At 67.6% G+C, this 57671-nt stretch carries 47 protein-coding genes (2 of these 47 cut by a window edge); 24 read left to right on the top strand and 23 right to left on the bottom strand.

All coding sequences use genetic code 11. From position 1 onward, the window contains the following. The 3 genes from recB to FHS02_RS11260 all read right to left on the bottom strand — a co-directional run. Positions 1 to 3220: the 5' portion of an exodeoxyribonuclease V subunit beta gene (gene recB / locus FHS02_RS11250; protein WP_137313504.1), read on the bottom strand. It extends 428 nt beyond the left edge of the window; only the first 3220 of its 3648 coding nucleotides appear in the window; it begins with the start codon at positions 3218 to 3220; the stop codon falls past the left edge of the window. Beyond that, positions 3217 to 6717, bottom strand: coding sequence for an exodeoxyribonuclease V subunit gamma (gene recC / locus FHS02_RS11255; protein ID WP_137313505.1), 3501 nt, complete (start codon positions 6715 to 6717; stop codon positions 3217 to 3219). Before recC ends, recB begins: the two co-directional genes overlap by 4 nt. A 243-nt stretch (positions 6718 to 6960) precedes the next feature. Next, positions 6961 to 10161, bottom strand: a complete 3201-nt coding sequence (locus FHS02_RS11260) for a CHASE domain-containing protein (RefSeq protein WP_137313506.1) — start codon at positions 10159 to 10161, stop codon at positions 6961 to 6963. A gap of 188 nt (positions 10162 to 10349) precedes the next feature. Between FHS02_RS11260 and FHS02_RS11265 the strand changes: the two genes are divergently transcribed. Together FHS02_RS11265 and FHS02_RS11270 are read left to right on the top strand one after the other, a co-directional pair. After that, positions 10350 to 11120 carry an MOSC domain-containing protein gene (locus FHS02_RS11265; protein WP_229430063.1) on the top strand — a complete coding sequence of 257 codons (771 nt, stop codon included), beginning with the start codon at positions 10350 to 10352 and terminating at the stop codon, positions 11118 to 11120. 119 nt (positions 11121 to 11239) lie between these two features. Beyond that, a complete protein-coding gene (locus FHS02_RS11270; protein ID WP_137313507.1) occupies positions 11240 to 11437 on the top strand; it encodes a hypothetical protein in 198 nt (65 codons plus the stop codon). A gap of 114 nt (positions 11438 to 11551) precedes the next feature. On the opposite strand, the gene FHS02_RS11275 is transcribed toward FHS02_RS11270, so the two are convergent. Both FHS02_RS11275 and xth read right to left on the bottom strand, forming a co-directional pair. After that, positions 11552 to 12328 carry a PEP-CTERM sorting domain-containing protein gene (locus FHS02_RS11275; RefSeq protein WP_175424777.1) on the bottom strand — a complete coding sequence of 259 codons (777 nt, stop codon included), beginning with the start codon at positions 12326 to 12328 and terminating at the stop codon, positions 11552 to 11554. 394 nt (positions 12329 to 12722) lie between these two features. Then, complete coding sequence (xth, locus tag FHS02_RS11280) at positions 12723 to 13538, bottom strand: exodeoxyribonuclease III (RefSeq protein ID WP_137313508.1); 816 nt, start codon at positions 13536 to 13538, stop codon at positions 12723 to 12725. 155 nt (positions 13539 to 13693) lie between these two features. On the opposite strand from xth, the gene FHS02_RS11285 reads away from it, so the two are divergent. Beyond that, the gene (locus FHS02_RS11285) at positions 13694 to 15730 is read left to right on the top strand and encodes a prolyl oligopeptidase family serine peptidase (protein ID WP_137313509.1); all 2037 of its coding nucleotides are present in this window, start codon (positions 13694 to 13696) and stop codon (positions 15728 to 15730) included. A 29-nt stretch (positions 15731 to 15759) separates the two neighbouring features. Here FHS02_RS11285 and FHS02_RS11290 read toward each other — a convergent pair whose 3' ends face one another. After that, on the bottom strand, positions 15760 to 16275 hold the full coding sequence (locus tag FHS02_RS11290; protein ID WP_137313510.1) for a GNAT family N-acetyltransferase: 516 nt from the start codon (positions 16273 to 16275) through the stop codon (positions 15760 to 15762). A gap of 343 nt (positions 16276 to 16618) precedes the next feature. On the opposite strand from FHS02_RS11290, the gene FHS02_RS11295 reads away from it, so the two are divergent. The 10 genes from FHS02_RS11295 (at position 16619) to FHS02_RS11340 (ending at position 31551) form a co-directional block, all read left to right on the top strand. Continuing rightward, positions 16619 to 18532: a putative bifunctional diguanylate cyclase/phosphodiesterase gene (locus FHS02_RS11295; protein WP_137313511.1), complete on the top strand. Its 1914-nt coding sequence runs from the start codon at positions 16619 to 16621 to the stop codon at positions 18530 to 18532. Positions 18533 to 18574: 42 nt separating this feature from the next. Beyond that, positions 18575 to 23479: a HAMP domain-containing protein gene (locus tag FHS02_RS11300; RefSeq protein WP_137313512.1), complete on the top strand. Its 4905-nt coding sequence runs from the start codon at positions 18575 to 18577 to the stop codon at positions 23477 to 23479. Then, a complete protein-coding gene (locus FHS02_RS11305; RefSeq protein WP_137313513.1) occupies positions 23479 to 24375 on the top strand; it encodes a CheR family methyltransferase in 897 nt (298 codons plus the stop codon). Before FHS02_RS11300 ends, FHS02_RS11305 begins: the two co-directional genes overlap by 1 nt. Positions 24376 to 24890: 515 nt before the next feature. After that, positions 24891 to 26963, top strand: a complete 2073-nt coding sequence (locus FHS02_RS11310; protein WP_137313514.1) for a methyl-accepting chemotaxis protein — start codon at positions 24891 to 24893, stop codon at positions 26961 to 26963. 18 nt (positions 26964 to 26981) lie between these two features. Then, complete coding sequence (locus FHS02_RS11315; RefSeq protein WP_137313515.1) at positions 26982 to 27749, top strand: YceI family protein; 768 nt, start codon at positions 26982 to 26984, stop codon at positions 27747 to 27749. Between the two features lie 91 nt (positions 27750 to 27840). Further along, positions 27841 to 28434 carry a phosphohydrolase gene (locus FHS02_RS11320; RefSeq protein ID WP_137317355.1) on the top strand — a complete coding sequence of 198 codons (594 nt, stop codon included), beginning with the start codon at positions 27841 to 27843 and terminating at the stop codon, positions 28432 to 28434. A gap of 339 nt (positions 28435 to 28773) precedes the next feature. Then, positions 28774 to 29550: a response regulator gene (locus FHS02_RS11325; RefSeq protein ID WP_229422587.1), complete on the top strand. Its 777-nt coding sequence runs from the start codon at positions 28774 to 28776 to the stop codon at positions 29548 to 29550. A 597-nt stretch (positions 29551 to 30147) separates the two neighbouring features. After that, on the top strand, positions 30148 to 30312 hold the full coding sequence (locus tag FHS02_RS11330; RefSeq protein WP_175424778.1) for a hypothetical protein: 165 nt from the start codon (positions 30148 to 30150) through the stop codon (positions 30310 to 30312). Between the two features lie 94 nt (positions 30313 to 30406). Beyond that, positions 30407 to 30970, top strand: a complete 564-nt coding sequence (locus tag FHS02_RS11335; protein ID WP_137313516.1) for a chromate transporter — start codon at positions 30407 to 30409, stop codon at positions 30968 to 30970. Next, a complete protein-coding gene (locus FHS02_RS11340; protein ID WP_137313517.1) occupies positions 30967 to 31551 on the top strand; it encodes a chromate transporter in 585 nt (194 codons plus the stop codon). The genes FHS02_RS11335 and FHS02_RS11340 overlap by 4 nt, the downstream gene beginning before the upstream one ends. 3 nt (positions 31552 to 31554) lie before the next feature. Here the strand turns inward: FHS02_RS11340 and FHS02_RS11345 are convergent, their stop codons facing one another. From FHS02_RS11345 to ssuE, 8 genes are all read right to left on the bottom strand, one after another. After that, positions 31555 to 31959 carry a DoxX family protein gene (locus FHS02_RS11345; RefSeq protein ID WP_137313518.1) on the bottom strand — a complete coding sequence of 135 codons (405 nt, stop codon included), beginning with the start codon at positions 31957 to 31959 and terminating at the stop codon, positions 31555 to 31557. 18 nt (positions 31960 to 31977) lie between these two features. After that, a complete protein-coding gene (locus FHS02_RS11350) occupies positions 31978 to 33738 on the bottom strand; it encodes an amidohydrolase (RefSeq protein WP_137313519.1) in 1761 nt (586 codons plus the stop codon). 70 nt (positions 33739 to 33808) lie between these two features. After that, positions 33809 to 34375: a YceI family protein gene (locus tag FHS02_RS11355; protein ID WP_137313520.1), complete on the bottom strand. Its 567-nt coding sequence runs from the start codon at positions 34373 to 34375 to the stop codon at positions 33809 to 33811. A 505-nt stretch (positions 34376 to 34880) separates the two neighbouring features. Continuing rightward, on the bottom strand, positions 34881 to 35681 hold the full coding sequence (locus FHS02_RS11360) for an ATP-binding cassette domain-containing protein (protein WP_137313521.1): 801 nt from the start codon (positions 35679 to 35681) through the stop codon (positions 34881 to 34883). Between the two features lie 68 nt (positions 35682 to 35749). Continuing rightward, positions 35750 to 36586 (bottom strand): aliphatic sulfonate ABC transporter permease SsuC, encoded by an 837-nt coding sequence (gene ssuC, locus FHS02_RS11365; RefSeq protein WP_137313522.1) that lies wholly within the window; start codon positions 36584 to 36586, stop codon positions 35750 to 35752. Position 36587: 1 nt separating this feature from the next. Then, positions 36588 to 37736, bottom strand: a complete 1149-nt coding sequence (gene ssuD / locus FHS02_RS11370; RefSeq protein WP_137313523.1) for an FMNH2-dependent alkanesulfonate monooxygenase — start codon at positions 37734 to 37736, stop codon at positions 36588 to 36590. 19 nt (positions 37737 to 37755) lie between these two features. Beyond that, complete coding sequence (locus FHS02_RS11375; protein ID WP_137313524.1) at positions 37756 to 38727, bottom strand: sulfonate ABC transporter substrate-binding protein; 972 nt, start codon at positions 38725 to 38727, stop codon at positions 37756 to 37758. Continuing rightward, positions 38724 to 39326 carry an NADPH-dependent FMN reductase gene (gene ssuE / locus FHS02_RS11380; RefSeq protein ID WP_137313525.1) on the bottom strand — a complete coding sequence of 201 codons (603 nt, stop codon included), beginning with the start codon at positions 39324 to 39326 and terminating at the stop codon, positions 38724 to 38726. The genes FHS02_RS11375 and ssuE overlap by 4 nt, the downstream gene beginning before the upstream one ends. A gap of 207 nt (positions 39327 to 39533) precedes the next feature. On the opposite strand from ssuE, the gene FHS02_RS11385 reads away from it, so the two are divergent. The 8 genes from FHS02_RS11385 (at position 39534) to FHS02_RS11420 (ending at position 46180) form a co-directional block, all read left to right on the top strand. Then, on the top strand, positions 39534 to 40766 hold the full coding sequence (locus FHS02_RS11385) for an acyl-CoA dehydrogenase family protein (RefSeq protein ID WP_137313526.1): 1233 nt from the start codon (positions 39534 to 39536) through the stop codon (positions 40764 to 40766). Positions 40767 to 40782: 16 nt separating this feature from the next. Beyond that, a complete protein-coding gene (locus FHS02_RS11390; RefSeq protein WP_137313527.1) occupies positions 40783 to 41583 on the top strand; it encodes a methionine ABC transporter ATP-binding protein in 801 nt (266 codons plus the stop codon). Continuing rightward, positions 41576 to 42247: a methionine ABC transporter permease gene (locus FHS02_RS11395; RefSeq protein WP_137313528.1), complete on the top strand. Its 672-nt coding sequence runs from the start codon at positions 41576 to 41578 to the stop codon at positions 42245 to 42247. Before FHS02_RS11390 ends, FHS02_RS11395 begins: the two co-directional genes overlap by 8 nt. Positions 42248 to 42249: 2 nt before the next feature. Beyond that, positions 42250 to 43095: a MetQ/NlpA family ABC transporter substrate-binding protein gene (locus tag FHS02_RS11400; RefSeq protein WP_137313529.1), complete on the top strand. Its 846-nt coding sequence runs from the start codon at positions 42250 to 42252 to the stop codon at positions 43093 to 43095. Between the two features lie 180 nt (positions 43096 to 43275). Further along, a complete protein-coding gene (locus tag FHS02_RS11405) occupies positions 43276 to 44259 on the top strand; it encodes an aliphatic sulfonate ABC transporter substrate-binding protein (RefSeq protein WP_137313530.1) in 984 nt (327 codons plus the stop codon). Position 44260: 1 nt separating this feature from the next. Next, the gene (locus tag FHS02_RS11410) at positions 44261 to 45124 is read left to right on the top strand and encodes an ABC transporter permease (RefSeq protein WP_137313531.1); all 864 of its coding nucleotides are present in this window, start codon (positions 44261 to 44263) and stop codon (positions 45122 to 45124) included. Next, positions 45121 to 45849: an ABC transporter ATP-binding protein gene (locus tag FHS02_RS11415; RefSeq protein ID WP_137313532.1), complete on the top strand. Its 729-nt coding sequence runs from the start codon at positions 45121 to 45123 to the stop codon at positions 45847 to 45849. Before FHS02_RS11410 ends, FHS02_RS11415 begins: the two co-directional genes overlap by 4 nt. A gap of 61 nt (positions 45850 to 45910) precedes the next feature. Further along, a complete protein-coding gene (locus tag FHS02_RS11420) occupies positions 45911 to 46180 on the top strand; it encodes a putative signal transducing protein (RefSeq protein WP_221403834.1) in 270 nt (89 codons plus the stop codon). A 141-nt stretch (positions 46181 to 46321) separates the two neighbouring features. Here the strand turns inward: FHS02_RS11420 and epsC are convergent, their stop codons facing one another. Then, on the bottom strand, positions 46322 to 47242 hold the full coding sequence (epsC, locus tag FHS02_RS11425) for a serine O-acetyltransferase EpsC (RefSeq protein WP_137313533.1): 921 nt from the start codon (positions 47240 to 47242) through the stop codon (positions 46322 to 46324). A 202-nt stretch (positions 47243 to 47444) separates the two neighbouring features. On the opposite strand from epsC, the gene FHS02_RS11430 reads away from it, so the two are divergent. Continuing rightward, positions 47445 to 48611 carry a multidrug effflux MFS transporter gene (locus tag FHS02_RS11430; protein WP_137313534.1) on the top strand — a complete coding sequence of 389 codons (1167 nt, stop codon included), beginning with the start codon at positions 47445 to 47447 and terminating at the stop codon, positions 48609 to 48611. Between the two features lie 3 nt (positions 48612 to 48614). Here FHS02_RS11430 and FHS02_RS11435 read toward each other — a convergent pair whose 3' ends face one another. The 5 genes from FHS02_RS11435 to FHS02_RS11455 all read right to left on the bottom strand — a co-directional run bounded on the left by FHS02_RS11435 (position 48615) and on the right by FHS02_RS11455 (position 51688). Beyond that, positions 48615 to 48875, bottom strand: coding sequence for a hypothetical protein (locus FHS02_RS11435; RefSeq protein WP_137313535.1), 261 nt, complete (start codon positions 48873 to 48875; stop codon positions 48615 to 48617). Between the two features lie 184 nt (positions 48876 to 49059). Continuing rightward, complete coding sequence (locus tag FHS02_RS11440; protein ID WP_137313536.1) at positions 49060 to 49692, bottom strand: helix-turn-helix transcriptional regulator; 633 nt, start codon at positions 49690 to 49692, stop codon at positions 49060 to 49062. Next, entirely contained in the window at positions 49692 to 50918 is a 1227-nt protein-coding gene (locus FHS02_RS11445; RefSeq protein WP_137317358.1) for an MFS transporter, read from the bottom strand. Before FHS02_RS11445 ends, FHS02_RS11440 begins: the two co-directional genes overlap by 1 nt. Positions 50919 to 51008: 90 nt before the next feature. After that, the gene (gene trxC, locus FHS02_RS11450; RefSeq protein WP_137313537.1) at positions 51009 to 51443 is read right to left on the bottom strand and encodes a thioredoxin TrxC; all 435 of its coding nucleotides are present in this window, start codon (positions 51441 to 51443) and stop codon (positions 51009 to 51011) included. Further along, entirely contained in the window at positions 51440 to 51688 is a 249-nt protein-coding gene (locus FHS02_RS11455) for a hypothetical protein (protein ID WP_137313538.1), read from the bottom strand. The genes trxC and FHS02_RS11455 overlap by 4 nt, the downstream gene beginning before the upstream one ends. Positions 51689 to 51929: 241 nt before the next feature. Between FHS02_RS11455 and FHS02_RS11460 the strand changes: the two genes are divergently transcribed. Continuing rightward, entirely contained in the window at positions 51930 to 52361 is a 432-nt protein-coding gene (locus tag FHS02_RS11460; RefSeq protein ID WP_137313539.1) for a hypothetical protein, read from the top strand. On the opposite strand, the gene FHS02_RS11465 is transcribed toward FHS02_RS11460, so the two are convergent. The 3 genes from FHS02_RS11465 to FHS02_RS11475 all read right to left on the bottom strand — a co-directional run bounded on the left by FHS02_RS11465 (position 52346) and on the right by FHS02_RS11475 (position 57142). Next, on the bottom strand, positions 52346 to 54880 hold the full coding sequence (locus FHS02_RS11465; RefSeq protein WP_137313540.1) for an excinuclease ABC subunit UvrA: 2535 nt from the start codon (positions 54878 to 54880) through the stop codon (positions 52346 to 52348). The genes FHS02_RS11460 and FHS02_RS11465 overlap by 16 nt on opposite strands. Next, positions 54877 to 55620, bottom strand: a complete 744-nt coding sequence (locus tag FHS02_RS11470; RefSeq protein WP_137313541.1) for an SOS response-associated peptidase — start codon at positions 55618 to 55620, stop codon at positions 54877 to 54879. The genes FHS02_RS11465 and FHS02_RS11470 overlap by 4 nt, the downstream gene beginning before the upstream one ends. 325 nt (positions 55621 to 55945) lie before the next feature. Then, positions 55946 to 57142, bottom strand: coding sequence for an alpha/beta hydrolase family protein (locus FHS02_RS11475; RefSeq protein ID WP_229422589.1), 1197 nt, complete (start codon positions 57140 to 57142; stop codon positions 55946 to 55948). A 290-nt stretch (positions 57143 to 57432) separates the two neighbouring features. Between FHS02_RS11475 and FHS02_RS11480 the strand changes: the two genes are divergently transcribed. Further along, positions 57433 to 57671, top strand: partial view of a flagellar basal body rod C-terminal domain-containing protein gene (locus FHS02_RS11480; protein ID WP_229422590.1) — the 5' portion only. 100 nt of this gene lie beyond the right edge of the window; only the first 239 of its 339 coding nucleotides appear in the window; it begins with the start codon at positions 57433 to 57435; its stop codon lies off the right edge, out of view.

Consider the following 57671-nt stretch of genomic DNA (forward strand, 5'->3'; position numbering starts at 1 on the left):
GGCGCCGGCACAGCGCATCGAGAGCGCCGGTGGCCAGGTGTTCGCTGGGGAACCAGAACTCCATTTCCGGCAGCACGGCGCCGATGTCGCGCAGCGCGGCATCCAGTGGCGGCAACGGTGTCGTCACCGCGGCGCGCAGCCAGGCCACCGCGTCGTCCAGCCGGTGGCCCCAGCCGGCGCGCTCGATGCGGCGGCCCAGGCGCACTTCGCAGGCCGCGTCGTCGACGCAATCGAAACCTTCCTGCGCCAGCCATTCGAGCTGTTCGTGCAGGAAGTTGCCGGGTACGGAACCGCGCGGAAAGCGATGCCACGGCGCCTCGTCGATGCGGGCGGCGGCGGCGACATCGGTGTCCTCGCCTTCCAGCAGCGTCTCTTCCTGCGCCCGGCGCGGCGCGGCCTGCGTGCCGCGTGCCAGCGACGTGAAACTGCCGACCGACCAGTTGCGTTCGAAGCGGGCATCGTACGGGCGCGGTTCGAGCAGCGGCGGCCGCCGCTCGACGCGGTCGAGGCGCGTTACCCGTTCGGGATGGCACAGCGCGGCGATGCCGATCGCGCCGCAGTCGCCGGCCAGCGCGCGCCAGCGTTCCTGCAGGCTGTCGGCCGGCACCGGGTCGCCGCCGGTCAGCAGGTAGCCCAGCGCCGATTCGTGCAGCGCGTTGCCGCCGCCCTTGCCGGCCGGCAGCGCCGCCACGCCCAGCCACAGGAAGTGGCGGGCGCGGGTCAGCGCCACATACAGCAGCCGCAGGTCTTCCTCGATGCGGGCCGCTTCCACGGCCTCCTGCGCCTCGTCGGACAGTGCCATGTCGATGCGGCGCACGCCATCGGCATCGGTGTACTCGAAGAAGCTGCGGTTGCGCCGGTCGACCTTGCGCGCCGTGACGGCAAACGGCAGGTACACCAGCGGGTATTCCAGGCCCTTCGATTTGTGCACGGTGACCACTTTCACCAGCTCGGCGTCCGATTCCAGCCGCAGCACCTGTTCGTCGCCCGCCGCGCCCTCGCCTTCGACCTGTTCGGCCATCCAGCGGATCAGCGCCTGCTCGCCGTCGAGCTGGCGGCTGGCCGATTGCAGCAGTTCGGCCAGGTGCAGCAGGTTCGTCAAACTGCGCTCGCCGCCCACGTTGCCGGGCGCCAGCAGCGCCGCCGGCAGGCCCAGTTCGTGGATGAAGCGCCGCAGCATCGCCAGCACGCCCTGCCGCTGCCATACCGTGTGCAGGTTCTTCAGCTGCTCGACGCGCGCTTCCCACGCCAGTTCGTCCGCCGACAGGCGGGCCAGCTCGGCCAGCGGGATGTTGGCCGTGCGCGTCGCGAACGCGGCCCTGGCCAGCGCGCCATCGAGCGGGTTGGCCAGCGCCGCCAGCCAGCGCAGCACGTCCTTCGCCTCGTCCGACTCCAGCACCGAATCCTTGTCGGACAGGTAAACGCTGGGCACGCGGCGCCGCTGCAGCGCGCGCCGGATCGCCGCCGCCTCGTTGCGGTCGCGCACGAGGATGGCGATATCGGCCGGCTCCAGCCGCCGGAAGCCTTGCGGGCCGTCGAAGCCGGCACCCGGGTCGTTCAGCAAACCCACGATGTGCTCGGCGCAGTGGTGGGCGAAGAATTCGCGGTAGCCGTCCGCGTTCAGGTCCGGCACTTCGCTGCACGATACCGTCAGCGCCTGCAGCTGCCCTTCGGTCCCCACCAGCCGCTCGCCGCGCCCCTTGGCATCGACGGCCTCGAACGGCAGCGGGTTGACGGTGCCGCGCCGGAAGCGGAAGGCGCCCTGCGCGAAGCCGCTGCCGTCCGCCGTGCCCTCGGCATGCAGGAAGATGCGGTTGACCGCTTCCACCACGTCGCGCGTGGAACGGTAGTTGGTGCCCAGCTGGTAATGGCGCCCTTCGGTGGCACGGCGCGCGGCAAGATAACTGTGGATGTCGGCGCCGCGAAAGCCGTAGATCGACTGTTTCGGATCGCCGATCAGGAACAGGCCGCAGGCCGGGTCGTTGTCGGCCACGCGGTACAGCAGGTCGAAGATGCGGTATTGCGATGGCGCGGTATCCTGGAACTCGTCGACCAGCGCGACCGGATACTGCTCGGTGATGCGCTGGCGCAGCGCCGCGCCGTTCTCGCCTTCCAGCGCGCGCTGCAGCCGCACCAGCATGTCGGCAAAGCCGAACTGCCGGTCGCGCGCCTTCAGCTCGGCGATGCGGGCGGCGACGATGCCGGCCGCATGCCGTTTCAGGCGGTGCTCCAGCGGTTCCAGGGCGGCCAGCGCCTGCTGCAGCGTTGCGAGCGCCGCGAAGTCGTCCGGGCAATCGGTGCCCTTGTACGCTTCCGCCAGGCCGGCCGGGGTGAGCCGGTGCCAGCCCGCGTCGGTCAGGGCGGGGATGGTCTGTGCGGGATCGAGCGCCCAGGTACGCAGCGATGCCAGCCAGCCCGCCACGTAATCGGCGCGCAGCTTGCGCCCGTCGAGCAGCTTGGCGTCGCGCTGCCGCTCCAGCCACAGCGCCATGCGTTCCAGCCGGTCCGTCCAGCCTTCCTTCAGCACGGCCACCTCGCGGGCGCGCTCGTGCAGCGAACGGCCGATCAGCGCGCCCAGCGGCTCGCCGGAATGCCAGTCATCGCCGGCCCGCTTGACGAGCTCGCGCAGGGCACGCTTGAGCCGGCCCACGTCCGGCCAGCACTCCAGCAGCGCGCCCAGCGCCGGCTCGCGCAGCGGATACACCTGCTGGCGCCAGTAATCGTGCGCGGCATCCTCGAACAGCGCCGTTTCATCGCTGATCAGTTCCTCGTCGAACAGGCTGCCGCTGTCGAACGCGTGTTCGCGCAGCATGCGCTGGCACCAGGCGTCGATGGTGAAGATCGCCGCTTCGTCCATCGTCTCCGCCGCCAGCATCAGCCGGTGCGCGGCCTGTTCGCGCTGCGTCTGGTCCGGATAGGCGTCGAGCAGGCCCGCCAGGTAGGGATCGCAGTCCTCGACCTGGCCGCGGAAGCAGCCGGCCGCCTCGACCAGCCGTTCGCGGATGCGGTTCGACAGTTCGCGCGTTGCCGCGCGGGTAAACGTCATCACCAGGATATCGGCCGGCAGCAGCGGGCGCCCGTACGCGTCGGCGCCGCCGTGGCCCAGCACGAGGCGCAGGTACAGCGCGGCGATGGTCCACGTCTTGCCGGTGCCGGCGCTGGCCTCGATCAGCCGGGTGCCGTGCAGCGGGAAGGTCATCGGTTCAAGCAGGCGGCTCATGGCTGGCCTCCTTCGATCGGCTGTACTTCGACGGTGTCCAGCCACGCCACCAGCGGGCCATACAGCGCGTGCGCGGTGGTCTCGAAGCCCGGCTCCGCGGCCAGGTCGCCGTACTCGGGCCACAGCCGGTACAGGCAGGCATCGTCCTTCTCGCCGCGGCGGTCGAAACCGTGCTCGTAGACGGCGCGCGGATCGCCGCCGGCCACCAGCGCCAGCGCCGTCTTGCTGGCCACCGGCAGTGGCCCGTCCATGCCGCGCCGCCACAGCGCGACGATGCCCGCCAGCGTGGCGCGCGCCGCGTCGCCGTCCAGCGGCGGCATCGACAGCACGGCGTCGCGCGCCACCAGCAGGCCGGTGACGGGCACGCCCTGCGCCGCGGCGGCCAGCTGGCGCAGCCACGCGGTGGCCAGCTTGTCGCCGCGCGGGCGCGCGGGCTTGCCGGGCTTGCCCGACTTGCCGGGCTTTTCCGCCTTGTCGAGCGCCTTCGACGACATCTGCGCCAGCCACACCTTGGCGTTGCCGTCGGCGCGCAGGCCGTCGATCCAGTCTTCCAGGAGCACGCCGTCCAGCTCCAGGCCGACCGGCAGCTTGGGCGCCGCTTCGGGATACGCGCCGCGCAGTTGCAGCCAGGCGCGCCGCACCGGCAGCAGTGCCTCGATCAGGCCGTCGCGCACGCGGTCGCCGATCAGGCCGATCGGCAGCGTGCCTTCGCGCTGCAGCCGCGCCGCCCGTTCCACCAGGCTGGCGCGCACGTCTTCCTCGTTGTCGGCACCATCGTCGTCGAGCATCATGTCTTCGAGGAAGTAGCGGTCCAGCGCATCGAGCGCGAACGGTTCCTCATCCTCGCCGACCAGCGCCGAGTCGGCGAAGCGTACGCCGAGGCGCTGGCTGAAAAAATACTTCACCGGCTGGCGCAGGAACGCCGCCAGCCCGGCCAGTTTCAGGCGGAAATGTTCGTCGAGTTCGTAAGGCGGGAGCCCCCGCGGTTCCATTTCATTCGGCGGGAGCCCCCGCGGTTCCAGTTCCTGCGGGAGCCCCCGCGGTTCCGATTCGTGCTGCGCCACCTCCCGCGGCGCGGGTTCATGCGACACCGGCGCGTGGGCGGAACGCCATTCCGCCGCATAGGTCAGCAGGCCGCCCTCTTCGAAGTAGCGGCGCGAGAACGGCTGCAGCGCGTGCTCGACCGTGCGTTCGTGCAGGTCCAGGTGCCAGCCGGCCTTCAGGTAGTCGAGCAGCTGCGCCACCAGCACCGATGGCGGCTGTTCGCTGTTGTCGCGGGCATTGCGGCCGCACCAGCTCACGTACAGCACGTCGCGCGCGGCCAGTACCGCTTCCAGCATCAGGTAGCGGTCGTCGTCGCGCCGCGAGCGGTCGCCTGGGCGCGCCATGCCGGGCAGCGCCAGCAGGTCGAAGTCGGCGCGGCTGGCGCGCCGGGGGAAATCGCCATCGTTCATGCCCAGCAGGCAGACCATCCGGAACGGCACGGCGCGCATCGGCATCAGCGTGCAGAACGTCACGCCGCCGGACACGAACTGGTGCTCCAGCGACGGTTCGCCCAGCGCCCCCATCCACGCCTCGCGCAGCACCGACAGCGGCACCGGCTCGTCGAAGCCGGCGCCGTCGCAGGTTTCCAGCCACGCGTTGAGCGTGGCATCGAGCTCGTTCATCGTCAGCCTGTCGGCTTCGTCGCGGACGTCGAAGAACGCCGCCAGCAGCGCGCGTGCCGCTTCTCCCCATTGAAACGGCGTGCGCGGCTGCGCCAGCCGCTCGCGCCAGTCCAGCAGCGCCTCGACCAGCTGGGCCAGCGACCCCGCCAGCGCGGCATCCAGGCCGCCCACTTCGCCATACGGTTCGATGTCGCCGAAGGCCCCGCCGGCGCCGCTGGCATAGCCGAGCAGCATGCGGCGGATGCCGAAGATCCACGCGTTCTGTTCGCCGGTCGGCTCCAGGCCCAGGCCGGCGCGGTGCGCGCGGTCGAGGCCCCAGCGCACGCCGGCGCCCTCGATCCAGCGGCCCAGGATCGCCAGGTCGTCGTCGGCCAGGCCGAAGCGGGTCGCCAGCGCCGGCACGTCGAGCAGGTCGCGCACTTCGCTCTGCCGGCAGCGCTGCTGCGGCAGCCGCAGCAGCCATTCCAGCGCCACCAGCAGCGGGTTCACGCTGCGGTCGTTGACGTCGCCGATCTCGAACGGGATGTGGCGCGGGTCACCCTTCCTGTACTGGCCGAACACCGCGTGGATGGCCGCCGTGAACACGCCGATGTCGGGCACCATCACGACGATGTCGCGCGGGCGCAGCGCCGGGTCGGCGGCGAAGCGCGCCAGCAGCTGGTCGTGCAGCACTTCCACTTCGCGCTGCACGCTGTGGGCGATGTGGAACACGATCGAGCGGTCGTCGCGGTCCGGTACGGGGAAATGGTGCTCGGACAGCGGCAGCATGTCGCGCACCGCGCCCTGCAGCTGTTCGAGCAGCGTGGCGCCGTCGCCGTCGCTGAACAGGTCCACGCGCAGGTGCCCGGCCTCCGCCCCGGACGCTTCGTCGAACTCGTCGAGCATGCGGATATAGTCGCGGCCCTGCCGGCCCCAGCTCGCCAGCAGCGGGTGGCTGTGCGCGTGCAGCGCCTCGATCGGCACCTGCGCCAGGTCGATGCCGTTGCGCTGCGGGTGGCGGCGCCGCGCGGCGCGCAGCAGGTCGCGGCCATCGATGATGTCGCCCCAGTAGAAACGGCACGGGTTCGGCACCGCCACGATCACCTGGGTGAACCGGGCCAGCGCGGCCAGCGCCTGCAAGGTCTGGTACGGCAGCGCGGAAACGCCGAACAGTACAATGCGACGGGGAAGAGCAACGGCCGGCTTGGCGCCACTTTCGACGGCGCGCAGGAATGCCGTGTGCACGCCGGCGCGGCCCAGCGTGCGTTCCTCTTCCGGCACGCTGGCGATGATGGCGCGCCACAGCGCGGCCTGCCAGCGCTGGCCCTCGGGCAGCGGGTACTGCACGCCGCGCGGGCAGCACATCTGGTCGCGCCCCGCGGCCCAGTCTTCCAGCCAGTCGGCGCGGTACACCTGGTACTGGTCGAACAGGTCGGAGAGCCGCTCGGCCAGCTGCAGCCGGCGTTCCTGGCAGCCGCCCTTGAGGAAGTGGCGCAGCGGCTCGAAGGCCTCTTCGCGCAGCAGCGCCGGCAGCAGCCGCATCAGCCGCCAGGTCAGCGGCCCCTTGTCGAACGCCGAGACGCGCGGCACGCGGTCGCGGCCCAGCATGGCCCGGTAGGCCTCCCACAGGAAGCGTGCCGGCAGGGCCACGCGGGTGGCGGCGCACACGCCGGCCTGTTCCGCCAGCGCGATCTTCAGCCACTCGGCCACGCCGTTCGACTGCACCAGCAGCACGTCCGATTCCAGCGGCGCGAGCGGATTGGCGTGCAGCCATTGGAACACGGCGGCGCGCAGCTGTTCGAGCTGGTTGCCGTGCAGAATCAGTAAGCCGGGAGCGATGCCAGTTGCCATGGTGGGTTCAGTCGGGAGCGGAGGTCGGACAAAGAGGAAAACGGGGCATTCAACCGGGGCGCCATGCTTGTGTGGAAACGCTGGGATTGCGTGGAAACGCTATTGATCGTGCGCGAAAAAAATGTGCGCGAAAAATGTGCGTGAAAAAATGTGCGTGGAAAAATGTGCGTCAAAACGCTATTATCGCCGATGCCGGCCAGCAAGAGCCATGACGGGCCCGATCCTGCCTTGCGCAAGACCGGATCAGCCGGGCTGGTCGCCCAGTTCGCGCAGCAACGGCTCCAGTTCCACGTCGATGTAGCGTTGCAGCCGGTCCAGCATCGGCCCCATGTGGGCCACGATCCGCGCCGCGGCGGCCGTGTCCTGTTGCGGCTTCAGCCGTTCCAGCGCGATGCACAGTTCAGCAAAGGCCAGCGCCCCGACCGCGCGGGCGGACGACTTGATCCGGTGCCCCAGCTCGGCCAGCCGCTTCATGTCGCCCGCCGTCAGCGCGGTCTCGATCTCGACCAGTCCATCGCGCGCGGACGTCAGGAACATCACCGCGTACTTGCGCATCTTGTCGGGCCGGTTGCCGAAGGTCTGCCCCAGCACGCTCAAGTCGAACAGCGGCGGTTCCGCCGGCACGAATGCCGGCATCAGGTCCGTGGCGCGGCGTGCCGGCGTGCCGGCGGAAGGCTCAGGGGACGATTCGGCCAATGGCGCCTCCGGCAGTGCGGCCGAAGCCGCGGCACCGCCTGCCGGTACGTTCCCTGCCGGTACGTTCCCTCCCTGTACCTTCCCTGCCGGTCCGTTCGCCGCCGCGCCGCCCGTCGCCGACACCGTGCGCACCTGCACCGTGCGCCCGTGCGCCGCGCGCTGGCTCAGCCACTTCGACAGCGTGGCCAGCAGCAGGTTCGGCACCACCGGCTTGGTGAGGAAATCGTCCATGCCCGCCTCCTGGCAGCGCACCTGGTCGTCGCGGCCGGCATTGGCCGTCATCGCGATCACCGGCAGGCCCGACAGGGTTGCATGGTTCCGGATCCGGCGCGTCGCCTCGAAGCCATCCATCACCGGCATCTGCACGTCCATCAGCACGCAGTCGAAGTGGCCCTTCTGCAGCAGGTCGATGGCTTCCTGGCCATTGTTGGCGATCACCACCGTGGCGCCGGCGCCTTCGATCAGCTCCTGGCCCACCTGCTGGCTGAACACATTGTCCTCGACGAGCAGGATGGCGGCCCCGCGCAACGGCGCGAGCAGTTCTTCCCGAAGCGCCGTATCCGTGGCGGCCGGCGGCGGTTGCACGCCTTTTTCCAGCTGCGCAGTGAACCAGAACGTACTGCCCAGGCCCGGCGCGCTTTCCACGCCGACCGTGCCGCCCATCAGCTCGGCCAGCTGCTGGCTGATCACCAGCCCCAGGCCGGTGCCGCCATACTTTCGCGTGGTGGACGTGTCGGCCTGGTGGAACGACTGGAACAGGTTGGCGACCTGGGCCGGCGTCATGCCGATGCCGTTGTCCTGCACCTCGAAGCGTACCGTGACCCGGTGGTCGCGCTCCTCCACCACGCGGGCACGCAGGTAGATCCGGCCCTGCTCGGAAAACTTGATCGCGTTGCTGGTGAAATTGAGCAGCACCTGCTCCAGCCGCAGCGGGTCGCCGCGCAGCTGCTCCGGCACGTCGGGCCAGGTCTGGAACACCAGTTCCAGGCCGCGCCGCGCCGCGTCCTCGCCCAATTGCGTCGACACGTTGCCGAACAGCGCGTCGAGCGGGAAATCCAGCATCTCGAGATCGAGCTTGCCCGCCTCGATCTTGGAAAAATCGAGGATATTGTTGATGATGCCCAGCAGGTGCTGGCCGGAGTGGTAGATTTTCTGCAGGTAATCGCGCTGTTTCGGATCGGCCACCGATTTCAGCGCCAGGTGCGCCATGCCGATCACGCTGTTCATCGGCGTGCGGATTTCATGGCTCATGTTCGACAGGAAATCACTCTTCGCACGGCTGGCGGCCTGCGCCGCCTCCTTCAGTTCGTGCAGTTCGGTCACGTCGGTGGACAGCGCGATGACGGCCGGTCCCTGCTCCAGTTCGACGGCCGCCTTCACCGTCCACAGGTGCCGCGTGTTGCCCTGGTCGTCGACGAACTGCCCCTCGCTGGCGCGCTTGACGCCGTCGGCCAGCACCTGCCGGTCCTCCAGCCAGTCGCGCGTGGCGATGCGCTTGGGCAGCAGCTCGCGGTCCATCCGGCCGACGATCTGCTCGGCCGGGCGGCCCATCACCTGGGCCATGCGCGCGTTGACGTAGATGAAGCGGCGCTCGGCATCCTTCAGGTACACATGCGCATCGACGTTGTCCAGCACGCTGTCGAGCAGGCGGCGCTGCTCCTGCGCGTTGCGGCGCTGCGACGTCAGCATGAACACATAGCTGTACAGCAGCATCGTGCCGGCAAAGCCGATGGCCAGCGCGACCCACGGCAGGTGGCGGTCGAAGCCGCTGATCATGTCCACCTTGCGCGTGTAGAAGCGGGCTTTCCACAGTGCGCCGTTGAAGTCGATCGGCAGCACGGCCACGAAGTAATCGTCGACGTTGCCCGGCAGCGTGGCCGGGGCGTCCAGCGCGCCCGTGTCGTTGTACAGCAGGCGGTCGTCGCTTTCGATCTGCAGGCGGCGCTGCTCCGGCGGCGTATTGCCGTCCGAGTACAGGATCAGGCGCACCTTGCGGTCGGCCGTCTCGTCGATCGCCCCGAGCACCAGTGCCGACACGGAAAAGCCCAGGCCCACCGATCCCAGGTAGGCGGCGCGGCGGCCCGCCACGTCGCCGATCGGCATGGCGCGCCGGTACACGGGCAGGCGCATGCCCAGGCCGATGTGCGGCACCGGGTCCTGCACCTTGACGGGCTGGCCCGATGCGCTGATCTGGCCGGTGTCGCGCGACAGGTCCATGGCCCGCGCGATGGCGGGATTGGCGGTGATGTCGACACCCATCTTTTCGCGCAGCGGCGGTTCCATCCAGGTCAGCGGCGCATAGCGCTCGCGCTGCCCCGGCGGGCGGATCTCGAAGCCGGGATAGCCGGCCGGTTCGACGCTGCGGTCGGCGCGCACGGCGGCAACGAATGCCGCGCGTTCGTCGGCATGCACGTCGGGTGCGAAGTTGATCGTTTCGATCGCCGGGAAATAGCGTTCCACGTCGAGGCTGTCGACGTATTGCCGGAATTGCAGGCGAGACAAGCCGTCGGACGTGTTGAACAGCGCCACCAGCCCGCGCAGCACGTCGGAATAAGCCTTGACGCTGGCGCCGATGCTGTACTGGGTGGCGCGCGCCGCGTTATCGAAGCGCACGCGCGCGTTGTCGTGCACGGATTTCTCCGTGGCGGCATACAGCATGAGCCCCACCGCGGCCGCCAGCAACAATCCGACGCTCCACTGCAGGAGCCTGGATGCCGCGGGTACCTTCCAGAATTCGGATTTGCGCATTGAGTTTCATTAAGTACTTCTTGCAATACAGCAGCATACATTGAAAGACCGCTCCAGTCATCGACGCGCGCCGCCGGCGCGATGCCGTCGGCCGGCAGGCCGCTTTCGCCGTCCCTCGGGCAGGCCATCACGTGGCGGCGGCGCCACACCGCCCTCCGCAGCCGCCGCGCCGGTGACTGATACACTCGATGGCTTCGCCTGCCTGCCCTGTTGCCGCCTTGTCCATCCGCGACCCCATCACCGCCGCTTTTCCAGCCTCTCCGCCCGACGCCCATAGCATCGTCCTTGGGCATGTGCAAGGCATCGCCCTGCAACCGGACTGGCACGGCACGCCACGCGCCGTGCGCGCCGCGGCCGCGCTCGCCGGCCGCGGCCTGGCCGGCGACGTGCACGCCGACGACCTGTCGCCGCGCCAGGTACTGCTGGCGGGTGCACCGGCCTATGCACGGCACCGCCTGCCGCCCCGCACGCTGCGCGAAAACCTGCTGCTCGATATCGACACCGCGGACTTCGCTTCCGGCATGCTGCTGCGCGTGGGGGCCGAAGCCGTCCTGCGGCTCACGTTCGCCTGCGAAGCCTGCGGTTATCTCGATGCCCGCCAGCCGGGCGTGGCGGCCGCCATCGGCCGCGCCCGCGGCATGCTGGCGCGCGTAGTGCGCGGCGGCCCGATCACCGCAGGCGACCCGGTCGTCGTGTTGCCCGCGCGGCTACCCGCATGGGATGACGACTGGCGTGCCCGCGTCGCCGCGATCCTGGCGCGGGTACCGCCGGGCATGGTGGTCGACTACCGGCAACTGGCGCGGCTGGCCGGCGTGCAGCCCGTGTATTGCCGCACCTTTCCGGCCCTCGCACGCAAGCTCGGCTTCGGCCACGCGGCCGTGGCCATGGCGGGCCGGCCGGACCTGCCCCGCTGGCAGGGCGGCGAACTGTTCGAGGATGCCGGCCAGCCGATCGGGTGACCTGCCGGCCGATGGCACGGCGGTTCCCTGGAGTCCGGCGACTTCCGGGTGCTACGGTAAAATCGGGCATGGTGCGGTTCGCGCCATGTCACCGATCACGTAATGGAAGAGGTAATGGTATGGCCAAGAAAGAAGAACTGGACGAAGAAACGCTGGCGTTCATCCAGTGGTGTATCGAAGTGGAAGGATTCCTGGTGGCGGGCGGCGCCACCGTCCAGCAGGCGCAGGACCATATCGAAGAGCAGGTCGAATGGTTCACCGATCAGTTCTACGAGGGGCTGACGCCCGAGGAGGCGGCCAAGGAGGCGCTGGCCTGAGAAGGGGATGGCGCCGCGATTCGCCTGCCCGCCGGCCCTTGCCGCGGGCCTGGCATGCTTCAAGCGGCGCACGCGCGCTTGCGGATGCGAAGCCTGTAGATCAGCGCTTTCTCGTCAGGCGCGGCACTGCTGGCGGCGCGCAACTGCGCCCATTCCTGCCAGGCCCACAACCAGCATCGCATAGGCCGACGGCTCCGGTACCGGGGTGGTTACATGGTTGCTCGCCGATGACCAGAACGTCACTTCGAGATTCACGGCGGCATCCGTCGTGTTAGCGTACGTCACGCTGCTATCCACATCGAAAATCGGGTTCGATTGCCCGACGAGCTGGACCCCTCTCGATTCGACGCTCTGCCTTCCGGTCACCGGATCGGATATCTCGATTGAAAAGACGGTATTTCCGCTGTAATACTCGCTTGGGTCGGCAAGATAGTCGATGGCCTGGAGTATGTGCAAGGATAGTATCAGCTGACTGTTGGCATCGAGGGTAAGCTGGAAGCTGTGACTGGCGTAGGCAGTCGTCATGCCTTCGCCAGGAAGGCTTTGCTTCAACGTGCCCGACAGGCTGATCTCGCCTGGCACGCCGTTCGATTGCACGGAAATATTCGATGTGCCATCCGTAAGCGTGTAATCCACCGGGTTCAGGCCCGACGTCGTGTCCGACATCTCCTGCATTTCTCCACCGCCCACCTGGAAGCTGGCGGTGTAACGTGTCGAGGCTTGCCCATACGCGTAGCCTGCGTCGATTCCGTCATCCGGAGCCAGGTCGTCGACGCGAAATGAAACATCGCTCAACGTGGTTTCGAATGCGACGCCATTGGCCATGGCTGCGTTCATGCTGATCGAGAATGCTGCTGCAAGCAGGCATGCGAGGATCCGTTTCGTTTTCATGATTTTCTTTCTTGAGAAGGCAGGACACACAACGGAACTAGCAAAAGAAAAGTTATCTGAAACGCAATACCTCGCCAATATACATAAGCTGGCTCCGTTTGCCTACTCCGCTTGCCTGGCGCGGGTCATTGCCGGGTGAGACTTCGAGGCCCCTGTTTCGCCGTCACCTTCGTCTTGGCGCTGTTCGCGGCAACCCGGTGGAAACCGATCTTGCCCGACCGCGGCAGCAACCGGTGCCACCGCTGCGGCCAGGCCAACGGTCTGCAAAGGTATCGCTGCATCGCCGTAGCGTCGAATCGCCAGCGCGCCGACATCTCGCGACACCGACAAGAAGTGAAAATTCCATACCGCGGGCAAACCCGGCTTGACGCGGACAGCGCCTTCGTTTTCGGCCTCAGGGCACTTCCTTCGCCTTCACCTTGGCTTTCGGAATCTTCTTCGGATCCAGCTCGATCCACGTCGGCGCATGGTCGCTGGGCTTTTCCCGCCCCCGCACGTCGCGGTCGACGCCGGCGGCCTTCAGCGCCGGCGCCAGCGATGGACTGAGCAGCAGGTGGTCGATGCGGATGCCGGCATCGCGGCCGAACGCATTGCGGAAGTAATCCCAGAACGTGTAGATCTTCTCGCCCGGGTACAGCGTGCGCAGCGAATCGGTCCAGCCCTGCGCCATCAGCCGTTCGAAGGCTTCACGCGTTTCGGGCCGGAACAGGGCGTCGTCGAGCCAGCGCTCCGGCTTGTACACGTCCAGGTCGGTCGGGATCACGTTGTAGTCGCCCGCCATCACCACCGGCGCACCGGTCGCCAGCAATTGCTCGCCGCGCAGGATCAGGCGCTCCATCCAGCTCAGCTTGTAGTCGAACTTGGGGCCGGGAGCCGGATTGCCGTTCGGCAGATACAGGCCGGCAATCACGACATCGTTGACCACCGCCTCGATATAGCGGCTCTGCTCGTCCGACGGGTCGCCGGCCAGGCCGCGCCCCACCTCGACGGGCTGGGTGCCGCGCGCCAGGATGGCCACGCCGTTCCAGCTTTTCTGCCCGTGCCAGATCACGCCATAGCCGGCCGCTTCGATGGCCGCCGCGGGAAACTTTTCCTGCGGCGCCTTCAGTTCCTGCAGGCAGGCCACGTCCGGCTGCGTTTCTTCCAGCCATTGCAGCAGGGCCGGCAGGCGGGCACCGATGCCGTTGATGTTGAAGGTGGCGATGCGCATGGACACTCCGTAAGGCAACATTGGGGAGTTGCGATTGTGACAGCACGGCGCCACATTTGCCACACCCCTGCGGTATCGCAAGGCGCGGCGGCCATCGTGTAGAGTACGCCTTCCCGCAAGTCGTCCAGCCCCCTTTCCCGCAAACAGGAGCCAGCATGAGTTCGTCCCTCCCCGACATTCCCGAAGATCCGCATCAATGGCTGGAAGACGTCGGCGGCGAGCGGCAACTGGCCTGGGTCCGCCAGCAGAACGACGTGGCGCTGGGCGAACTGGAAGCGCGGCCGCACTATCCCGCCCTGCACGAGCGGCTGAAAACCATCTTCAATTCGCATGAACGCATCCCGTTCGTGCGCCAGCATGGCCAATTCCTGTACAACTTCTGGCGCGATGCGCAGCACGTGCGCGGCATCTGGCGCCGCACCACGCTGGACCAGTACCGCCTGCCGGAACCGGACTGGGAAACCGTGCTGGACCTCGACAAGCTGGCCGCCGACGAGAATGAGAACTGGGTGTGGAGCGGCGTGTCGTCGCTGTATCCGCAGGGCGAGCGCTTCCTGCTTTCGCTGTCGCGCGGCGGCGGCGATGCGGTCGTGGTGCGCGAATGGGACATGCCGTCGCGCAGCTTCGTCGCCGATGGCTTCAACCTGCCGGAAGCCAAGACGGACATCGCCTGGATCGACGCCGGCACGCTGTTCGTGGCCACCGATTTCGGCCCCGGCTCGATGACGACGTCCGGCTACGCCCGCATCGTCAAGGAATGGCGGCGCGGCATGCCGTTGTCCGCCGCCCGCACCGTGTACGAGGCGCTGCCGGAGGACCTGGGCGTGGGCGCCTGGCGCGACTTCACGCCGGGCCACGAATTCCAGTTCGTGACGCGCCAGATCGGCTTCTACAGCAGCGAGCTGTTCCTGCGCGACGGCGACCGGCTGACGAAGGTCGGCAAGCCGGACGATGCCAGTGCCTACACGGTGCGCGACAAGCTGATCGTCGAACTGCGCTCGGCATGGACCGTGGCCGGCCAGGAGTACCCGCAGGGCGCGCTGCTGGCCACCGATTTCCGCCGCTTCATGGCGGGCGAACGCCGGTTCGACGTGCTGTTCATGCCGACGCCCGAAACCTCGCTCGATGGCGTGGCGGCGACCCGCTCGGCGCTGCTGTTGAACGTGCTCGACAACGTCAAGAACCGCCTCGTCGAACTGCGCCACGCGGACGGCGGGTGGCAGCGGCGCGACGTCGATGCGCCCGCCTTCGGTACGCTCGACGTCGCACCGCTGGACGCCATCGCGTCCGACGACTACTTCCTGACCGTCACCGATTTCCTGACGCCGACCACGATGTACCTGGCCCGCGCCGGCAGCGACGAACGCACGCCGCTGAAATCGCTGCCCGGCTTCTTCGACGCCAGCCCGTACGAGGTGCGGCAGTTCCAGGCGCCGTCGAAGGATGGCACGCTGGTGCCCTACTTCGTCGTGCAGCGCAAGGACAGCAAGCCGGACGGCACCAATCCGGCCGTGCTGTACGGCTACGGCGGCTTCGAGGTGTCGCTGAAGCCGTTCTACAGCGGCGTCACCGGCGAGGCCTGGCTGCAGCACGGCGGCGTCTACGTGCTGGCCAATATCCGCGGCGGCGGCGAATTCGGCCCGCGCTGGCACCAGGCGGCGCTGAAGGAACACCGGCAGCGCGCCTTCGACGATTTCATCGCCGTGGCACAAGACCTGATCCAGCGCAGGATCACCAGCCCGCGCCACCTCGGCATCATGGGCGGCAGCAACGGCGGCCTGCTGGTGGGCGCCGCGCTGACGCAGCGGCCCGACCTGTTCAACGCGGTGGTCTGCCAGGTGCCGCTGCTGGACATGCGCCGCTACAGCAGGCTGCTGGCCGGCGCGTCGTGGATGGGAGAGTACGGCGACCCGGACGATCCCGCGCAGTGGCAATACATCAGCGAGTACTCGCCGTACCACAACGTCTTCCCCGACAAGCACTACCCGCGCGTGCTGTTTACCACGTCGACCCGCGACGACCGCGTGCACCCCGGCCATGCCCGCAAGATGGTGGCGAAGATGCGCGAACAGGGGCACGACGTGCTGTACTGGGAAAACACCGAGGGCGGCCATGCCGGCGCCGCCAACAACGACCAGCAGGCGAAGATGTGGGCGCTGACGTATGCGTTCCTGCTGGAGCAGCTGAGGTAGGCAACCGGGGCATCGCCGGCCTCGGGGTGCTACCGTTCCAGCGTGTAGCAGCCGACCGGCTTGCCGTACAGCGCAGTTTCCGTTGCGTATTGCATGCCGAGGCGCTCGGCCACGCGGCGCGATGCGTCGTTGCCGGCAGCGATCAGCGCCTGGACTTTCGGCTCGCCCCGGACGTCGAAGGCATGCTTCAGGACTGCCGCGGCGGCTTCGTACGCGATGCCCTGGCCCCAGAATGCGCGGTAGGTGTTCCAGCCCATCTCCATGACCGTGCTCCCCTCGCGAAAGAAGGCGCCGACATTGCCGACGAGTTGCCCGGTCCTGCTATGTTCTATCGCCCACCAGCCGGCGCCGTGTATCAGCCAGAGCCCGGTCTGCGACGTAAACAGCCGCCAGGCCGCCTGGCGATCGCACGAGCCCAGGTGAAGCGAACTTTCAGGGTCCATCAGGTGGTCCGCGAACAGGTCGAAGTCTTCGCGCCGATACGCCCGGAGTGTGAACCGCTCGGTCAGGAGCCGTGGAACCAGGGTGCTGTGTTCGGCACTCATGAATCGGGCCTCATGAATGGGGCCTCATGAATCGGGCCTCATGAATCGGCCTCATGAATCGGGCCTTATAATCGGAACGCATGGTTGATCCATCCTTTTCAAGTGATCAGGGTCGCTGGCTGTCCGCATTTTGCCTGGCGGTAAACTGCCCGGCCGGGCGATCCGCCAATCGTGCATCGGCCCCACACCCTCTGCAGTATTCTGCCAGATTGTTTCCTCTTGTAATTGTTTTTTTGCTATATTCCCATACGGGCCGTGGCTGAATGTGCTTGACTCGCGCCCGCACAGGCGTATCTTTTACGGCAACAAAACTACAACCAAGTCCAGACCGGGTGGCGTCCTTGTGCATATCCCCAAAGTCCTCCTCGTAAACAACGATCCCGCCAGCCTGCTGGCGCTGGAAAACCTGCTGGCCCCCGATGCCGACGCGTCCGGCTATGAGCTCGTCATGGCGGCCTCTGCCGACGCCGCGCTGCGCGAAGTGCTGCGGCACGATTTCGCCGTCATCCTGCTGGACGTGCGGATGCCGGACATGGATGGCTTCGATACCGCCGCCGCGATCCGCTCGCATCCGCGCTCGGCCGTGGTGCCGGTCGTCTTCATCGCCGCCGCGTCTGCCGCGGCATCTGATCAGGCGCTGCGGCTGCAGGCCTACCAGCATGGCGCGGCCGATTACCTGTGCGCACCGCTGGAGCCGCTGGTGGTGCAGGCCAAGGTGCGCACGTTCGTCGAACTGACCCGCAAGCACCTGCAGTTGCAGGCGCAGGCCGAGGAATCACGCCGCATCACTGCCGAACTGCGCTCGCAGCGGCTGCAGGACCTGGAGCGGTCCAACCGCGAGCTGGAACTGGAAGTGGCCGAGCGCAAGCAGGCCGAGCAGCGCGCGCACGAGCTGTCGACCAAGGATCCGCTGACGGGCCTGGTCAACCGCCGCTCGCTGATCCAGCACCTGGAACACGCGGTGGCATCGTGCGACCGCCGGCGCAGCCAGTTCGCGCTGCTGTTCCTGGACCTCGACGAGTTCAAGCAGATCAACGACGGCTTTGGCCATGACGTGGGCGACGAACTGCTGCGGCAGGTGGCGGCGCGCCTGTCCGCGGCGGTGCGCGCGTCGGACGTGGTGGCGCGGCTGGGCGGCGACGAATTCGTCGTACTGATCGAAGGCAAGGCACCCGGCGAGAACGCGGCCCGGGTGGCGCGCAAGATCGCCCATGCGCATGCGCGGCCGTTTTCGATCGGCGGGCACCGTATCCACACGTCCACCAGCATCGGCATCGCCGTCTACCCGCACGATGGCGCCAGCGCCCGCGCGCTGATGAAGAACGCCGACCTGGCAATGTACCGCGCCAAGGAAGAGCGGGAGCACCCTGGCCGGGGCGGCGGCCAGGGCGGCAACATGCGCTTCTTCCACGAAGAGATGAACCGCCGCGAGCACGAGCGCGAGCTGTGGACGGGCGAGCTGCGCCATGCGCTGTCGCACGGCCAGCTCGCCCTGCTGTACCAGCCACTGGTGAGGCTGGGCGGCGGCGGCGTGGGCGGCGTCGAGGCAAAGCTGGTGTGGAACCACCCGCGCCTGGGCCGCATCGACGCCGCCGCCTTCGTGCCCGCGGTGCAGGACCGCGGGCTGCTGGAGCGCGTCGATTCGTGGATGATGGCCGCGGTCTGCGCGCAGGCCGCCGCGTGGCGCGGCCCCGCCGGTACCGGGCCGCTGGCCACGGGCCCGCTGGCCACGGCACGTGTCGCGCTGAACCTCGTCGCGCCCGCGCTGGGCCCGGACCTGCCGGCGCGCCTGCTGGCCGAGGTGCGCCGGCACCTTCTGCCGGCCGGCGCCATCGTGCTGGAACTGTCGGAAACGCTGCTGGGCGCGCACCACGCCACGATCGAGCCGCTGCTGCGCCAGCTGCAGGCCAATGGCGTGCTGCTGGCGCTGGACGACTTTGGCCATTCCGGCACCAGCCTGGCCGCCTGCAAGAAGCTCGGGCTGGACATCCTGAAGATCGACGACGCCTTCGTGCGCAACATCGGCGACGACGCCGGCGGTACCGACCTGGTGGCCGCCATCGTCCACCTGGCGCGCGCGCTGTCGATGGAAGTGACCGCGACCGGCGTCGCCCACCCCCACCAGCTTGCCGTCCTGGCAACGCTGGGTTGCGACAACTGGCAGGGCGCGCTATTCTGCGCCCCGCTTGGCGCCGCCGAACTGGCGCAGGCACTGCCGCAGCTGAACCTGGCCGACTTGCTTGAACAACATTCCTGAACAATACTCCTGAACAATACTGCTGACTACAAGGACTGGTCGATGAACGACATGACCGAACTGCCCGAGGAACTGGATCTGAAGCTGATCCTGCAAACCCTGATGGCATTGAAAAAAGGCGATTTCTCGGCGCGCATGCCATCGGACTGGACCGGCGTATCCGGCAAGATCGCCGACACGCTGAACGACATCATCGACACCAACGACCGCATCGTCAAATCGGTCACCGAGGTCTCGCGCGTGGTCGGCCGCGAGGGCCGGCTGACGCAGCGCGCCTCGGTCAGCAACGTGTCGGGCGGCTGGGCCACGATCATCAGCGCGACCAACACGCTGATCGACGACCTGGTGCGCCCCACCACCGAGATGGCGCGCGTGATCGGCGCCGTGGCGAAGGGCGACTTGTCGCAGACCATGGCGCTGGAAGTCGACGGCCACCCGCTGAAGGGCCAGTACCTGCGCGCCGCCACCACCGCCAATACGATGGTCGAGCAGTTGCTGTCGTTCTCCTCCGAAGTCACGCGCGTGGCGCGCGAAGTCGGGACGGAAGGCAAACTCGGTGGGCAGGCACAGGTAAAAGGCGTGGCCGGCACGTGGAAGGACCTGACCGACTCGGTCAACTCGATGGCCGGCAACCTGACCTCCCAGGTGCGCAACATCGCCGAGGTGACCACCGCGGTGGCCAACGGCGACCTGTCGAAGAAGATCACGGTGGACGTGCGCGGCGAGATCCTGCAGCTGAAGGACACCATCAACGTGATGGTGGACCAGCTGCGCTCCTTCGCGTCCGAGGTGACGCGCGTGGCGCGCGAGGTGGGCACGGAAGGCAAGCTCGGTGGCCAGGCCTACGTGCCCGGCGTGGGCGGCACGTGGAAGGACCTGACCGACAACGTGAACTTCATGGCCTCGAACCTGACGGGCCAGGTGAGGAATATCGCGGCGGTGACCACCGCCGTGGCGAACGGCGACCTGTCGAAGAAGATCACGGTGGACGTGAAAGGTGAAATTCTCGAGCTGAAGAACACCATCAACGTGATGGTCGACCAGCTGTCGTCGTTTGCCTCCGAAGTGACCCGCGTGGCGCGCGAGGTCGGGACGGAAGGCAAGCTGGGCGGGCAGGCGCAGGTAAAAGGCGTGGCCGGCACGTGGAAAGACCTGACCGACTCGGTGAACTCGATGGCGGGCAACCTGACCGGCCAGGTGAGGAACATCGCCGACGTGACGACCGCGGTGGCGAACGGCGACCTGTCGAAGAAGATCACGGTCGACGTGAAAGGCGAGATTCTCGAGCTGAAGAACACCATCAACGTGATGGTCGACCAGCTGAACTCGTTTGCCTCGGAAGTGACGCGCGTGGCGCGCGAAGTGGGCACCGAAGGCAAGCTCGGTGGCCAGGCCAACGTGCCCGGCGTGGCCGGCACCTGGAAGGACCTGACGGAAAACGTCAACCAGCTGGCCGGCAACCTGACCGGCCAGGTGAGGAACATCGCCGAGGTGACCACCGCGGTGGCCAACGGCGACCTGTCGAAGAAGATCACGGTCGACGTGAAAGGCGAAATCCTCGAGCTGAAGAACACCATCAACGTGATGGTGGACCAGCTGTCGTCGTTCGCGTCGGAAGTGACGCGGGTGGCGCGCGAGGTGGGTACCGAAGGCAAGCTCGGTGGACAGGCCTACGTGCCCGGCGTGGGCGGCACGTGGAAGGACCTGACCGACAACGTGAACTTCATGGCGTCGAACCTGACGGGCCAGGTGAGGAACATCGCGGCCGTGACCACCGCCGTGGCGCGCGGCGACCTGTCGAAGAAGATCACGGTGGACGTGAAAGGTGAAATCCTCGAACTGAAGGACACCATCAACGTGATGGTGGACCAGCTGTCGTCGTTCGCGTCGGAAGTGACGCGGGTGGCGCGCGAGGTCGGTACCGAAGGCAAGCTCGGTGGCCAGGCCAATGTGCCGGGCGTGGCCGGCACATGGAAGGACCTGACGGAAAACGTCAACCAGCTGGCCGCCAACCTGACCAACCAGATGCGCGCGATCGGCGAAGTGGCGACGGCGGTGACGCGCGGCGACCTGTCGCGCTCGATCCAGGTGGAAGCGCGCGGCGAAGTCTCGTACCTGAAGGACAACATCAACGAGATGATCCGCAACCTGAAGGAAACCACGCAGAAGAACGCGCAGCAGGACTGGCTGAAGACCAACCTGGCGCGCTTCACCCGCCTGCTGCAGGGGCAGCGCGACCTGCAGGCGGTGACCAAGCTGATCCTGTCCGAACTGGCGCCGCTGGTGTCGGCCCACCACGGCGTGTTCTACATGATGGACTCGCAGATGGACGATGCGCGGCTGCGCATGATCGCCAGCTACGGCTACCGCTCCAGCCGCAAGCTGCCCACCTCGTTCCTGCCGGGTGAAGGCCTGGTCGGCCAGTGCGCGCTGGAAAAGGTGCGGATCTGGCTGACGGACGTGCCGCGCGACTACATCGTGGTGTCCTCGGGGCTGGGCTCGGCGCCGCCGACCAATATCGTCGTGCTGCCGATCCTGTTCGAGCAGCAGGTCAAGGCGGTGATCGAGATCGCCTCGCTCGACCGCTTCACCGAAACCCACCTGTCGTTCCTCGACCAGCTGATGGAATCGATCGGCGTGGTGCTGAACACGATCGAGGCGAACAGCCGCACCGAATCGCTGCTGACCCAGTCGCAGTCGCTGGCGCAGGAACTCCAGCAGACCAACCAGGAACTGGCCGAAAAGGCGCGGCTGCTGTCGGAACAGAACATCGAGGTGGAACGCAAGAACCGCGAGGTGGAACAGGCCAAGCTGGCGCTGGAGGAAAAGGCCACGCAGCTGGCCCTGTCGTCGAAATACAAGTCCGAGTTCCTGGCCAACATGTCGCACGAACTGCGCACGCCGCTGAACTCCCTGCTGATCCTGGCGCAGCAGCTGGGCGACAACCCCGAGGGCAACCTGTCGTCGAAACAGGTGGAATTCGCGAAGACCATCCACGGCTCCGGTTCCGACCTGCTCACGCTGATCAACGACATCCTCGACCTGTCGAAGATCGAATCGGGTACCGTCACGCTGGACGTGTCGGAGTACCGCTTCGCCAACCTGCGCAACTACGTCGACCGCACGTTCCGCCACATGGCCGAGGCGAAACACCTGGGCTTCGCGGTGGCGCTGAAGGACAACCTGCCCGCTTCGCTGATGACGGATACCACGCGCCTGCAGCAGGTCCTGAAAAACCTGCTGTCGAACGCGTTCAAGTTCACGTCGCACGGCCAGGTGTCGCTGGACATCGGCCTGGTCGAGCATGGCTGGAGTCCGGACAACCCGAACCTGGCCAATGCCGACGCGGTGCTGGCGTTCTCGGTGCGCGACACCGGCGTGGGTATCGCGTCGGACAAGCTGCAGCTGATCTTCGAGGCCTTCCAGCAGGCCGACGGCTCCACCGCCCGCAAGTATGGCGGCACCGGCCTGGGCCTGTCGATCTCGCGCGAACTGGCGCGCCTGCTGGGCGGCGAGATCCGCGTCGAATCGACCGTGGGCAGCGGTTCCACCTTCACACTGTACCTGCCCTACAACCGGGCCGGCTTCGTCACCATCGACCAGCCCCGCCCCGCCACGCAGCGCGCGATGCCGCTGCCGCCGAAGGTGATCTTCACGCAGCCGCCGGCCGATACGTTCGCGATGGATGCGGCCGGGCCGGCCGGGGATGCCGATGCGGATACGGACAACGCGCCCTATGGTTCGACGCTGGACGATCGCGGCCTGACGGCGCCGGGCGATCCGTCGGTGCTGATCATCGAGGACGACGACCGCTTCGCCAAGATCGTGCTGGAATTTGCCCGCGAAAAGAACTTCAAGGGCATCGTCACCGTGCACGGCGACTCGGCCCTGTCGCTGGCGCGCGATTATGCGCCGTCGGCGATCCTGCTCGACCTCGACCTGCCGGACATCGACGGCTTCACCGTGCTGGACCGGCTGAAGCGCGATCCCGGCACCCGGCACATCCCGGTGCATGTGATGTCGGCGTCGCGCGAGCGCGAACGGGCGCTGCGCTCCGGCGCGATCTCGTTCATGAACAAGCCGGTCAGCAAGGAAGCCCTGGCCGAGCAGTTCGCGCGGATCCAGAAGTTCCTGCTGGGCGGCAAGCGCAGCCTGCTCGTCGTCGATGACGAACCGGGCCAGCGCGACGCCATCGTGACCCTGATCGGCGCCACCGATGTCGATATCACCGCCGTCGGCACCGGCGAGGACGCGCTGGCGGCACTGCGCACCAGCCACTTCGACTGCATGGTGCTGGATCTGACCCTGCCCGACATTTCCGGCTTCGACCTGCTCGACATCATCGGCAAGGACCTGACCTTGCGCGACCTGCCGGTGGTGATCAATACCGCCAAGGACCTGAACCGCCGCGAGGTGGCCAAGCTGAAACGCTATGCCAAGACCATCGTGATCAAGGATGCTCGCTCGCCGGAACGGCTGCTGGATGAAACGGCGCTGTTCCTGCACCGTTCGCAGGCCAGCCTGCCGGAACCGCAGCGCCGCATGCTGGAGCAGGTGCACGCGCTCGACTCGGGACTGGCAGGGCGCAAGGTACTGATCGTCGACGACGACCTGCGCAATATCTTCGCGCTGTCGTCGCTGCTCGAACGCGAGCAGATGCAGGTATCGTTCGCCGAGAACGGCCGCGACGGCATCGAAGTGCTGGAGCGCGATCCGACGATCGAGATCGTGCTGATGGACATCATGATGCCGGAAATGGATGGCTACGATACGATGCGGGCGATCCGCCGCATCCCGAAGTTCAAGTCGCTGCCGATCATCACGCTGACGGCCAAGGCCATGAAGGGCGACCGCGACAAGTGCATCGCCGCCGGCGCGTCCGACTACATCACCAAGCCGGTGGACGTGGCCCAGCTGCTGTCGCTGATGCGCGTGTGGTTGCATTGATGGCGACATCACTGCGCGGGGCGGCGGGCACGGCGATCGAGGCGGCGGACGGGACGATCGTCGAGCGCCGCCATGTGCCGGACCCGGACGTGGAGGAACTGGAACTGTCGCTGCTGCTCGAGGCCGTGGCGCAGCGCTTCGGTTTCGAGTTCCGCAGCCACGACCGGGCCGCGGTCAAGCGCAAGCTGCACGGCCTGATGGCGCGGCGCGGCTTGCGCACCGTCTCGCAGCTGCAGGACCGCGTGCTGCACGATGCGGCCGCGTCGAGCGCGCTGCTGCGGGCGCTGGGCGTGGCGCCGGCATCGATGTTCGACGATCCGGACGAAGCGCGCCAGCTGCTGGCCGTGGCCGAGGGTTGCCTGCCCGGGGCGCCGCTGCCGAAGGTGTGGCTGGCCGATTGCGCCGGCGCCGAGCAGGCCTGGACGGCGGCCGTGCTGCTGGCCGAGCGCCAGCTGCTGTGGCGTACCGAAATCTACGCGACGGTCCCCAGCGACGAATTGCTCGAGGAAGCGCTGGGCGCCTCGATCCCGCTGGAAAAGATGGGCGAATACCAGCGCTGCTATGAGCGGGCCGGCGGCAGCGGGCGCCTGTCCGAATACTTCCAGCTCGACGGCGGGCGGCTGGTTCCGGTACCGCAGCTGAAAAGCCGCATCGTCTGGGCCCAGTACAACCTCGTCACCGATGCGTCGTTCAATGAATTCCAGCTGATCGTGTGCCGGCGCGCCCTGCCCGACTTCGGCCCTCTGCTGCGGCGGCGCGTGCTGCACCTGTTCCACGACAGCCTCGCCGTGCTGGGCGTGCTGGGCATCGACCGCGAGCTGGATGAGGAAGCGCGGCAGGCCGGGCAGTATTCCCGGTTGATCGCCGGGCAACCCTGGTACAAGCGGATTGCATGATCCGCGCAATCGTCCGGCACAATTGCCGCGGTAACTTTTCAAACGCCCAAAAAAAACCGGCCGCAATCTGAGGAGGGGACCGGTTAAAACGCTTTCTATCGAGAGCGCGGGGATTGACTCGTGCCTGCCGGGCGACTACCGGTATCAGAAATTCCATTTCGGAGAAACTGCCGCGGCCGCGAAAAATCGTGCCGGATTGAGGAATCCGGCAACCTGCCGCGCAATAGCGATCGCGCGGTATGGGTACACTTTGCCATTGTTGACAAAAATCAGGCTTAGAACTTCATTAAGGAAACTTCGTCAAGCTTTCCTTTTCAACTACCTACGGGATTCCACGTAGTTGTCGGCGCAATACAACGGTCGGGAGCCCGGCAAAAAGCTTTATTTAAGTTTCCCTGTAGCATGTCGATAATGAGTGGGTTATTCGCGGTGATTGGGAGTTATTTCGAGCTATCCCGGATTATTCGTGCTCCCGCCAGTTGTCCGATTTACCATTTAATAGCGTTTTTATTTCAATGAAAAATTCCACTTTCAATCTTCGCAACTGGAGCGTCGGCTCGCGCATCACGGCGATGACGTTCGGCCTGCTGTCCGTCACGCTTGCGGTCCTGATCACGATCATCAGCGTCAGCACCAGCCGGATGCTCGAGGAACGGTCCATTGCCAGCGTGCGGCAGGACCTGACGGGTGTGAAGAACATGGTGGAACTGTTCAATACCGCCGTCACCAGCGAGGTCAATGCCTTCGCCAAGGTCCTGGCAGCCGATTTCCACGGCGAGTTCTCGCTCGATCCCGCCACCGTCATCGAGGTGGGCGGCCGCAGTACACCGGCGCTGAAGATCGGCGACACCGTGCTGAACAATAATTTCACGATTCCCGACAATTTCACCGCCGCGAGCGGTGGCGGCGCCACGATCTTCGTAGCGACCGGCGAGGATTTCGTGCGCGTGTCCACCACCACCAAGAAGGAAGACGGCAGCCGCGCGGTCGGCACCATCCTCGACCACAAGCACCCCGGCTACGCCGTGCTGCGCGGCGGCCAGCCCTACGTGGGCCTGGCCACGCTGTTCGGCAAGCAGTTCATCACCCGCTACGACCCGGTGCGCGATGCCGGCGGGAACGTCGTCGGCGTGCTGTACGTCGGTGTCAACGTCTCGAAGGAGATGGCCACGCTGAAGGAGCGCATCGCTTCGATCAAGGTCGGCACCACCGGCTACTTCTACGTGCTCGATTCGACGCCGGGGGCCAACTACGGCAAGCTGGTCGTCCATCCCAAGCGCGAAGGCGACGTGATCGCCGATTCGAAGGATTCCGACGGCCGCCTGTTCATCCGTGAAATCCTGGAAAAGAAGGAAGGCATCATCACCTACCCCTGGCTGAATCCGGACGAGACCAGCCCGCGCGACAAGATCGTCGCGTACGCGACGTTCAAGGACTGGAACTGGGTCATCGCCGGCGGCGCCTATCGCGCGGAAATCACCGCCGAGGCGACGCATCTGCGCAACTGGTACATCGCTGCCGGCTTCCTCGCGCTGCTCGGCTTCTCGGCAGTGATGTTCTTCGGCGTGCGCAGCTACATCACACGCCCGCTGCGCCAGGTCGAACAGGCCGCCACGCAGATCGCCGCCGGCGACCTGACCGTGCAGCTGGCCGTCGACGGCGACGACGAGATCGCCCGCCTGACGCGCGCGATGAACGGCATCAGCGCCAGCCTGTCGGCCGTGGTGGGCCAGGTGCGCAGCGGCGCCGACCAGATCGCCATGGCGTCCGGCGAAATCGCCAGCGGCAACCAGGACCTGTCGCAGCGCACCGAGCAGCAGGCCGGCAACCTGGAGGAAACGGCCAGCTCGATGGAAGAACTGACGGCGACGGTACGCCAGAATGCGGAGAACGCGCGCCAGGCCAACCAGCTGGCGCAAAGCGCCTCCGACGTGGCGGCACGCGGCGGCATGGTCGTTTCGCAGGTGGTCGATACGATGGGCTCGATCGATGCGTCGGCGCGCAAGATCGTCGACATCATCGGCGTCATCGACGGCATCGCGTTCCAGACCAATATCCTGGCGCTGAATGCGGCGGTGGAAGCGGCACGCGCCGGCGAGCAGGGCCGCGGCTTCGCCGTGGTCGCGGGCGAAGTGCGCACGCTGGCCCAGCGCAGCGCTGCGGCCGCGCACGAAATCAAGGGACTGATCGGCAACTCGGTCGGCCAGGTGGAAGCCGGCAGCAAGCTCGTCGAGCAGGCCGGCGCGACGATGCAGGAAGTGGTCGACAGCGTACGCCGCGTCACCGACATCATGGCCGAGATCCGCACCGCCAGCGACGAACAGTCGGCCGGCATCGAACAGGTGAACACCGCGATCACGCACATGGACCAGGTGACGCAGCAGAATGCGGCACTGGTCGAGCAGGCCGCCGCGGCGGCCGCGGCGATGCAGGAAGAAGCGGCCACGCTCGCGCAGGTGGTACGCCAGTTCCAGCTCGATGAATCGCTGGCTGCGCAGGCAAAAAAAACCCGCGTCCAGGACGCGGGTGAAAGGATTCAAATCGGGAGAGATTTGAAAGAGCGAGGCCATCTTCTCACGTCGAGATGACACGACAATGACATCGCCATGTCCAGCACGCCCCCGATAGCCCTTCGTGCCCTGGCCCGCCAGCGCTACGCCGCGGCGGCCGCCGCCGTGGCTGCGGGCCTGCTGCTCGCAGCCTGCGCGGCGCCCGATGCTGCCCCCGGGGCAACGCCCGCCACGCCCCCGCCTGCCGCACCGGCCGCCGCGCAGCCGGCCGATCCGTTCGCCGCACTGCTGGCCGGCCGCGCCGCCGGCCCGATCCTGCGCATCGCCGACGACGCGCTGATCGCGATCACCGTGCGCCGCGGCGGCGCGCTGGCCCGGCTGGGCCATGACCACGTGGTGGCGGCACGCCGCATCGACGGGCGCGTCGACCCGGCGGCCGGGCTGGCCGTGCTGCGCTTCCGCCTCGACGAGATGACGGTGGACGAGGCCGTGCTGCGCCACGAAGCCGGGCTGGCGACGCAGCCTTCGGCCGATGCGATCGCCGGCACCCGTGTCAACATGCTGACGAAGGTGCTCGATGCGCAGCGCCATCCGTTCGTCGAGGTGCGCGTGCAACGCGGCGCGCAAGCCGGCATGCTGCAGGCGGACATCACGCTGCATGGCGTGACGCGCCGCTACACGGTGCCGGTGGCGATCGAGCCGGGCCCGCAGGGCTTGACGGCGCGCGGCGCGCTGACGCTGCGGCAGACCGACTTCGGCATCACGCCGTTTTCCGTGATGGGCGGCGCGATGGCCGTGCAGGATGCGCTCGAGATCCGCTTCGCACTGCCCGCTCGCCCCGTGGCGCCGGACGCGGTACGATAGCGTCATGAAATGCACCCGGAACGGCGCCGGCAGTCGCGGCGATATCGAGAACAGGCCGGAGGCCAGACCCGGCACGCGCGCCTGGGTTCGCATGCCATCCGGCAAGCGCCTTGACCTGTTGAACCCCACCCCCTTCGACTGGGACGACGCCGACCTGGCGCTGGGCCTGGCGCGAACCTACCGCTGGGGCGGCCATTCGGCCTGGCCGCTGCCGCTGTCGGTTGCCCAGCATTCGCTCACCGTCCTGCAGTTGCGGCGCATGGCGTCGGCCGCGCAGCTCGATCCGGTCACCGAGCTGCGCGAACTGCTGCACGATGCGGAAGAAGGCCTGCTGGGCTTCGACTGCATCTCCGTACTGAAACCCTTTCTTGGCGAAGCCTTCCGCGAACTGACGCGGCGGCTCGAACACGCCGTTTTCCTGGGCTACGGCCTGCCGGCCTGGACGCCGTCTCAATACCTTGCGCACAAGCGTGCCGACCGGCTTGCCGCCGCCAGCGAGGCCGTGCATGCCGTCGGCTGGTCGCCGGAGGAGGTGCGCCGGACGCTGAAAATCCGCATCCGGCCGTTGACCGAGGATCCGTTGCAACCGGTGTACGGCGGTACGCCCTGGGAGCCATGGCCGCCGGGACTGGCGGCCGAACGTTTCCTCACTGAAATGGCCAGATTGAAACAATGTATCGGTTGAGAAAAATTTCCTAACAAGCCGTTTTTAAAGCCAATTTTTCACTTATCCACTTCAGTTGTGGATAACGATGTGGACAAACGGGGCTTGACAAGCCGGAGAGCCAGTATTGGTGCGGGTTTCAACAAAATGCCCGTTCTTCAGGCAATTTTTTCGCCTTGTGAAATCAAGTACTTACAGATGGGCTCGGCAGCCATCCGGACCGCCAGGCGGCGCACGAAAAAAAATATCCGCCGCGGTCCGCTCTGCCGATGACGGCGCTACAGCGGAACCTTTGACAAAAATACCGCCGAGGAATAGTGTCACCGACAGTACCTTAATGAATGCTGCAGCGAGTACATCATGCAAGTCAATATGGATGAAGCCAGCGAAGGCTGGATGATAGAGGACGACATGCCCGAGCCGGAACCGCAGGCGCCGGCCGGGCCGCCGCCGTGGAAAGTGCTGATCGTCGACGACGACGTCGACGTGCATGTGGTCACCAAGTTCTCCCTCAGCAATGCGCATTTCATGGGCCGGCGGCTGTCGTTCCTGCACGCGTACAGCGGCGAGGAAGCGCTGGCCGTGCTGCGCAACCATGACGACGTGGCGCTGGTGCTGCTGGATGTGATCATGGAAACCGCCGACGCCGGCCTGAAGGTCGCCCGGCGCATCCGGGACGAGCTGGGCAATTCACTGGTGCGCGTGGTGCTGCGCACCGGCCAGCCGGGCCAGGCGCTGGAGCACAGCATCATCCTCGATTACGACATCAACGATTTCTGGTGCAAGACCGACCTGACGACGCGCAAGTTGTTTACCACCGTGATCGCATCGCTGCGCGGCTACCACAGCCTGCAGGAGGCCCAGCAGCGCATTGCCCGGGCCGAGGCGGCACTGCGGGCGGTGCATGGGGCCGCCTCGGAAGCCCTGGCCGCCCTGCGCGCCGGGCAAGGCTGGAGCGGCGAAGTGCGCCTGGGCGAGCCACCGCTGCCGCTGCGCCTGCAAGTGGCGCCCGGCGCCGAACCGGCGCCATTCACCGAAGCGGGGCAATTCACTGTCGCGGGCCAGTTCACCGTCGCGGGCCAGCTCACCGTCGCGGGCCAATCTGCCGCCTCTGGCCGCCTGCCGGACGATGCTTGAATCCGGCACGCCGCCGACGGGGCTGTATGGACATACAGGCCCGGCCGCGTCGCCGGCACCATGCAGTCTTCCCCTCCTGCGCTGCCTTAGCGCCTCGGCCTTTGCGCTAAGTAACGGATTCTGAAGCGGTTTTTCAACTATCCACACAGGTTGGGGATAACTTTGTTGATAAGCCGCCCTTGACAACGCAAAGCGCCCGTAATGACGCCATTTTCCTTAAAATGCCCGTTCAAAAGGCAGACACGGCACTTAATGGAATCAAGGACTTACGAACCCATCCATGATATTGCGCAAACTGCTGTAAAAAAGTTCTCGCTTGTTCTTTTTGCCAATTTTTGTGCATAACGTTAGCAAACGCGCGGGCCAGTGACCCGGCATTGCCCCGCACGCCGTCGGCTACACGGCTGCGTCGCTGTGCCTGCCCTGCCCCCCGGCCTGTCCGGACCTGCCCGGACCTGCCCGGACCTGCCACCTACCTGCTGCCCCTGTCCGCTGCCTGTCCGCTGCCTGTGTGCCCGCTGGTCCACTACTGTTAGGTGCCGCGCAGTCCGCACGGCAGCGCCGCGTTATGCTGCGCCATCTTCCAAGGAGACCATCATGAACGAACCCCTGAACCCCGGCGACGAAGCGCAACCCGGCACCCCCGGCAGTGGCGAGGATGTCTGCCCCGCCTGTCATGGCACCGGCAAACTGGACGATGGCAAGTCCTGCCAGAACTGCGGCGGCAGTGGCGTGATCCAGGAAGGCATCGGCGGCGGCTGAACGACCGCACCCGCCCCGGTCGCGGGGAGCGGCAGCGGTCCGCCAGCGCGGCCCGCGTGGACACCCGGCAACAGGGCGCGGATAATAGCGCCCCATGACCGATGTCCCTCCCCGCCCCCGCTCGCTGGCCGAGCTGTTCATAGCCTTCACCTTGCTGGCCCTGCAGGGCTTCGGCGGCGTGCTGCCCGTCGTGCAGCGCGAGATCGTCGAACGGCGGCGCTGGATGACGCAGGAAGAATTCATCGAGGAATGGGCCGTCGCGCAGACGATGCCCGGTCCGAACGTGTGCAACCTGTCGCTCGTCATCGGCAACCGCTTCTTCGGCCTGCGCGGTGCCGCCACCGCCTTGCTCGGCCTGCTGCTGGTGCCGGCCCTGGTGGTGCTGGCGCTGGGTTCGGTGTATTCGCACTATTCCGACCAGCCCCGCGTGGCCGGCGCGCTGCGCGGCATGGCCGCGGTGGCGGCCGGCATGATCGTTGCCATGGGCATCAGGCTGGCCGCCACGCTGCGCAGGCATCCGCTGCCGCTGGCCGTCACGCTGCCGCTGGCCGCGCTGGGCGTCGTCGGCCTCGCGGTGCTGCGCCTGCCGATGCTGGCCGCCCTCGTCGTGCTGGGCGGTACCGGCTGCGTGCTCACCTGGTACAGGCTCAAGCCATGAGCGGGGAAATCCATATTGTCCTGGCCTGGCATGACTGGCTCGACCTGTTCGTCCATTACCTGGCGATTTCCCTGATGTCGGTCGGCGGCACGATCGCCACGACGGCGGAGATGCATCGCTACCTCGTCGAACAGCACGGCTGGCTGACGCAGGCCCAGTTCAACGAATCGATCGCGATCGCCCAGGCGGCGCCCGGGCCGAACGTGCTGTTCGTGGCACTGATGGGATGGAACGTGGGTCTGAACGCGGGCAGCCATGCGGCCGCGGTGCTGGGCGTGATCGTGACCATGGTGGGCGCCCTGCTCCCGTCCAGCGTGCTGATGCTGCTGGCGGCGAGCTGGGGCCAGCGCAACCGCGAATTGCGCCTGGTGCGCGCCTTCAAGCAGGGCATGGCGCCGCTGGTGATCGCCATGCTGGTGTCGACCGGCATCATCCTCGGCAGCGCCAGCGGCAATCTCGCCACCGACTGGCCGCTGTACGCGGTGTCGGTGGTCTCGGCGCTGCTGATCTGGCGCACCCGCATCCACCTGCTCTGGCTGCTGGCGGCGGGCGCGCTGCTCGGCGCCCTGGGCTTCTTGTAAGGTTCAGGCGCCGGCCAGCCGGCGGTCGAGCGACCACCGCCCCGCGCCGGCCAGCGCGATCGTGCCGAACACGATCAGCAGCAGCCAGCCGAACTGGCCCTGCTCGATGCTCCAGTCGGGGTGCACCAGCACCATCGACACCCCGAGCAGGAACAGCACCGGCAGGCAGGCCAGCCGGGTAAACAAGCCGGCGGCGATCAGGAACGGGCACAGCACTTCGGCAAACAGCGCGCACGCCAGCGTGACGCCGCGCCCCAGGCTCAACGGGTCGTCGATGCGGGCCAGCTCCTGCTGCCAGTGCAGCAGTTTCGGCAGGCCGTGCACCCACAGCAGCAGCGCGGCACCCGCCAGTCGGGCGAACAGCAGGCCCGCATCCGGCGTGGAGGTTCCGATGAAGCGTTTCAGCATCTTCTCCTCCGTGTCCGCTTACTTGTTCTGGTAGCCGCCGTAATGCTTCACGGGGCTCCACTCGGGCAATACGGCAGGCGCCGCCGGCGCGTACTGGCCGAAGGCGTCGTTCGCATACACCACCTTGCCGTTGACGATCGTCAGCGCCGCTTCCAGGTTGCGGATGCCGTCGACCGGCATCGTGAAGTAATCCTGCGGCAGGATCACCAGGTCGGCATACTGCCCGACGGCGAGGGTGCCCTTGACCTTTTCCTCGCCGCTCATCCAGGCGCTGCCGCGGGTCATCAGCTGCAATGCCTCGTGGCGCGACAGGCGGTCCTTGTCCTGCCAGACCTGCAGGCCGCCGGCCGTCTTGCCGGACACGGCCCAGTAGATCGACGGCCACGGGCCATAGCTCGAGACGCGGGTGCCGTCCGTGCCCAGCCCGACCGGGATGCCCATCTTCAGCATGGTGCGGATCGGCGGCATCTGGCGCGTCTGGGCGCCGTAGCGCTTCCAGTACGCCTCGCCCTGGAAGTACATGCGGTTCTGCACGGCCACCCCGCCGCCCAGCTTCTTCACGCGCGCCAGCTGTGCGTCCGAAATGGTCTCGGCGTGGTCGAAGAACCAGCGCAGGCCGTTCAGCGGCAGCTCCTGATTGACCTTTTCGATGACGGCCAGGTCGCGCTCGATCGATTCGCCGTAGGTGGCGTGGATGCGGAACGGCCAGCGGTTCTTCACCAATAGCTTGAGGACGGCTTCCAGTTCGCCTTCCATGTGCTCCGGCATGTCCGGGCGCGGTTCCAGGAAGTTCTCGAAGTCGGCCGCGCTCCACACCAGGTTCTCGCCGCCGCCCTCGGTGTTGTAGCCGTTGGCGTAGAACAGGTGGTCGTTCTTGTCCGGCCTGGTCTGCGTCAGCCAGCGCTGGTAGTCTTCCAGCTCCTTGCCCGGCTTCTGCGCGAACAGGTAGTAGGAGGTGCGCACGGTCAGCTTGCCATCCTTGGCCAGCTCCAGGCTCACGGCGTAGTCGTCCGGATAGGCCTGGCCGCCGCCGCCGGCATCGATCGCGCTGGTGATGCCCAGGCGGTTCAGTTCGCGGTAGTACTGCAGCGTGGAGTTCACCTGCTGGTCGCGCGGCAGCATGCCCGTCTTGGCCAGCGTGGAGTACAGGATCAGCGCGTTCGGCTTGGCAACCAGCAGGCCGGTGGGCTTGCCATCCGCGCCCAGTTCGACGACGCCTTCCTTGTACTGCGTTTTTTCATCGTAGCCGAGGACCTGGATCGCCTTCTGGTTCAGGAAACCGAGGCCGTACAGGTACAGCAGGAAGACCGGCTTGTCCGGCACGGCTGCGTTGATTTCCGCCAGCGTGGGCAGGCGCTTTTCCTCGAACTGGTATTCGTTCCAGCCGCCGACCACCTTGATCCACTGGCCTTCCGGCGTGCGCGCCGCCTGCTCCTTGAGCATTTCCAGCGCGCGCTTCAGCGACGTGACACCATCCCAGCGCAGCTCGGCGTTGTAGTTCAGGCCCTCGCGGATGATGTGCAGGTGCGAGTCGTTCAGGCCGGGGATCACGGTACGCCCGCCGGCATCGATCACCCGGGTATCGGCGGTTTTCTTCCTCAGCACCTGGGCATTGCTGCCCAGCGCCGAGATCCTGCCCTTGTCGATCGCCACGGCCTGGACGAACTGGCCTTCCTTCACCATCGTCGCCACCTTGGCGTTGGTGACGATCAGGTCGGTTGCCATGGATGTGTTGGTCCCTGCCGCCGCGATGGCGGCAGCGAGCATCAGTCGCTTCATGCTGTTTCCTTTTCTAAACTACAAAAAATCTGCCGGGCGACCGCTGCCCGCTGGCTGTCCTGCGCGGTGCTTATTCCTTGATGGCTTCCACGGCAATCGTCAGCGTGATTTCGTCGCTGACGTTCGGCGCGTACTTGCCGGCGTTGAATTCGGAACGCTTGATCGTCGCCGTCGCATTCGCGCCGCAGGCATCCTTCTTCGCCATCGGGTGCGGCTGGCACTTGAACGACGTGACCTTCAGGTTGACCGGCTTGGTGATGCCCTTGATGGTCAGGTTGCCGTCCACCGAGGCCACGGTGTCGCCGCTGAAGTTGAACTTGGTCGACTTGAACGTGATGGCCGGGAATTTCTCGACGTCGAAGAAGTCGGCGCCCTTGATATGGCCGTTGAACGTTTCATTGCCCGTGTTGACGGACTTCGTGTCGATGATGATTTCGGTCGAGCCGGTCCTGGCGGCGCGGTCGATGGTGATCTTGCCCTTGGTCTTGTCGAAGCGGCTTTCCTGCGTCGAGAAGCCCAGGTGGGTGTACGAGAAGCGCGCGAACGTGTGGGAATCGTCGATCACATAGGTTTCAGGCGCGGCCAGGGCGGCGGTCGAGAAGCCGGCGGCCAGTACGAGGGCGATCAGTTTTTTCATGGTTATTACTCTCCGGTGGTGAATACAATTTGTCGATGCGGCATTATGTCCGCGCCCGGGGAGTAGTGTAAAACGGAAAATTTACCGTTGTTCTATCGAAATTATCGATAGTGCGGCGCCCGCCGGAACAAGAGCATCATAGGCGGCGCACGGCGCGCTGCCCATCTGCCAAAGGGGAAAGGTCCGGACACCCGGCTTGGGTGATACGCGCCCCGCCCGCATGCCGGAAAGCGGTCGAGCCCGTGTCCCGGTGCCAGGCACGGTGACATGCGGAAAGCGGTCGAGCCCGTGTCCCGGTGCCAGGCACGGTGACATGCGGAAAGCGGTCGAGCCCGTGTCCCGGTGCCAGGCACGGTGACACGCGGAAAGCGGTCGAGCCCGTGTCCCGGTGCCAGGCACGGTGACACGCGGAAAGCGGTCGAGCCCGTGTCCCGGTGCCAGGCACGGTGACACGGGCTCAGGCACGAGAACATGGCGCGGGAGCGAGGCCCCCGGCAACGGGGATTCAGCGCGCCAGCAGACGGTCCAGCAGCTTTTCTTCCAGCGCGGCGAAGGCGGGGTTGCCGCGCGTGCGGGGGCGCGGCAGGTCGACGTCCAGGTCGAGGGTGATGCGGCCCTCGTCGATGAGCAGCACGCGGTCGGCCAGCGCCACCGCTTCCTGCACGTCGTGCGTGACCAGCACGGCGGTGAAGCCGCGCTGGCGCCACAGCGATTCGATCAGCTGCTGCATCTCGATCCGCGTCAGCGCATCGAGGGCGCCGAGCGGTTCGTCGAGCAGCAGCAGCGACGGTTCGTGCACCAGCGCCCTGGCCAGCGCCACGCGCTGCCGCTGGCCGCCGGACAGCTGTGCCGGCCATGCATCGGCACGGTCCGCGAGGCCGACGGCGGCCAGCGCGCCGGCCGCCGCATGCAGTCCGTTCGGCAAACCCAGGGCGACGTTCTCCAGCACGCTCTTCCACGGCAGCAGCCGGGCTTCCTGGAACATCATCCGCATCGGCACTGCCTCCTTGCCTGCGCCCTGGCCGACGGCGACGCGGCCGCTGTCGATCGCATCGAGCCCGGCGATCGTGCGCAGCAGCGTGCTCTTGCCGCAACCGCTGCGGCCGACGATGGCGACGAATTCGCCCGCTTTCAGCTCCAGCCCGATGCCGTCCAGCACGCGGCGCGCGCCGAACGATTTCGTCAGTCCTTCCAGGCGCACCCCGACGCCCTGCCGCTGCAGCGGACGGCGCGCGGGTGCGGCTTCCACCGGTTCGGGCGTGAAGGCAAACGGTTCGCTATCGAGGGGTAACGTGGCATGCAGCATAAATATCCTTAAAACGTCTTGGTAATGGCAGATCGATTGCCTGACTGGTCCAACGCCCCGATCGGAACCTAGGCATAGGCAGGATTCCAGCGCAGCAGCCGGCGCTCCAGTGCGCGGGCGACCAGGTCGGCCAGCTTGCCGAGGATCGCGTACAGCAGGATCCCCACCAGCACCACGTCGGTCTGCAGGAATTCGCGGGCGTTCATCGTCATGTAGCCGATGCCGGCCTGCGCTGAAATCGTTTCCGCGACGATCAGCAGCACCCACACGAGGCCCAGCGAGAAGCGCACGCCGACCAGGATCGACGGCAGCGCGCCCGGCAGGATCACGTCGCGGTACAGCGGCCAGCCCTTCAGGCCATAGCTCTTCGCCATCTCGACCAGCCCCGCGTCGGTGGCGCGGATGCCGTGGAACGTGTTCAGGTAGACCGGGAAGAACACGCCGACCGCCAGCAGGAACAGCTTGGCCGTTTCATCGATGCCGAACCACAGGATCACCAGCGGGATCAGCGCCAGCGCCGGGATGTTGCGGACCATTTGCAGCGTGGTGTCCAGCAGCGTCTCGGCGCGGCGGAAACTGCCCGTCAGCAGGCCCAGGGCCAGCCCCAGCCCGGCGCCGACGGCAAAGCCGGACAGCGCGCGCCACAGGCTGGTGCGCAGGTGCTCCCACAGCTCGCCGGATGCGGCCAGCGTCCAGAACGCGGTGGCCACGGCAAGCGGCTCGGGCAGGATGCGGCTCGACAGCCAGCCGGTGCGCGACGATATCTCCCACGCCAGCAGCAGCGCGATCGGCAGGAACCAGGGGGCCAGTGCCGCGTTCAGGCGCGACCAGCCTCCCGGTTGCGACACCGGGAGCGGTGCGTTTGCTGGCGCGTTTGCTGGCGCGTTTGCTTGTGCACTGCCCATGTCAGGCCGCCTTCTTCGGCACGATATCGGTGGCCATCACCTCGCCGAACGGCCCGGTGATCGACACCTCGCCCTGGGCTTTTCCTTTACCAAGAAGCGGGAACACCAGCTCGGCGAAGCGGTACGATTCCTCCAGGTGCGGATAGCCGGAGAAGATGAAGGTCTCGATGCCCAGGTCGGCATACTCGCGGATGCGCGCCGCCACCGTTTCGGGATCGCCCACCAGTGCCGTGCCGGCACCGCCGCGTACCAGGCCCACGCCGGCCCACAGGTTCGGCGCCACTTCCAGCTTGTCGCGCCGGCCGCCGTGCAGCGCGGCCATGCGGCGCTGCCCTTCCGAATCCATGCGCGCGAACGATGCCTGGGCCTTGGCGATCACGTCGTCGTCCAGGTGCGAGATCAGCTTCTCGGCGGCCTGCCACGCCTCGTCGTTGGTCTCGCGCACGATCACGTGCAGGCGGATGCCGAATTTCACCGTGCGGCCATGTTCGGCGGCGCGGCGGCGGATATCGGCGATCTTCTCGGCCACCGCCGCCGGCGGCTCGCCCCACGTCAGGTACACGTCCATCTGTTCGGCCGCCAGCTCGTGCGCCGCTTCCGACGAACCGCCGAAGTACAGCGGCGGATAGGGTTTCTGCACGGGAGGGTACAGCGTTTTCGCGCCCTTTACCTGCAGGTGTTTTCCCTCGAAGTCGAAGCCGGCATCGCCGCCCTCGCCGGACAGCGCACCGCGCCAGATCCGGATGAATTCATCGGAAATCTCGTAGCGCGTGGCGTGGTCTGCGGTCAGGCCGTCCGCCGCCAGTTCGGTAGGGTCGCCCCCGGTCACCACGTTGATCAGCAGGCGCCCGTTCGACAGCCGGTCGAAGGTCGCCGCCATGCGCACGGCCAGGCCCGGCGTGGACAGTCCCGGCCGCACCGCGACGAGGAACTTCAAATTCCTCGTCGCGTGGATGAGCGACGATGCGACTACCCAGGCATCCTCGCACGAGCGCCCGGTGGGCAACAGCACGCCGTCGTAGCCCAGCGTGTCGGCCGCCACGGCCACCTGCCGGAGGTAGTCGGCATCGACGGCGCGCGCGCCTTTCGACGTGCCCAGGTAACGGCTGTCGCCGTGGGTGGGAATGAACCAGAACAAATTCAACGACATGAAAACTCCAGGTATCTGATTACTTCGCCGATGCCAGCACGGCATCCTTGATGGCGATGGGTTTCGGGATCAGCTTCAGTGCGGCGAAGGCATCGGCGATCTTCTGCTGCTCGCGCAGCACCTCGTTCGACACCGGCTTGACGCCGTAGCTGTAGCGCGAAGCGGCCAGCGCCACCACGGCCGGCTCGAGGCCGGTCTGGGCCGCCAGGATCGCGGTGACTTCCTTCGGATTGTCGCGGCCCCAGTCGTCGACCTTGCCGATTTCCTCGAGCAGCACCTGCTGCAGCGCCGGGTTGGCGCGCGCCCAGTCGCGCGCAGCCAGGTAGAACTGGTGGTTGGCGACCAGGCCCTTGCCGTCGGCCAGCACGCGGGCGCCGAGCTGCTTTTCCGCGGCGGCGAAGAACGGATCCCAGATCACCCAGGCATCGACGGCACCGCGCTCGAACGCGGCACGCGCATCGGCCGGCGGCAGGTAGACCGGCTGGATATCCTTCCAGGGCACGCCGGCCTGCTCCAGCGCGCGCAGCAGCAGGTAGTGCACGTTGGAGCCCTTGTTCAGCGCGACCCTCTTGCCCTTCAGGTCGGCAACGCTGCGCAGCTTCGAATCCTTCGGCACGACGATCGCCTCGCTGTGCGGCGATGGCGGTTCGTTGCCCACGTAGACCAGCGCCGCGCCGGCGGCCTGCGCGAAGATCGGCGGCGCTTCGCCGACGGTACCGAAATCGATGCTGCCCACGTTCAGGCCTTCGAGCAGCTGCGGGCCGGCGGGGAACTCGGTCCACTGCACCGTCACGCCCTGTGGCGCCAGGCGTTTTTCCAGCGTGCCGCGCCCCTTGAGCAGGGTCAGCGTGCCGTATTTCTGGTAGCCGATGCGCACCACTTTTTTATCCTGTGCGTGTGCCAGTCCCGACAAACTCCCCGCGAAGGCGGCGGCGACCAGCAATCCCAGCGTGCGGCGGCGCGCCGCGCGTTTTTGCACGGTCGCCATCATGCCGCCTGCGAAACGTAAGGGTGATCCTGCAGCGAAAGCGCCGGCGCCCGCGCCGCTTCTTCCGCCGCGCGGCGGTAGCCGAGTGCCCGGTCCAGCGTGGTCACGCCGGCCGCCACGCGCACGGCGATTTCCGGGGCCAGCAGCACGCCTTCGTGTTCGCTCCACTGCACCTGCTGCGAGGTGGCATAGATACTGGTCAGCACCTGGTCCGCTTCCAGCGCATGCAGCACGGGGCGCAGTGCGTAATCGAGCGCCAGCAGGTGCGACTGGCTGCCGCCTGTCGCCACCGGCAGCACGATCTTGCCGGCCAGGCCGTTCTGCGGCAGCAGATCCAGGAACGCCTTCAGCACACCGGAGTATGCCGCCTTGTATACAGGCGTGGCGACGATCACCGCATGCGCATCGGCCACTTCCGCCAGCGCGGCACGCACCACGGCATCGGTGTTGTCCGCCGCGAGCAGCGCCTGGGCCGGCAGGTCGCGCACGTTCAGCCGCGCCGTGCGGTGACCGTGGGCGGCCAGCTTGTCGCCGATGTGGTGCAGCAGCCGGCTGGAAGAGGATGGCACCGCGGGGCTGCCGGAAATCAGGAGGATGCTCATGGAAAGTCGCCTTCTTTTGCAGGTTGATATAACAATTCAATGGCAGCAAGGCTACGGCAGCGCCACCGGTTACAGAACGAATGCTTTCGCACTTCGATATGTGATTTTTTCAGCATGATTTTTTCGCATATCAAAGCGTGCTTTCCTTCGTGGACTGACGCTCGGCACGGGCGCGATACTGGTTTCATTGCTATCGCCCCGCTTCCCATGAACGCACCCGAACCCGCCCTGCAGAACAAGCAGAATGCCGCTCCAGTTGCTGCAGTATTTGCCGACCCGCTTGCCGACCCGCTTGCCGTCGCCGCGTCGCTCGCCGCCGAACTGGCCGCCACCGCCGTCGAACGCGATGCGGCCGGCGGCCATGCGCGCCACGAGCGACAGCTGATCCGCGCATCCGGCCTGCTGGCGCTGTCGATCCCCGCCGACTTCGGCGGCCACGGCGCCGGCTGGGATACCACGTTGCAGGCGGTCCGTGTACTGGCGCGGGCCGACAGCGCGCTGGCCCACGTGTTCGCCTTCCACCACCTGCAGCTGGCCGGCATCCAGCTCTACGGCACCCAGCAGCAGCAGCGCCACCTGCTGCATGCCACCGTCGACGATGGCCTGTTCTGGGGCAATGCGCTGAATCCGCTCGATCGCCGCCTGGTCGCCACCGACGCGAAAGGCGGCTTCCTGCTGGACGGCACCAAGAGCTTCGCTTCCGGCTCGGTGGGCTCCGACTGGCTGACGGTCTCCGCCTGGCACGAAGCCACGCAGACATCGCTGATCGGCGTGCTGCCGACCGGCGCCGACGGCATCGACGTGCGGGCCGACTGGGATGCGTTCGGCCAGAAGCAGACCGACAGCGGCACCGTGCAGTTCCACGGCACGCTGCTGCCGGTCGGCCTCGTGCTGCAGCAGCCGGGCCAGGAGGCCACGCCGCAGTCCACGGTGCGCTCGCAGGTCGCGCAACTGATCATGACCAACCTGTACGTGGGCATTGCCGAAGGCGCGTTCGCCGCCGCGCGCGACTACACCGCCGGCGAAGCGCGGCCATGGTTCGCTTCCGGCGTTGCCCGTGCCGTCGACGACCCGTTCATCCAGCACCGCTACGGCGAACTGTGGACGCTGCTGCGGCCCGCCGTCGTGCTGGCCGACCATGCGGGCCGCGAACTGGAACGCGTGTTCCGCCTCGGCAGCGCCGTCACGGCCCGCGAGCGGGGCGAACTGGCCATTGCCGGCGCCGAGGCGAAGGTGCTGGCGCACCGCGCCGCCATCGAGATCGGCAGCGCCCTGTTCGAACTGACGGGCGCGCGCTCCACGTCCGCCCGCTTCGGCTTCGACCGCTACTGGCGCAATGCCCGCGTGCACACGCTGCACGACCCGGTCGACTACAAATACCGCGACCTGGGGCGCTATGCCCTGTCGGGCACGCTGCCCGAGCCGAGCCCGTACTCGTGATCCGGGGTTCGATGCGATGAATGCAAGACACAGGCTGCCGGCGGCGGAACCGCTGATCCGGCTGCGCGGCGTGGCGAAATCCTTCGGTAGCGGCAAGCATCCCGGCGTGGCCGCCGTGCGCGACGTGTCGCTCGATATCGGCGCCGGCGAGATCTTCGGCATCGCCGGGCGCAGCGGCGCGGGCAAGTCCACGCTGCTGCGCCTGTTCAACCTGCTGGAGCGGCCCGATGCCGGCACCGTGACGGTGGATGGCCGCGAGCTGACGGCGCTCGACAAGCGCGCGCTGCGCGCGGCGCGCCAGAACATCGGCATGATCTTCCAGGGCTTCAACCTGCTGCAAAACGCCACCGTGGCGGACAACGTGGCCTTCCCGCTGAAGATCCACGGCGACCGTTCGCGCGACGCCATCGCCCAGCGGGTGGCCGACTGCCTGGCCCTGGTGCACCTGGAAGACAAGGCGCAGGCCTGGCCGGCCCAGTTGTCCGGCGGCCAGCGGCAGCGCGTGGCGATCGCCCGCGCACTGGCCAGCGGGCCGGCGGTGCTGCTGTGCGACGAACCGACATCGGCGCTCGATGCCGAAACCACGCGCAGCATCCTCGCCACGCTGGCCGGCATCAATGCGCGGCTGGACGTGACCATCGTGATCGTCAGCCATGAACTCGACGTGCTGGCCGCGCTGTGCCACCGCGTGGCCGTGATGGAGGCGGGCGAAGTGGCCGAGGTCGTGCGGCCGGGAACGCCGCACGCAGTGACCGCGCTGGGCCGGGAACTGCTGCCGCTGTTCGGCAAGGCTCCCCCGGAGGTGCGGCATGCGTGAACAATGGCTTGCGCTGCTGCCCGAGCTGTGGACGGCACTCGGGCAGACGCTGACGATGCTGTCGATCGGCGTGTCCGCCGCGGTGCTGCTGGGCGGCCCGCTGGGCGTGCTGCTGTTCCTCGTCTCGCGCGGCCAGCCGCTGCAGAACCGGTTCGCCGCCGCCGTGCTGGGCTGGCTGGTGAATACCGTGCGCTCGTTCCCGTTCATCATCCTGCTGGTGGCGCTGGTGCCGTTCACGCGCATCGTCGCCGGCACGTCGATCGGGCCGCTGGCGGCCAGCGTGCCGCTGTCGTGCGCCGCGATTCCCTACTTTGCCCGGCTGGTCGAACAGAACCTGCGCGAGGTGCCGCGCGGCGTGATCGAGGCGGCCCATGCGATGGGCGCCAGCGAGCTGCAGATCGTGTGGCGGGTGCTGCTGGTGGAGGCCCGCGCCGGCCTGGTGCTGGCCCTGACCGTGCTGGCGATCAGCTTCCTGTCCTATTCGGCGGTGGCCGGCGTGGTGGGCGGCGGCGGCATCGGCGACCTGGCCATCCGCTACGGCTACTACCGCTTTGAAACCGAGATGATGATCGCCACCGTGCTGCTGCTGGTGCTGATCGTGCAGGTGATCCAGTTCGCCGGCGCACGCCTCGCCCGCCGGCTCGATAAACGCCACCCGGAGTGACCATGACCGACCGCCGCCGCGCCGTCCTTTTCGCCTTGCTGCTGTCGCCGCTGACGGTGCAGCTTTCCGCCCATGCCAGGGAGCCGAAGGAACTGGTGATCGGCACCAGCGCCGGGCCTTACGCCGACCAGGTCAGGCTCGGCATCAAGCCGATCCTGGAACGCCAGGGCTACAAGGTGAAGCTGGTGGAGTTCAACGACTACATCCAGCCCAATTTCGCGCTGGCCGAAGGCTCGCTCGATGCCAACGTGTTCCAGCACAGGATCTACCTGGACAAGTTCGCCGCCGAGAACAAGCTGCCGATCGTGCCGCTGGTGACCGTGCCGACCGCGCCGATCGCCATCTACAGCAGGAAGCACCGGAGCCTGGACGGCGTGAAGGAAGGCGCCACCGTGGGCCTGCCGAACGATCCGACCAACCAGGCACGCGCCCTGGTGCTGCTCGAGCAGCTGGGCTGGATCAGGCTGCGCCCCGGCGTGGACCCGGTGCGCGCCTCCGAGCGGGACGTGGCGCAGAACCTGAAGAAGATCAGGCTGGTACCGCTGGAAGCGGCGCAACTGCCACGCTCGCTGCAGGACACCGATTACTCGTTCGTCAACGGCAATTTCGCGCTGGCCTCCGGCCTGAAACTGCGCGACGCGCTGAAGACGGAAAAGATCTCGCCGAACTACGTCAACCTGGTGGCCGTGAAGGCGGCCGACAAGGACAAGCAGTTCGCCCGGGACATCGCCGCCGCCTACCGTTCGCGCGAATTCCTCGACGTCACCAACAAGCATTTCAGGGACTACGCGAAGACCGACTACCAGCTCGCGCTGGAGGCGGGCAGGCAGCAGCAGGCAAGCAAATAACGCAGGCACCGCAATGGCCGAGCCCGTGTCCTCGTGCCTGGCACCGGGACACGAACTCAAGTAACAGCAGCCGTTGACAGCAAGTAAGTAACCGCAGGCACCGCAATGGCCGGGCCCGTGTCCTCGTGCCTGGCACCGGGACACGAACTGGACCGCATTTTTACGTGAGGAATCAACAAGATGAAACGCCGTACCTTATTAAAATCCGTGGCCGGTGCCGCCGCGGCAGTCGCTGTCCCATCGCTGGTGCGGGCCGCCGGGCCGCTGAAGGAACTGCGCCTCGACTATGCCTACTATTCGCCGTCGAGCCTCGTGCTGAAGCGCTTCGGCTGGCTGGAGGAGGCGTTCAAGCCGGCAGGCACCGACATCAAGTGGGTGCTGTCGGCGGGCAGCAACCGCGCCCTTGAATACCTGAACGGCGACAGCATCGACATCGGCTCGTCGGCCGGCCTGGCGGCCCTGCTGGCGCGCGCCAACGGCAACCCGATCCGCACGCCGTATATCTACTCGCGCCCCGAGTGGACGGCGCTGGTGGTGCGCAAGGATTCGCCGGTGCGCTCGGTGGCCGACCTGAAGGGTAAAAAGGTGGCGGCCACCAAGGGCACCGATCCCTACCTCTTCCTGCTGCGGTCACTGAAGCATGCGGGCCTGAAGCGCGGCGACATCGAGCACGTGGCCCTGCAGCATGCCGACGGCCGCACGGCGCTGGAGCAGGGCCGCGTGGACGCGTGGGCCGGTCTCGATCCGCACATGGCGGCCAGCGAACTGGAAGGTGGCGCGCGGCTGGTTTACCGCAACGTGGCCTTCAATACCTACGGCTTCCTGAACGTGCGCGAGCAGTTCCTGGCGCAGCGGCCGGAGGAAGTCACGCGCGTGCTGGCCGCGTACGAGCGGGCGCGCAAGTGGATCATCGCCCATCCTTCGGAGGCGGCGCGCATCCTGTCCGAGGAAGCCAAGGTGTCGCTGCCGGTGGCGCTGCTGCAGGTCAAGCTGCGCACCGATTTCTCGCAGCCGCAGCCGGGCGCCGAGCACGTGGCCGCGCTGCGCCAGGCGGCGCCGATCCTGCAGCAGGAAGCGCTGGTCAGGCCGGGCACGGACCTGGACCGGACGATCGCCGACCTGGTCGACACCCGCTTTGCCCGCGCGCTGACCGCGAAGGCGTGACATGACGCCACCCGCGCTGCATTCGAGCATCGACCTGGTGGGCGGCAAGCCGGCCGCGCACCAGGCACCACCTGCTTCTGCGCCCGTAGCGCCACGCCGGCGCGCCCGGCCCCATCCGGCGTGGGGCCTGCTGGTGCCGGCGCTGGCGCTGGCGGCGGTCGAGGGGCTGGTGCGCGCCGGCGCCGTGCCCGCGCACCTGCTGCCGCCGCCGTCCGAGATCGTGGCCACGCTGGCGCAGCTGGCGCATGCCGACCTGGCGTGGCACGTGCTGGCCAGTTCGCTGCGGGTCGCCGCCGGGTATGCCGTCGGCGCGCTGCTGGGCATCGCCATCGGTGCCGCCGTCGGTCTGAACGAGCGCATCGCGGCACTGCTGGACCCGACTTTCCAGGCCCTGCGTGCGGTACCGTCGCTGGCCTGGGTGCCGCTGCTGCTGCTGTGGCTGGGCATCGACGAGGCGCCGAAGCTGGTGCTGATCGCGATCGGCGCCTTCTTCCCTGTCTACATGGGCGCCGCGTCCGGCATTGCCGGTGTCGACCGCAAGCTGGTCGAGGTGGGCCGGATGTACCGGCTGGGCAGCGTGGCCCTGGCGCGGCGCGTGCTGCTGCCGGCCGCGCTGCCGTCCCTGATGACGGGCTTGCGCAACGGCCTGTCGCTGGCCTGGATGTTCATGGTGGCGGCCGAACTGATCGCCGCCAGCAAGGGTCTCGGCTACCTGCTCAGCGACGGCCGCGAGACGGGCCGCGCCGATATCGTGCTGGCCGCGATCCTGCTGCTCGCGCTGCTGGGCAAGTTCAGCGACACGCTGATGCGGCGCCTGGAAACCCGGCTGCTGGCATGGCGCGACGACCTGGCGAGGGCAAAATGAGCGTCACGGCGTCTGCCCCGCTGCTCGACATCCTTGTGGCCCGCAAGGCGTTCGGCGCGCGCACGGTGCTGCGCGACTTCCGGCTGCACCTGGCCGGCGGCGAATTCGTGTCGCTGATCGGCGCCAGCGGCAGCGGCAAGAGCAGCCTGCTGTCGATCGTGGCCGGACTGGACCGTGACTGGGACGGCCGCGTGGCGCTGGCCGGCCAGCCGCTGGCCGGCGTATCGGCCGACATCGGCGTGATCTTCCAGGAACCGCGGCTGTTCCCTTGGCTGACCGTGGCGCAGAACGTCGCGTTCGGCGGCGACGGCGATCCGGCGCCGCTGTTGGCCGAAGTGGGCCTGGCGGGCCTGGGCGGCTACCTGCCGCGCCAGCTGTCCGGCGGCCAGGCGCAGCGCGCCGCCATCGCCCGCGGCCTGTTCAGCCGGCCGCGCGTGCTGCTGCTGGACGAGCCGTTCTCCGCCGTCGACGCGTTCACCCGCATCCGCCTGCAGGACCTGCTGCAGCGGGTGGCGCGCGAACACGCGCTGACGATCCTGATGGTCACGCACGACCTGGACGAGGCCCTGTTCCTCAGCGACCGCATCGTGCTGCTCGACGGCGCCGGTGGCGGCCGCTGCGCCGAGTATGTTCCGCCGGCCGGCCCGCGCCGCCGCGACGACCCGGCCCGGGCCGCACTGAAGGGCACCATCCTCGACGCGCTGTACGCCAGCCACGCACTGTAGCGCCACGGCGGCGCCCTGTTCCGCCACCGTCGTCCATAATCGGCGGAAACAGGAGACGCCAATGGCCAACGCAATCAAGGACGACTACACCATCGCGGCGCGCTGCCTCGATCCGACCCAGGCGCACGTGCTGCGCGGCTGCCTGCACGCGGCCGGCATCGCCGCCGCCGTGGCGGACGATCACCATTCGCAGGTCGACCAGCTGATCTCGCCCGCGCTGGGCGGTGCCCGCGTGCTGGTCCATGAGCGCGACCTGGCGGCCGCGAAGGAAGTGCTGGCCGCGTACGAGCGCGGCGACCTGGCACTGAAGGACTGGGAAGGCCCCGAATAATTGCCCGAAAACCGGTGACAGACACCGGTTTTTTTGAAATATTCCCGGAAAACCGGTGACAGACACCGGTTTTTTTGAAACATTTCCTGGAAACCGGTGACAGGCTCCGGTTTCGGTGGGCCTTTGCCGGGAGCTCGAACCTCAGTCGCTGCGCGTCTGCGCCTGCGACACGTTGCTGTGCGGCGGCACGCTCTGCGTCAGCCACACATTGCCGCCGATCGTCGAGCCGGCGCCGATCGTGATGCGCCCCAGCACGGTGGCGCCGGCATAGATCACCACGTCGTCCTCGACGATCGGGTGGCGCGGCGTGCCCTTGATCAGCATCCCCGAAGCATCCGCCGGGAAGCGCTTGGCGCCCAGCGTGACGTGCTGGTACAGCCGCACGCGCTCGCCCAGGATCGCCGTTTCGCCGATGACGACGCCGGTGCCATGGTCGATGAAGAAGCTGGCGCCGATCTGCGCGCCGGGGTGGATGTCGACGCCGGTCAGCGAATGGCTGATGTCGCAGATCATGCGCGCCAGGAACGGCGAGCCGAGCCGGTGCAACTGGTGCGCCAGCCGGTAATACAGGATCGCGATGGTGCCCGGATAGCACAACATGATCTCGGCGATCGACGTGGCCGCCGGGTCGCCCGCATACGCGGCCTGCACGTCCGACACTAGCAGGCCGCGGATCTGCGGCAGGCTGGCCGCGAACGCGCGCGTGATGTCGTGGGCCTTCTGCGTCAGCGTTTCTTCGGCCAGGTCGGCATCGTCGGCGAACTGCAGGCCGCGCCGCACCTGCTCGGTGAGCCGGTTCAGCGTGGTGTTGAGCGTGTCGCCGACAAAATAATCGATGCTCTCGTCCGTCAGGTTCGGCCGCCCGTAATGGGTCGGGAACAGCACGGCCGACAGGCCGTTGACGATGGTGGTCAGCGCCTCGCGCGAAGGCAGTTCGCGCACGCGGCGCTGGTGGCGGATGTTGTGCGTGGCCTCGCGCGATACGCGCAATGCCGAGACCACGGCATCCAGGTCCCAGTGGACAGGCTTGACGCCGGTGCCGTCGAAGGTATCGATAGTCATGTTTTTAATTGCTCATGTGTTACGCAGGGTCCGCGCACGCGCATTCTACGAAAATTCGCGCCGCCCCGGTTATGCGATAAGTTCATATCGATATGCCCGATGTGGACGCCCCATCCGGCCATCCCGCCACCCCGCAGGCCCGGCAGGCGCCGCGCGGCTGGCGTACAATACGCGCCCGAAAAACAATAACGATACTCTTTCCATGAATATCCTGCTGACGGTGCTGCTGGCCGGCCTGACGATGGTGGGGCCGCTGGCCATCGATACCTACCTGCCATCGTTCCCGGCAATCGCGAACGAATTCGGCGCCACGCCCATCGCGATCCAGCAGACGCTGTCGCTGTTCCTGTTCTGCTTCGCATTCATGATGCTGTTCTACGGCACGCTGTCCGATACGCTCGGCCGCCGTCCCGTGATCCTGTGGTCGCTGGTGCTGTACATCATCGCCTCGGTGGGCGGCGCGCTGGCCGGTTCGCTGGGTCTCCTGCTGGCCTGCAGGGTGCTGCAGGGCCTGTCGTCCGGCGCCGGCTCGGTGGTCGGCCGCGCCATCGTGCAGGACCGCTTCGAAGGCGCCGACGCCCAGAAGATCCTCGGCCATATCATGATGGTCTTCGGCCTGGCGCCGGCGCTGGCGCCGATCCTCGGCGGCTGGCTGCAGGTGTCGCTGGGCTGGCGCGCGATCTTCTGGTTCCTGGCCCTGTTCGGCGTGGTGATGCTGTTTGCCGTGTGGCGCTGGCTGCCGGAGAGCCTGCCCCAGGCGAAGCGCCACCCTTTCGAGCTCAAGCTGATCGCGGCGAACTACCTGAAGGTGCTGCGCCACCGCCGCTTCCTGCTGCTGTCGGCGGCGCTGGGCGTGGCGTTCGGCGGTTTCGCGCTGTACATCGGCTCGGCCGCCTACTTCGTCATGAACATCCTGCACCTGCCGGAAACGGCGTTCGGCTGGCTGTTCATTCCGCTGGTGGCGGGCATGGTGGTGGGATCGGGCCTGTCCGGCAAACTGGCGCGCAGCCGCACGCAGGCGCAACTGGTCTGGATCAGCTACGCGGGCATGGCGGCAGCCGCGCTGGCCAACGTGGCATACACCTGGTTCTTCCCGGCCGAGGTGCCGTGGGCCGTGCTGCCGCTGTTCTTCTATTCGCTGGCACTGGCCCTGGCGATGCCGCCGCTGACATTGCTGGCGATGAACCTGTTCCCGGACAACAGCGGCCTGGCGGCCTCGCTGCAATCGTTCATCCAGATGACGCTGTTCGCGCTGGTGTCCGGGCTCGTCGCGCCGCTGCTGTTCGACAGCGCGTTCAAGCTGGCCTGCGGTGTGCTCGGCTGCCTGGTGGTCAGCCTGCTGTGCTGGATCCCCGCGCGGCGCGTCTGACCGTCACGGCCACGGGGCCGGCGTCACGTCCAGGTACTGCGGACCGCCCTGCTCCGGCTCGGGGGCGGCCTGCGGTTCCTGCTTGAGCTTCAGGTCCGGCGGCAGGCCCAGGCCGAGGATTTCCTTGCGGCCTTCGACGAAATCGCTGGTGGACAGCCGGTGCTCGCTGTCCGGCCAGTTGGCGATCGCCCAGTTCTGCACTTCCTCGTAGCGTTTCCAGACTTCCGCCACGAACTTGCGGCGTTCCTCTTCTTCCAGTGGCATGGTGATCCTCCGTTGTGTTTTTGCCACTGTACACGACGGAGGCAAAGTCCGTCGCGTGAACCGGCACCGTTAAGAAACCGGTGACAGGCCGCCGCGGCGGACCGTCCAGCTCCCGGGAAATGTTTCAAAAAAACCGGTGTCTGTCACCGGTTTTCGGGAAATGTTTCAAAAAAACCGGTGTCTGTCACCGGTTTTCGGGCAACGAAACGATGCGGTAGGCGCAGCGCCGGGCGCCGGCCAGCTGGTGCTCGGTGCGCTGGACGGCGCAGCCGGGGCCCAGCACGCGCTGGAACACGTCCAGTTCGGAACGGCAGAAGTCCTGGCAGGCGCGGGCCGCGGCGCAGATCGGGCAGTGGTTCTCGACCAGCAGCAGGCTGCCGTCCGGCTGCGTCTCCACCTCGGCCATGTAGCCTTCCACGTCGCGCGCGTGGGCCAGCGCGGCCACCCGGTCCGGCAGCGCGGCGGCGGTGCCGATCGTATCGCGATAGAACGCCTCGCTGGCGGCTTCGCGCGCGACGATCAGCTGGTCCATCGCCGCCGGACCGAACAGCGTTTTCACCTGGTCGATCAGCGCCACGGTCAGGTCGGCATGGCGATCGGGGAAGCGGGCATGGCCGGCGTCGGTCAGCAGCCAGCGGCGCGACGGGCGCCCGACTTTCTCGGCCACGTCCTCGAACGCGACCAGGCCCTTTTCCTCGGCCGCCTCGAGATGGCGCCGCGCGCCCATCGACGTCAGCGCCAGCATGTCCGCCAGCTGCTGAGCCGTCTTCGGTCCGCGCGTCTTCAGCAGGAACAGGATGCGGTCGGCGGTGTTCATCAGTGGATTCCTTTCAGTACGGGGGCTGCCAGCTCGCGGCGCCAGCCATGCAGCCGCCAGCCGGCCCACAGGCTCGATGCGGCGCCCACCGCCAGCACGAGCCGGGTATCGACCAGCACCAGCGCGGAACCGACCAGCGCCATCAGGATCGTGGCCAGGCAGAACGTGGTCGACATCAGGCCCATCACGGCGCCCTGTCCGTGCCCGGCGAAGCGCTCCGCCGCCCATGGCTGCACGGTGGCGTTGAAGAACGCGTTGGGAATGCCGAACAGCGCGATGGCCGCCAGCCCCATCCACAGGTTGCCGACCGCCACGCAGCCGACCGCCAGCGCGATGCCCCAGGCAAACCAGCCGGCCTTGCGCAGCGACTCGCCACCCGAGCATTGGCCCATCATGCGCCCGGCCACCACGGAGGCGGCGGTCATGATGCCGCACATCGCCATGTTGATCAGCGCGATCCGCGCCGCATCGTAGTCGCCCTGCTCCACCAGCCACAACGGGTAGAACTCGTAGAAGGCCGCGACGCCGCAGAAGCCGGCCAGCTGGATGAAGAACAGCGTGCGCGGCTCGGCGTGGCGCAGCAGGTTCAGCGCGTGCCGGTGCCGGGCCACCTGCCACAGCGACGAGGTCTCCGGCGAAGCCGCCTCGCGGGGCAGCGCGATGGCCGCCAGCAGGCCTGCCAGCACCAGCGCGGCGATCGCGGCGGCAAACGGCACCACGATGCCGAAGCCCAGCGTCAGCCCGGCCAGCATCGGGCCCACCAGCCAGCCCAGGTGGAATGCGCCATTCACCAGCGACAGGCCGCGCGTGCGCTCCGCCCCGGTGAATTTTTCCGCGACCAGGGCCCGGCAGATGGAGCCATTGCCCTCCAGCAGACCGGTGGCGAAGCGGGCCAGCACGAACAGCGGAAACGATTCGACCACCAGGGCCAGGGCCGTCAGCGCATGGCCGACGGCGGCGCCGAAGGCGGTGCCCAGCAACAGGGGCCGGCGGCCATAGCGGTCCGAAAGCGGCCCCAGCAGTGTGGCGCCGATCAGCAGGCCCAGCGGGTTGACGGTCAGCGCGATGCCGAACAGCAGCTTGGGCGGCAAGCCCAGGAAGCTGTTCAGGCCATTGGCGGTACCGGAAGCGAACAGGGGCGGCAGGATCGGATACGGCAGCGATGCGCCGACGGTGGACAGCAGCGCCAGTAGGCAGGCCGCGGTGAGCAGCAACGTATGGTTCAAACGGTTCATGTGCCGACTATACGGCGAACCCGACAATAAGTAAACAATTGGATTTACTTATGGCGCGGTGGTGCGTTTGCGCAGCACCCGTCACAGATTGCGCTGCACCCATGCGAGGATATTGCCGGTATCCATCGCGCCCGGCTGGCGCGCCACTTCCCGGCCGTTGCGGAACAGGGCAAGCGTGGGGATGCTGCGGATGCCGTAGCGCGCGCCCAGCTCCTGGTTGGCCTCGGTATCCACCTTGACTACGCGCACGCGCGGCTCCAGCTGGCGGGCAGCCTGGGCATAGAACGGTGCCATCGTGCGGCACGGGCCGCACCACGGTGCCCAGAAGTCGACCAGGACGGGAATGTCGCTGCGTTCGACGTGCTTGCCGAAACGTGCGCCCGACAGGTCGGTCGGCTGGCCGGTGAACAGCGAACCCTGGCACTTGCCGCAAGTGGGCCCTTCGCCAAGGCGGTCGTCCGGCACGCGGTTGACGGCGTCGCAGTGGGGACAAACGATGTGCAGCGGAGTGGTCATGAAGTTTCCTGGGCGTTGCGGTTCTTGACGATGCCACGGACATTGGTGGCGGCAAGGCAGCAGTTTAACGCGATCAATGCCCAGGCGTCGTCATGCACGCCCCAGGCGATCCACATCGCGTTACTGACCAGGAAAACAATGAAGCCCGACAGGCGCCGCCCGGGCCGCTGCGAGGCGACCAGCCAGGCCGCCAGCAGCGATGCGGCCATTGCCGGCCATTGCAACAAATCGATCCAGTCTCCCATCCGGCCACTCCATGCTCATCGGTCGAGCGGCGAGTGTAGCGCCCGGCCGAAAAGCGTGTCGCATGGCTGTGCGGGAAGGGAGAGACGATGCTCTCGCGACGCCCATCGGACGGAATCGTGCGCCGATCCTCCCGGAACGCCGCTATGTTCAATGGAGGTGCGCCCCATGCCGGCACGCCGCACCTGGCGCGCCGGCAACCACATCGAGCCATGACAGTCCGGGGCAACGGGGAGTACCACGATGAATGTCACCCTGCTGAGCCAGCTTGCGGGAGTGTTGCGCGTCGGCGTGATCCTGGCGATCGCGCTGCATGCGCTCGCGCTCGTGCCGCAATTCCGTGCCCGCTACATCCAGCCGCGCCTGGTCAACGTGAGCCTGATGGGCCTGGTGCTGGGCGTGGCGCATGGCGCCGTGCTGGCGCTGGCCGGTGCCGAGCTGGCCCCGGCCGACCCGCCCCGCCGCGCCGACATCGTGGCCTGGTGCCTGGCGGCCGCCGTGCTGCTGAACCTGGCGGTGGCGGCGCAGAACCTGCTGGCGGTGATGGCGCTGCTGCGGCTGCACCGGACCAGCGCCGTGCTGGCCCACAGCATCCGCGGCGCGGTGCAGCCGATGGTATGGAGCAGCGCGGCGCTGGCCGTGGCGGCCTGGGCAACCCTTCACGGCTGGCTTTGACGCCCTGCCAGGAAACGCTGCAGGTACGGCGCCGTGCGGCTGTCCGCGGCCGCCGCCACTGTTGCCGGCGGTCCGGCGGCAACGATCCGGCCGCCATCCTCGCCGGCTCCGGGGCCGATGTCGATGACCCAGTCGCTGGCTGCCACCACGCGCATATCGTGTTCGACGGCGATCACGGTGTTGCCGGCATCGACCAGTTTCTGCAGCTGCGCCACCAGCCGTTCAACGTCCGCCGGGTGCAGCCCGGTGGTCGGCTCGTCGAGGATGTACAGCATGCTGCCGCGCGCCGCCCGTTGCAGCTCGGTGGCCAGCTTGATGCGCTGCGCCTCGCCGCCGGACAGTTCGGTGGCGGGCTGGCCCAGCCGCAGGTAGCCCAGGCCGACATCGCGCAGCACGTCCAGCGCGCGGCGCAGCGGCGCTTCGTCGGCGAAGAACTCCCAGGCGGCGTCGACCGTCATCGCCAGCACCTCGGCCACGTTGCGGTCGCGGTACGTCACTTCCAGCGTCTTGGCGTTGTAGCGCGCGCCGGCGCACACGGGGCAAGGCGCATACACGCTGGGCAGGAACAGCAGTTCCACCATCACGAAGCCTTCGCCTTCGCAGTTGCCGCAGCGGCCCTTCGCCACGTTGAACGAAAAGCGTCCGGCATCGTAGCGGCGCGCCTTCGCCGTCTTGGTCGCCGCGAACAGCTTGCGCACGTGGTCGAACAGGCCGGTGTACGTGGCCAGGTTCGACCGGGGCGTGCGGCCGATCGGCTTCTGGTCCACCCGCACCAGCCGCCGGATGCCTTCCAGGCCGGCCGTGATCTTCCCCTCCAGCGTGGCCGGTTCCTGCTGTTCCAGTTCGTCGCCCTCTTCCGCTTCGGCGGCCGGCTCGTGGCCCAGCGCGCGCGCCACCAGTTCGACGAGCACCTGGCTGACGAGGCTCGACTTGCCGGAACCGGACACCCCGGTCACCGTCGTCAGCACGCCGAGCGGAAAGGCGCAGGACAGCCGGTGCAGGTTGTTGCGCGTGACGCCGGACAGCTTCAGCCAGCCCTGCGGCGCGCGCGGTTCGCGTGCCGGCGGCGCGGCATCCGGGAACAGGTAGCGTTTGGTCTGCGATGCCGCGACGGCCTTCAGTCCCTCGGGCGCGCCGCTGTACAGCACCGCCCCGCCGCCCTCGCCGGCCGCCGGCCCCACGTCGACGATCCAGTCGGCATGGCGGATCACGTCCAGCGCATGCTCGACGACGAACAGCGAATTGCCGGCCGCCTTCAGGCGGTCCAGCGCGCGCAGCAGCGCCACCGTATCGGCCGGGTGCAGGCCGGCGGACGGCTCGTCGAGCACGTAGACCACGCCGAACAGGTTCGAGCGCACCTGCGTGGCCAGGCGCAGGCGCTGCAGCTCGCCCGGCGACAGCGTGGGCGTGCCGCGGTCCAGCGCCAGGTAGCCCAGGCCCAGGTCGAGCAGCACGTCCAGCCGCGCCATCACATCCTGGGCGATGCGCTGCGTGACGATCAGTTTTTCCGGGTGCTCGGCGCGCTGTTTCGCGCTGGTCCTGGCCGTGCCGTCGGCGTACGGCGCCATCGTCCGTGCCAGGCGCTGCAGCGGCAGTCGCGCCAGTTCCGTGATGTCATGGCCGGCGAACGTGACCGACAGCGCTTCCGGCCGCAGCCGCCGGCCGGCGCACGCCGGGCATTCGGTACTGACCATGTAGCGCGCCACGCGCTTCTTCATCGTCGCCGATTCCGTGGTGGCGAAGGTCTGCAGCACATACTTGCGGGCGCCCGTGAACGTGCCCTGGTAGCTGGGCGTTTCCTTGCGCTTCAGCGCGCGCCTGGTCTCCTCGGGCGTCAGGCCGGCATAGACGGGAACGGTCGGCTGTTCGTCGGTAAACAGGATCCAGTCGCGCGTCTTCTTCGGCAGGTCGCGCCATGGCGTATCGACGTCGTATCCCAGCGTGACCAGGATGTCGCGCAGGTTCTGGCCATGCCAGGCGGTGGGCCAGGCGGCGACGGCGCGCTCGCGGATCGTCAGCGTATCGTCCGGCACCATCGACGCCTCGGTGGCCTCGTACACGCGGCCCAGGCCATGGCATTGCGGGCAGGCCCCTTCCGGCGTGTTCGGCGAGAACGACTCGGCGTACAGCAGCTCCTGGCCGGCGGGATAGTCGCCGGCGCGCGAGTACAGCATGCGCAGCGAATTCGACAACGTGGTCACGCTGCCGACCGACGAGCGGGTGGTCGGCGTGCCGCGCTGCTGCTGCAGGGCCACCGCGGGCGGCAGGCCGTCGATCTCGTCCACCTGCGGCACCGGCATCTGGTGGAACAGCCGGCGTGCATACGGCGACACCGACTCGAGGTAGCGCCGCTGTGCTTCCGCGTACAGCGTGCCGAACGCCAGCGACGACTTGCCGGATCCCGACACGCCGGTAAACACGACGAGCGCGTCGCGCGGCACGTCCAGGTCGACGTTTTTCAGGTTGTGTTCGCGCGCGCCGCGTACCGTGACGTAACCCGCCTTCGCGCTGCGACTCATGCCTGGCCCTTGCCGGCGGATGACGCGGCCACGGGTTCGGTTGCAGGCTCGCTGATGGGTTCGCCGATCGGCTCGACCAGGTGCGCGCCGTCGCGGCCGGCGTAATTGACGTCGGTACTGACGGGGTACCACTCGAACGCGTCCGGCCCCAGCGCCATTTGCCGCGCCAGCATCTCGGCCTGCTCGCGCGGCAGGTCCGGGTCGAGCCAGGTAGCGGCATCGGCGGCGCTCAGCACGACCGGGCGGCGGTCGTGCACGTCGACCATGCCGCCCTCGGCATCGGCCGTCACCAGCACGAAGCCGCATTCGGCCTTGTGGTCCGGGTTATCGTCCCGCAGCGGGCCGAAGTTGGCCAGCGCCAGCATGAACAGCGGTTCGCGGTCCCGGCGGTGGATGTGCCAGGGCTGGCGCTTGCCTTTCGCGCCGGTCCATTCGTACCAGCCGTTCGCGGGCACGATGGCGCGGCCGCTCTTCAGCAGCCGGCCCCAGTAGTTGTTGGTGATCTTCTCGATGCGCGCGTTGACGCACACCGGCAGCTTGTCGGCCGCCCACGAGGCGCGGTAGCCCCAGTACATGTCGTCGACGTGCAGCTTGCCGTCGACCAGGTGCAGCACCGGGCGGTAGGTGCCGGGCGCCGCATTGAAGGTCGGGCGGGCCGCGCTGTCATAGACCGCGTCTGCCCAGCCGAAGGCGGCCACGTAGCGCCGCGCGATATCGTTTTGATCGAAACGTCCACACATGTTGCCATGGTAGCAGCATGTCCGCGGCATTCCGCGCACGGCTGCGCCAACGGCCCAGCCCGTGTCACCGTGCCTGGCACCGGGACACGAACTCAGCGTTCCGCGCACGGCTGCGCCAACGGCCCAGCCCGTGTCACCGTGCCTGGCACCGGGACACGAACTCAGCGTTCCGCGCATGGCTGCGCCAATGGCCCAGCCCGTGTCACCGTGCCTGGCACCGGGACACGGGCTCAGCGTTCCGCGCACGGCTGCGCCAACGGCCCAGCCCGTGTCACCGTGCCTGGCACCGGGACACGGGCTCGTCAGCTGAATTACAAGGGCTGGATTACTCGGTCTGCCCCGTCATCGTGTCTTTCGGCTGCTCGGTCACGTCGCCCCACACGACATAGTCGTCCACCGAGTACAGCTTGCACGGTTCGCGGCTGGCGGCCTGGCAGGCGGCCAGCGCGCGTTCGTTCGGCATTTCGCCCTCTTCGGCCCAGCCCCACGCGCCGGACGACGACACGGCGAACGCGCGCGGCGTCTGCTTGGTCAGGAAGGCCTTGTACTGCCGGCGCCCATTCTCGGGCAGGAACGGCACGGCGGCCACGTCGTCGAGCGGGGCGAAGTTGGTGCGCGGCTGCGGCGCCGGCTCGGCCACCGCATACACCGGGTCGACCGGCATGCCGACCTGGCGCAGGAAGCGCTCCACTTCGGGCAGCCATACCTGCTGGCCGTCGCGGCTGCCCAGCATCGTGTGGGCATCGTGCTTGAACGGGCCGTACGCCACCAGCTGCACCTTGCCGCCGTTGGCGGAAAACGCGTCGTACATGCGGTTCACCAGCGCCGGATCGAAATAGCTGTCGTTGGCGCCGTACATCCACAGAGTTTCGATGCGGTTCTTGCGGCCGAACTCGGCGAACGCGCCCACCAGCGACTGCTGCCAGTCGCAGCTGCCGCCGTGCACCTTCAGGCCGCCGGCGAAATTCATGATGCCGCGTACGCCCGGCAGGCTTTGCGTGGACAGCGCGATGCTGGCCAGCCCGCCATAGGACTGCCCGGCGATCACGATGCGCTCCGGGTCGACGAAGGACTGCTCGCGGGCATAGGCCACCACGTCGGCGATGTCGCCGGCCTGCTGGTAGCCGTTCGCCTTCATGTTGCAGCCGAAGTCGGAATACGTGCCGCCGGAGTGCGCGAAGCCGGTCCGCATCGGCACCATCACCGCGTAGCCGCGGCGCACGAACTGCGTGGCCATGTAGACGAAGCGGTCGCGCGGCTGGCTGCGCGGGTCGCCCGGCGACTTGCCGTGGTTGATGATCAGCAGCGGGAACGGGCCGGGGCCGGCGGGCTTGTACAGCGTGGTCTCGAGCTTCACGTTCATCCGCGGCCCGGCGGGCACCATCACGATCTGCTCATTGAGCCGCGCATCGAGCGGCAACTGTACCGCGGCCGTGGCAGTGCCCGGCACCATGGCGGCGCAGGACAGCACGGCAGTCGACAGGATGACGGCAAGCTGGCGAAGTCGGGACAGGGCGGACACGGCGGACTTTCGGAAAATTGGCGTTAGGCAATAACCCGATTCTGGTGTCAAACCTCATGTATTGCAATCCAAAAAGATTAACGTAAGCAATTTTTAAGCGTCCAGAGCACACCATCTGTTGCTTTTCAGAACGCACCGCCACGCGCGACCGCCGTGCCGTTCCGCCAACTCCTTGCATGGCCGATCACGGTATTCCCCTTTTTACGACACGCGTGCCACCGCCGCGCCGGTAGTACGGGCCCGCGCCGCGCGGAGTCAGTAAACTGACGGCTCTTCGGAAGGAAAACGGCGTGACAATTTCGGCATTGGGCATCGGCTTGACGGGACTGCAAGCCAACGGGAAAGCCCTGGGTGTGGCGGCGCATAACACCGCCAACATGAACACCGACCACTTCGTCCCGCAGTCGGCCAGCTTCAACGAAGCGCGCCCGGCCGGTACCGGCGTCACGCTGTCGATCGCCGCGCGCGACCTGTCGGCGACTGAAAACGTGGGCGGCGCGCCGTCCGGCACCGACCCGGCCGCATCGAT

The sequence above is a fragment of the Pseudoduganella umbonata genome (genome assembly GCF_014192225.1).
GTDB classification, from domain to species: Bacteria; Pseudomonadota; Gammaproteobacteria; order Burkholderiales; family Burkholderiaceae_D; genus Rugamonas; species Rugamonas umbonata.

Bases quoted from the DNA above. Each gene is read 5' to 3' on its own strand.
- recC (WP_137313505.1), bottom strand. From the start codon at position 6,717: ATGGCAACTGGCATCGCTCCCGGCTTACTGATTCTGCACGGCAACCAG.
- FHS02_RS11260 (WP_137313506.1), bottom strand. From the start codon at position 10,161: ATGCGCAAATCCGAATTCTGGAAGGTACCCGCGGCATCCAGGCTCCTG.
- FHS02_RS11265 (WP_229430063.1), top strand. From the start codon at position 10,350: ATGGCTTCGCCTGCCTGCCCTGTTGCCGCCTTGTCCATCCGCGACCCC.
- FHS02_RS11270 (WP_137313507.1), top strand. From the start codon at position 11,240: ATGGCCAAGAAAGAAGAACTGGACGAAGAAACGCTGGCGTTCATCCAG.
- FHS02_RS11275 (WP_175424777.1), bottom strand. From the start codon at position 12,328: ATGAAAACGAAACGGATCCTCGCATGCCTGCTTGCAGCAGCATTCTCG.
- xth (WP_137313508.1), bottom strand. From the start codon at position 13,538: ATGCGCATCGCCACCTTCAACATCAACGGCATCGGTGCCCGCCTGCCG.
- FHS02_RS11285 (WP_137313509.1), top strand. From the start codon at position 13,694: ATGAGTTCGTCCCTCCCCGACATTCCCGAAGATCCGCATCAATGGCTG.
- FHS02_RS11290 (WP_137313510.1), bottom strand. From the start codon at position 16,275: ATGAGTGCCGAACACAGCACCCTGGTTCCACGGCTCCTGACCGAGCGG.
- FHS02_RS11300 (WP_137313512.1), top strand. From the start codon at position 18,575: ATGAACGACATGACCGAACTGCCCGAGGAACTGGATCTGAAGCTGATC.
- FHS02_RS11305 (WP_137313513.1), top strand. From the start codon at position 23,479: ATGGCGACATCACTGCGCGGGGCGGCGGGCACGGCGATCGAGGCGGCG.
- FHS02_RS11310 (WP_137313514.1), top strand. From the start codon at position 24,891: ATGAAAAATTCCACTTTCAATCTTCGCAACTGGAGCGTCGGCTCGCGC.
- FHS02_RS11315 (WP_137313515.1), top strand. From the start codon at position 26,982: ATGTCCAGCACGCCCCCGATAGCCCTTCGTGCCCTGGCCCGCCAGCGC.
- FHS02_RS11320 (WP_137317355.1), top strand. From the start codon at position 27,841: ATGCCATCCGGCAAGCGCCTTGACCTGTTGAACCCCACCCCCTTCGAC.
- FHS02_RS11325 (WP_229422587.1), top strand. From the start codon at position 28,774: ATGCAAGTCAATATGGATGAAGCCAGCGAAGGCTGGATGATAGAGGAC.
- FHS02_RS11330 (WP_175424778.1), top strand. From the start codon at position 30,148: ATGAACGAACCCCTGAACCCCGGCGACGAAGCGCAACCCGGCACCCCC.
- FHS02_RS11335 (WP_137313516.1), top strand. From the start codon at position 30,407: ATGACCGATGTCCCTCCCCGCCCCCGCTCGCTGGCCGAGCTGTTCATA.
- FHS02_RS11340 (WP_137313517.1), top strand. From the start codon at position 30,967: ATGAGCGGGGAAATCCATATTGTCCTGGCCTGGCATGACTGGCTCGAC.
- FHS02_RS11345 (WP_137313518.1), bottom strand. From the start codon at position 31,959: ATGCTGAAACGCTTCATCGGAACCTCCACGCCGGATGCGGGCCTGCTG.
- FHS02_RS11350 (WP_137313519.1), bottom strand. From the start codon at position 33,738: ATGAAGCGACTGATGCTCGCTGCCGCCATCGCGGCGGCAGGGACCAAC.
- FHS02_RS11355 (WP_137313520.1), bottom strand. From the start codon at position 34,375: ATGAAAAAACTGATCGCCCTCGTACTGGCCGCCGGCTTCTCGACCGCC.
- FHS02_RS11360 (WP_137313521.1), bottom strand. From the start codon at position 35,681: ATGCTGCATGCCACGTTACCCCTCGATAGCGAACCGTTTGCCTTCACG.
- ssuC (WP_137313522.1), bottom strand. From the start codon at position 36,586: ATGGGCAGTGCACAAGCAAACGCGCCAGCAAACGCGCCAGCAAACGCA.
- ssuD (WP_137313523.1), bottom strand. From the start codon at position 37,736: ATGTCGTTGAATTTGTTCTGGTTCATTCCCACCCACGGCGACAGCCGT.
- FHS02_RS11375 (WP_137313524.1), bottom strand. From the start codon at position 38,727: ATGATGGCGACCGTGCAAAAACGCGCGGCGCGCCGCCGCACGCTGGGA.
- ssuE (WP_137313525.1), bottom strand. From the start codon at position 39,326: ATGAGCATCCTCCTGATTTCCGGCAGCCCCGCGGTGCCATCCTCTTCC.
- FHS02_RS11385 (WP_137313526.1), top strand. From the start codon at position 39,534: ATGAACGCACCCGAACCCGCCCTGCAGAACAAGCAGAATGCCGCTCCA.
- FHS02_RS11390 (WP_137313527.1), top strand. From the start codon at position 40,783: ATGAATGCAAGACACAGGCTGCCGGCGGCGGAACCGCTGATCCGGCTG.
- FHS02_RS11395 (WP_137313528.1), top strand. From the start codon at position 41,576: ATGCGTGAACAATGGCTTGCGCTGCTGCCCGAGCTGTGGACGGCACTC.
- FHS02_RS11400 (WP_137313529.1), top strand. From the start codon at position 42,250: ATGACCGACCGCCGCCGCGCCGTCCTTTTCGCCTTGCTGCTGTCGCCG.
- FHS02_RS11405 (WP_137313530.1), top strand. From the start codon at position 43,276: ATGAAACGCCGTACCTTATTAAAATCCGTGGCCGGTGCCGCCGCGGCA.
- FHS02_RS11410 (WP_137313531.1), top strand. From the start codon at position 44,261: ATGACGCCACCCGCGCTGCATTCGAGCATCGACCTGGTGGGCGGCAAG.
- FHS02_RS11415 (WP_137313532.1), top strand. From the start codon at position 45,121: ATGAGCGTCACGGCGTCTGCCCCGCTGCTCGACATCCTTGTGGCCCGC.
- FHS02_RS11420 (WP_221403834.1), top strand. From the start codon at position 45,911: ATGGCCAACGCAATCAAGGACGACTACACCATCGCGGCGCGCTGCCTC.
- epsC (WP_137313533.1), bottom strand. From the start codon at position 47,242: ATGACTATCGATACCTTCGACGGCACCGGCGTCAAGCCTGTCCACTGG.
- FHS02_RS11430 (WP_137313534.1), top strand. From the start codon at position 47,445: ATGAATATCCTGCTGACGGTGCTGCTGGCCGGCCTGACGATGGTGGGG.
- FHS02_RS11435 (WP_137313535.1), bottom strand. From the start codon at position 48,875: ATGCCACTGGAAGAAGAGGAACGCCGCAAGTTCGTGGCGGAAGTCTGG.
- FHS02_RS11440 (WP_137313536.1), bottom strand. From the start codon at position 49,692: ATGAACACCGCCGACCGCATCCTGTTCCTGCTGAAGACGCGCGGACCG.
- trxC (WP_137313537.1), bottom strand. From the start codon at position 51,443: ATGACCACTCCGCTGCACATCGTTTGTCCCCACTGCGACGCCGTCAAC.
- FHS02_RS11455 (WP_137313538.1), bottom strand. From the start codon at position 51,688: ATGGGAGACTGGATCGATTTGTTGCAATGGCCGGCAATGGCCGCATCG.
- FHS02_RS11460 (WP_137313539.1), top strand. From the start codon at position 51,930: ATGAATGTCACCCTGCTGAGCCAGCTTGCGGGAGTGTTGCGCGTCGGC.
- FHS02_RS11465 (WP_137313540.1), bottom strand. From the start codon at position 54,880: ATGAGTCGCAGCGCGAAGGCGGGTTACGTCACGGTACGCGGCGCGCGC.
- FHS02_RS11470 (WP_137313541.1), bottom strand. From the start codon at position 55,620: ATGTGTGGACGTTTCGATCAAAACGATATCGCGCGGCGCTACGTGGCC.